The 52,296-nt window shown below is 67.2% G+C and carries 70 protein-coding genes (1 of these 70 running past the window's edge); 49 read left to right on the top strand and 21 right to left on the bottom strand.

Annotation, left to right across the window (positions count from 1 at the left end):
- Positions 1–80: the beginning of a polyphosphate--glucose phosphotransferase gene (gene ppgK / locus AERO9AM_RS10680; protein ID WP_159576124.1), read on the bottom strand. Its footprint begins 667 nt before the window's first position; only the first 80 of its 747 coding nucleotides appear in the window; the start codon lies at positions 78–80; the stop codon falls past the left edge of the window.
- 66 nt (positions 81–146) lie between these two features.
- On the opposite strand from ppgK, the gene AERO9AM_RS10675 reads away from it, so the two are divergent.
- The 6 genes from AERO9AM_RS10675 to AERO9AM_RS10650 all read left to right on the top strand — a co-directional run bounded on the left by AERO9AM_RS10675 (position 147) and on the right by AERO9AM_RS10650 (position 6,965).
- Positions 147–392: an SPOR domain-containing protein gene (locus AERO9AM_RS10675; protein ID WP_159576123.1), complete on the top strand. Its 246-nt coding sequence runs from the start codon at positions 147–149 to the stop codon at positions 390–392.
- Positions 393–397: 5 nt separating this feature from the next.
- The gene (locus tag AERO9AM_RS10670) at positions 398–1,735 is read left to right on the top strand and encodes a glutamine synthetase family protein (RefSeq protein WP_159576122.1); all 1,338 of its coding nucleotides are present in this window, start codon (positions 398–400) and stop codon (positions 1,733–1,735) included.
- Positions 1,736–1,747: 12 nt separating this feature from the next.
- On the top strand, positions 1,748–4,729 hold the full coding sequence (locus AERO9AM_RS10665; RefSeq protein WP_159576121.1) for a bifunctional [glutamine synthetase] adenylyltransferase/[glutamine synthetase]-adenylyl-L-tyrosine phosphorylase: 2,982 nt from the start codon (positions 1,748–1,750) through the stop codon (positions 4,727–4,729).
- An 82-nt stretch (positions 4,730–4,811) separates the two neighbouring features.
- Positions 4,812–5,735: a diacylglycerol/lipid kinase family protein gene (locus tag AERO9AM_RS10660; protein ID WP_159576120.1), complete on the top strand. Its 924-nt coding sequence runs from the start codon at positions 4,812–4,814 to the stop codon at positions 5,733–5,735.
- A gap of 90 nt (positions 5,736–5,825) precedes the next feature.
- Positions 5,826–6,008 carry a hypothetical protein gene (locus tag AERO9AM_RS10655; RefSeq protein ID WP_159576119.1) on the top strand — a complete coding sequence of 61 codons (183 nt, stop codon included), beginning with the start codon at positions 5,826–5,828 and terminating at the stop codon, positions 6,006–6,008.
- Between the two features lie 114 nt (positions 6,009–6,122).
- The gene (locus tag AERO9AM_RS10650) at positions 6,123–6,965 is read left to right on the top strand and encodes a transposase (RefSeq protein ID WP_159576118.1); all 843 of its coding nucleotides are present in this window, start codon (positions 6,123–6,125) and stop codon (positions 6,963–6,965) included.
- A gap of 201 nt (positions 6,966–7,166) precedes the next feature.
- Here AERO9AM_RS10650 and AERO9AM_RS10645 read toward each other — a convergent pair whose 3' ends face one another.
- Positions 7,167–7,577 carry a hypothetical protein gene (locus AERO9AM_RS10645; protein WP_159576117.1) on the bottom strand — a complete coding sequence of 137 codons (411 nt, stop codon included), beginning with the start codon at positions 7,575–7,577 and terminating at the stop codon, positions 7,167–7,169.
- Positions 7,567–8,781: a tyrosine-type recombinase/integrase gene (locus AERO9AM_RS10640; protein ID WP_159576116.1), complete on the bottom strand. Its 1,215-nt coding sequence runs from the start codon at positions 8,779–8,781 to the stop codon at positions 7,567–7,569. Before AERO9AM_RS10640 ends, AERO9AM_RS10645 begins: the two co-directional genes overlap by 11 nt.
- 171 nt (positions 8,782–8,952) lie before the next feature.
- Here AERO9AM_RS10640 and AERO9AM_RS10635 point away from each other — a divergent pair, with 171 nt between their 5' ends.
- Genes AERO9AM_RS10635 through AERO9AM_RS10625 form a run of 3 tightly spaced genes read left to right on the top strand, consistent with a single transcriptional unit; the run spans position 8,953 to position 10,256 of the window.
- Positions 8,953–9,591 carry a hypothetical protein gene (locus AERO9AM_RS10635; protein WP_159576115.1) on the top strand — a complete coding sequence of 213 codons (639 nt, stop codon included), beginning with the start codon at positions 8,953–8,955 and terminating at the stop codon, positions 9,589–9,591.
- Positions 9,592–9,603: 12 nt separating this feature from the next.
- A complete protein-coding gene (locus tag AERO9AM_RS10630; RefSeq protein ID WP_159576114.1) occupies positions 9,604–9,786 on the top strand; it encodes a hypothetical protein in 183 nt (60 codons plus the stop codon).
- Positions 9,787–9,806: 20 nt separating this feature from the next.
- Positions 9,807–10,256 (top strand): hypothetical protein, encoded by a 450-nt coding sequence (locus AERO9AM_RS10625; protein WP_159576113.1) that lies wholly within the window; start codon positions 9,807–9,809, stop codon positions 10,254–10,256.
- Positions 10,257–10,322: 66 nt separating this feature from the next.
- On the opposite strand, the gene AERO9AM_RS10620 is transcribed toward AERO9AM_RS10625, so the two are convergent.
- On the bottom strand, positions 10,323–11,006 hold the full coding sequence (locus AERO9AM_RS10620; RefSeq protein WP_159576112.1) for a hypothetical protein: 684 nt from the start codon (positions 11,004–11,006) through the stop codon (positions 10,323–10,325).
- A complete protein-coding gene (locus AERO9AM_RS10615) occupies positions 11,003–11,404 on the bottom strand; it encodes a hypothetical protein (protein ID WP_159576111.1) in 402 nt (133 codons plus the stop codon). The genes AERO9AM_RS10620 and AERO9AM_RS10615 overlap by 4 nt, the downstream gene beginning before the upstream one ends.
- Positions 11,405–11,696: 292 nt before the next feature.
- Here AERO9AM_RS10615 and AERO9AM_RS10610 point away from each other — a divergent pair, with 292 nt between their 5' ends.
- The 32 genes from AERO9AM_RS10610 (at position 11,697) to AERO9AM_RS10455 (ending at position 34,544) form a co-directional block, all read left to right on the top strand.
- Positions 11,697–12,458, top strand: coding sequence for a hypothetical protein (locus tag AERO9AM_RS10610; RefSeq protein ID WP_159576110.1), 762 nt, complete (start codon positions 11,697–11,699; stop codon positions 12,456–12,458).
- 145 nt (positions 12,459–12,603) lie between these two features.
- Positions 12,604–12,771, top strand: a complete 168-nt coding sequence (locus tag AERO9AM_RS10605; RefSeq protein ID WP_159576109.1) for a hypothetical protein — start codon at positions 12,604–12,606, stop codon at positions 12,769–12,771.
- Positions 12,772–12,886: 115 nt separating this feature from the next.
- On the top strand, positions 12,887–13,192 hold the full coding sequence (locus tag AERO9AM_RS10600) for an HNH endonuclease signature motif containing protein (RefSeq protein WP_159576108.1): 306 nt from the start codon (positions 12,887–12,889) through the stop codon (positions 13,190–13,192).
- A gap of 2 nt (positions 13,193–13,194) precedes the next feature.
- Positions 13,195–13,365, top strand: coding sequence for a hypothetical protein (locus tag AERO9AM_RS10595; RefSeq protein ID WP_159576107.1), 171 nt, complete (start codon positions 13,195–13,197; stop codon positions 13,363–13,365).
- A complete protein-coding gene (locus AERO9AM_RS10590; RefSeq protein WP_159576106.1) occupies positions 13,365–13,589 on the top strand; it encodes a hypothetical protein in 225 nt (74 codons plus the stop codon). The genes AERO9AM_RS10595 and AERO9AM_RS10590 overlap by 1 nt, the downstream gene beginning before the upstream one ends.
- Before the next feature lie 113 nt (positions 13,590–13,702).
- Positions 13,703–14,254 carry a terminase small subunit gene (locus AERO9AM_RS10585; RefSeq protein WP_159576105.1) on the top strand — a complete coding sequence of 184 codons (552 nt, stop codon included), beginning with the start codon at positions 13,703–13,705 and terminating at the stop codon, positions 14,252–14,254.
- Positions 14,255–14,330: 76 nt separating this feature from the next.
- A complete protein-coding gene (locus AERO9AM_RS10580) occupies positions 14,331–15,914 on the top strand; it encodes a terminase (protein WP_159576104.1) in 1,584 nt (527 codons plus the stop codon).
- A 15-nt stretch (positions 15,915–15,929) separates the two neighbouring features.
- The gene (locus AERO9AM_RS10575) at positions 15,930–16,139 is read left to right on the top strand and encodes a hypothetical protein (RefSeq protein WP_159576103.1); all 210 of its coding nucleotides are present in this window, start codon (positions 15,930–15,932) and stop codon (positions 16,137–16,139) included.
- A 13-nt stretch (positions 16,140–16,152) separates the two neighbouring features.
- Positions 16,153–18,102, top strand: a complete 1,950-nt coding sequence (locus AERO9AM_RS10570) for a phage portal protein (RefSeq protein ID WP_159576102.1) — start codon at positions 16,153–16,155, stop codon at positions 18,100–18,102.
- A gap of 10 nt (positions 18,103–18,112) precedes the next feature.
- A complete protein-coding gene (locus AERO9AM_RS10565; protein ID WP_201298621.1) occupies positions 18,113–18,892 on the top strand; it encodes an HK97 family phage prohead protease in 780 nt (259 codons plus the stop codon).
- 16 nt (positions 18,893–18,908) lie between these two features.
- Positions 18,909–20,213, top strand: a complete 1,305-nt coding sequence (locus tag AERO9AM_RS10560) for a phage major capsid protein (protein ID WP_159576100.1) — start codon at positions 18,909–18,911, stop codon at positions 20,211–20,213.
- A gap of 118 nt (positions 20,214–20,331) precedes the next feature.
- Positions 20,332–20,598, top strand: a complete 267-nt coding sequence (locus AERO9AM_RS10555) for a hypothetical protein (protein WP_159576099.1) — start codon at positions 20,332–20,334, stop codon at positions 20,596–20,598.
- 16 nt (positions 20,599–20,614) lie between these two features.
- Entirely contained in the window at positions 20,615–21,145 is a 531-nt protein-coding gene (locus tag AERO9AM_RS10550) for a hypothetical protein (protein WP_159576098.1), read from the top strand.
- Positions 21,133–21,483 (top strand): hypothetical protein, encoded by a 351-nt coding sequence (locus AERO9AM_RS10545; protein WP_159576097.1) that lies wholly within the window; start codon positions 21,133–21,135, stop codon positions 21,481–21,483. Before AERO9AM_RS10550 ends, AERO9AM_RS10545 begins: the two co-directional genes overlap by 13 nt.
- Positions 21,484–21,496: 13 nt before the next feature.
- Positions 21,497–21,733, top strand: a complete 237-nt coding sequence (locus tag AERO9AM_RS10540) for a hypothetical protein (protein ID WP_236602574.1) — start codon at positions 21,497–21,499, stop codon at positions 21,731–21,733.
- A gap of 4 nt (positions 21,734–21,737) precedes the next feature.
- Complete coding sequence (locus AERO9AM_RS10535; RefSeq protein ID WP_159576095.1) at positions 21,738–22,169, top strand: hypothetical protein; 432 nt, start codon at positions 21,738–21,740, stop codon at positions 22,167–22,169.
- Between the two features lie 64 nt (positions 22,170–22,233).
- A complete protein-coding gene (locus AERO9AM_RS10530) occupies positions 22,234–22,815 on the top strand; it encodes a phage tail tube protein (RefSeq protein ID WP_159576094.1) in 582 nt (193 codons plus the stop codon).
- An 81-nt stretch (positions 22,816–22,896) separates the two neighbouring features.
- Positions 22,897–23,160 carry a hypothetical protein gene (locus AERO9AM_RS10525; protein ID WP_159576093.1) on the top strand — a complete coding sequence of 88 codons (264 nt, stop codon included), beginning with the start codon at positions 22,897–22,899 and terminating at the stop codon, positions 23,158–23,160.
- 95 nt (positions 23,161–23,255) lie between these two features.
- Positions 23,256–23,519, top strand: coding sequence for a hypothetical protein (locus AERO9AM_RS10520; RefSeq protein ID WP_159576092.1), 264 nt, complete (start codon positions 23,256–23,258; stop codon positions 23,517–23,519).
- A 10-nt stretch (positions 23,520–23,529) separates the two neighbouring features.
- Positions 23,530–25,497, top strand: coding sequence for a phage tail tape measure protein (locus AERO9AM_RS10515; RefSeq protein WP_159576091.1), 1,968 nt, complete (start codon positions 23,530–23,532; stop codon positions 25,495–25,497).
- 10 nt (positions 25,498–25,507) lie between these two features.
- Positions 25,508–26,257, top strand: a complete 750-nt coding sequence (locus AERO9AM_RS10510; protein WP_159576090.1) for a hypothetical protein — start codon at positions 25,508–25,510, stop codon at positions 26,255–26,257.
- 9 nt (positions 26,258–26,266) lie between these two features.
- Entirely contained in the window at positions 26,267–27,337 is a 1,071-nt protein-coding gene (locus AERO9AM_RS10505) for a hypothetical protein (protein ID WP_159576089.1), read from the top strand.
- A complete protein-coding gene (locus AERO9AM_RS10500; protein ID WP_159576088.1) occupies positions 27,334–28,044 on the top strand; it encodes a hypothetical protein in 711 nt (236 codons plus the stop codon). Before AERO9AM_RS10505 ends, AERO9AM_RS10500 begins: the two co-directional genes overlap by 4 nt.
- A 37-nt stretch (positions 28,045–28,081) precedes the next feature.
- A complete protein-coding gene (locus AERO9AM_RS10495) occupies positions 28,082–28,540 on the top strand; it encodes a hypothetical protein (RefSeq protein WP_159576087.1) in 459 nt (152 codons plus the stop codon).
- Position 28,541: 1 nt separating this feature from the next.
- Positions 28,542–30,002, top strand: a complete 1,461-nt coding sequence (locus AERO9AM_RS10490) for a hypothetical protein (RefSeq protein ID WP_159576086.1) — start codon at positions 28,542–28,544, stop codon at positions 30,000–30,002.
- A gap of 10 nt (positions 30,003–30,012) precedes the next feature.
- Entirely contained in the window at positions 30,013–30,696 is a 684-nt protein-coding gene (locus AERO9AM_RS10485) for a hypothetical protein (RefSeq protein WP_159576085.1), read from the top strand.
- 94 nt (positions 30,697–30,790) lie between these two features.
- Positions 30,791–31,483: a hypothetical protein gene (locus AERO9AM_RS10480; RefSeq protein WP_159576084.1), complete on the top strand. Its 693-nt coding sequence runs from the start codon at positions 30,791–30,793 to the stop codon at positions 31,481–31,483.
- Positions 31,484–31,616: 133 nt separating this feature from the next.
- On the top strand, positions 31,617–32,372 hold the full coding sequence (locus AERO9AM_RS10475) for a M15 family metallopeptidase (protein ID WP_159576083.1): 756 nt from the start codon (positions 31,617–31,619) through the stop codon (positions 32,370–32,372).
- Positions 32,369–32,533 (top strand): hypothetical protein, encoded by a 165-nt coding sequence (locus tag AERO9AM_RS10470; protein WP_159576082.1) that lies wholly within the window; start codon positions 32,369–32,371, stop codon positions 32,531–32,533. Before AERO9AM_RS10475 ends, AERO9AM_RS10470 begins: the two co-directional genes overlap by 4 nt.
- Positions 32,530–32,910 (top strand): hypothetical protein, encoded by a 381-nt coding sequence (locus AERO9AM_RS10465; protein WP_159576081.1) that lies wholly within the window; start codon positions 32,530–32,532, stop codon positions 32,908–32,910. The genes AERO9AM_RS10470 and AERO9AM_RS10465 overlap by 4 nt, the downstream gene beginning before the upstream one ends.
- Before the next feature lie 7 nt (positions 32,911–32,917).
- Positions 32,918–33,295, top strand: a complete 378-nt coding sequence (locus tag AERO9AM_RS10460) for a hypothetical protein (RefSeq protein ID WP_159576080.1) — start codon at positions 32,918–32,920, stop codon at positions 33,293–33,295.
- A 445-nt stretch (positions 33,296–33,740) separates the two neighbouring features.
- Positions 33,741–34,544, top strand: coding sequence for an SDH family Clp fold serine proteinase (locus tag AERO9AM_RS10455; RefSeq protein ID WP_201298620.1), 804 nt, complete (start codon positions 33,741–33,743; stop codon positions 34,542–34,544).
- 59 nt (positions 34,545–34,603) lie between these two features.
- Here the strand turns inward: AERO9AM_RS10455 and AERO9AM_RS10450 are convergent, their stop codons facing one another.
- The 3 genes from AERO9AM_RS10450 to AERO9AM_RS10440 all read right to left on the bottom strand — a co-directional run bounded on the left by AERO9AM_RS10450 (position 34,604) and on the right by AERO9AM_RS10440 (position 36,683).
- Positions 34,604–34,879 (bottom strand): hypothetical protein, encoded by a 276-nt coding sequence (locus AERO9AM_RS10450; RefSeq protein WP_159576079.1) that lies wholly within the window; start codon positions 34,877–34,879, stop codon positions 34,604–34,606.
- 9 nt (positions 34,880–34,888) lie between these two features.
- Positions 34,889–35,581 (bottom strand): SOS response-associated peptidase, encoded by a 693-nt coding sequence (locus AERO9AM_RS10445; protein ID WP_159576078.1) that lies wholly within the window; start codon positions 35,579–35,581, stop codon positions 34,889–34,891.
- 199 nt (positions 35,582–35,780) lie between these two features.
- Positions 35,781–36,683, bottom strand: coding sequence for a helix-turn-helix transcriptional regulator (locus AERO9AM_RS10440; RefSeq protein ID WP_159576077.1), 903 nt, complete (start codon positions 36,681–36,683; stop codon positions 35,781–35,783).
- A 454-nt stretch (positions 36,684–37,137) separates the two neighbouring features.
- Between AERO9AM_RS10440 and AERO9AM_RS10435 the strand changes: the two genes are divergently transcribed.
- Complete coding sequence (locus AERO9AM_RS10435; protein ID WP_159576076.1) at positions 37,138–37,728, top strand: hypothetical protein; 591 nt, start codon at positions 37,138–37,140, stop codon at positions 37,726–37,728.
- A 219-nt stretch (positions 37,729–37,947) separates the two neighbouring features.
- Here AERO9AM_RS10435 and AERO9AM_RS10430 read toward each other — a convergent pair whose 3' ends face one another.
- Together AERO9AM_RS10430 and AERO9AM_RS10425 are read right to left on the bottom strand one after the other, a co-directional pair.
- Positions 37,948–38,241: a hypothetical protein gene (locus AERO9AM_RS10430; protein WP_159576075.1), complete on the bottom strand. Its 294-nt coding sequence runs from the start codon at positions 38,239–38,241 to the stop codon at positions 37,948–37,950.
- 5 nt (positions 38,242–38,246) lie between these two features.
- Positions 38,247–38,525, bottom strand: coding sequence for a hypothetical protein (locus tag AERO9AM_RS10425; RefSeq protein WP_159576074.1), 279 nt, complete (start codon positions 38,523–38,525; stop codon positions 38,247–38,249).
- A gap of 371 nt (positions 38,526–38,896) precedes the next feature.
- On the opposite strand from AERO9AM_RS10425, the gene AERO9AM_RS10420 reads away from it, so the two are divergent.
- The gene (locus AERO9AM_RS10420) at positions 38,897–39,322 is read left to right on the top strand and encodes a hypothetical protein (RefSeq protein ID WP_159576073.1); all 426 of its coding nucleotides are present in this window, start codon (positions 38,897–38,899) and stop codon (positions 39,320–39,322) included.
- 10 nt (positions 39,323–39,332) lie between these two features.
- On the opposite strand, the gene AERO9AM_RS17635 is transcribed toward AERO9AM_RS10420, so the two are convergent.
- The 7 genes from AERO9AM_RS17635 to AERO9AM_RS10385 all read right to left on the bottom strand — a co-directional run bounded on the left by AERO9AM_RS17635 (position 39,333) and on the right by AERO9AM_RS10385 (position 42,868).
- Entirely contained in the window at positions 39,333–39,557 is a 225-nt protein-coding gene (locus tag AERO9AM_RS17635; protein WP_159576072.1) for a hypothetical protein, read from the bottom strand.
- Positions 39,538–40,197, bottom strand: coding sequence for a hypothetical protein (locus tag AERO9AM_RS10410; RefSeq protein WP_159576071.1), 660 nt, complete (start codon positions 40,195–40,197; stop codon positions 39,538–39,540). Before AERO9AM_RS10410 ends, AERO9AM_RS17635 begins: the two co-directional genes overlap by 20 nt.
- A 589-nt stretch (positions 40,198–40,786) precedes the next feature.
- The gene (locus AERO9AM_RS10405) at positions 40,787–41,143 is read right to left on the bottom strand and encodes a hypothetical protein (RefSeq protein ID WP_159576070.1); all 357 of its coding nucleotides are present in this window, start codon (positions 41,141–41,143) and stop codon (positions 40,787–40,789) included.
- Positions 41,144–41,396: 253 nt separating this feature from the next.
- Positions 41,397–41,729 (bottom strand): hypothetical protein, encoded by a 333-nt coding sequence (locus tag AERO9AM_RS10400; protein ID WP_159576069.1) that lies wholly within the window; start codon positions 41,727–41,729, stop codon positions 41,397–41,399.
- Positions 41,726–42,280: a hypothetical protein gene (locus AERO9AM_RS10395; RefSeq protein ID WP_159576068.1), complete on the bottom strand. Its 555-nt coding sequence runs from the start codon at positions 42,278–42,280 to the stop codon at positions 41,726–41,728. The genes AERO9AM_RS10400 and AERO9AM_RS10395 overlap by 4 nt, the downstream gene beginning before the upstream one ends.
- Positions 42,281–42,342: 62 nt before the next feature.
- Positions 42,343–42,684, bottom strand: a complete 342-nt coding sequence (locus tag AERO9AM_RS10390; RefSeq protein ID WP_159576067.1) for a hypothetical protein — start codon at positions 42,682–42,684, stop codon at positions 42,343–42,345.
- Positions 42,659–42,868: a helix-turn-helix transcriptional regulator gene (locus tag AERO9AM_RS10385; RefSeq protein WP_159576066.1), complete on the bottom strand. Its 210-nt coding sequence runs from the start codon at positions 42,866–42,868 to the stop codon at positions 42,659–42,661. The genes AERO9AM_RS10390 and AERO9AM_RS10385 overlap by 26 nt, the downstream gene beginning before the upstream one ends.
- Positions 42,869–43,135: 267 nt before the next feature.
- Here AERO9AM_RS10385 and AERO9AM_RS10380 point away from each other — a divergent pair, with 267 nt between their 5' ends.
- From AERO9AM_RS10380 to AERO9AM_RS10370, 3 genes are read left to right on the top strand one after another with little or no spacing between them, the layout of a single operon-like run.
- Positions 43,136–43,765 (top strand): hypothetical protein, encoded by a 630-nt coding sequence (locus tag AERO9AM_RS10380; RefSeq protein WP_159576065.1) that lies wholly within the window; start codon positions 43,136–43,138, stop codon positions 43,763–43,765.
- Positions 43,740–44,825, top strand: a complete 1,086-nt coding sequence (locus AERO9AM_RS10375) for a tyrosine-type recombinase/integrase (protein ID WP_159576064.1) — start codon at positions 43,740–43,742, stop codon at positions 44,823–44,825. Before AERO9AM_RS10380 ends, AERO9AM_RS10375 begins: the two co-directional genes overlap by 26 nt.
- Positions 44,826–44,838: 13 nt before the next feature.
- The gene (locus tag AERO9AM_RS10370) at positions 44,839–45,108 is read left to right on the top strand and encodes a hypothetical protein (protein WP_159576063.1); all 270 of its coding nucleotides are present in this window, start codon (positions 44,839–44,841) and stop codon (positions 45,106–45,108) included.
- Positions 45,109–45,158: 50 nt separating this feature from the next.
- On the opposite strand, the gene glnA is transcribed toward AERO9AM_RS10370, so the two are convergent.
- A complete protein-coding gene (gene glnA / locus AERO9AM_RS10365; protein ID WP_159576062.1) occupies positions 45,159–46,583 on the bottom strand; it encodes a type I glutamate--ammonia ligase in 1,425 nt (474 codons plus the stop codon).
- Positions 46,584–46,741: 158 nt separating this feature from the next.
- Here glnA and AERO9AM_RS10360 point away from each other — a divergent pair, with 158 nt between their 5' ends.
- On the top strand, positions 46,742–47,170 hold the full coding sequence (locus AERO9AM_RS10360; RefSeq protein WP_159576061.1) for an RDD family protein: 429 nt from the start codon (positions 46,742–46,744) through the stop codon (positions 47,168–47,170).
- 7 nt (positions 47,171–47,177) lie between these two features.
- Here AERO9AM_RS10360 and AERO9AM_RS10355 read toward each other — a convergent pair whose 3' ends face one another.
- Positions 47,178–47,669, bottom strand: coding sequence for an ATP-dependent zinc protease family protein (locus AERO9AM_RS10355; protein ID WP_159576060.1), 492 nt, complete (start codon positions 47,667–47,669; stop codon positions 47,178–47,180).
- Between the two features lie 17 nt (positions 47,670–47,686).
- Between AERO9AM_RS10355 and AERO9AM_RS10350 the strand changes: the two genes are divergently transcribed.
- Positions 47,687–48,880 carry a RimK family alpha-L-glutamate ligase gene (locus AERO9AM_RS10350; RefSeq protein WP_159576059.1) on the top strand — a complete coding sequence of 398 codons (1,194 nt, stop codon included), beginning with the start codon at positions 47,687–47,689 and terminating at the stop codon, positions 48,878–48,880.
- A 70-nt stretch (positions 48,881–48,950) separates the two neighbouring features.
- Here the strand turns inward: AERO9AM_RS10350 and AERO9AM_RS10345 are convergent, their stop codons facing one another.
- Complete coding sequence (locus AERO9AM_RS10345) at positions 48,951–49,661, bottom strand: DUF4191 domain-containing protein (protein ID WP_159576058.1); 711 nt, start codon at positions 49,659–49,661, stop codon at positions 48,951–48,953.
- A 155-nt stretch (positions 49,662–49,816) separates the two neighbouring features.
- Here AERO9AM_RS10345 and AERO9AM_RS10340 point away from each other — a divergent pair, with 155 nt between their 5' ends.
- Positions 49,817–51,325, top strand: a complete 1,509-nt coding sequence (locus AERO9AM_RS10340; protein ID WP_159576057.1) for a hypothetical protein — start codon at positions 49,817–49,819, stop codon at positions 51,323–51,325.
- A gap of 11 nt (positions 51,326–51,336) precedes the next feature.
- Here the strand turns inward: AERO9AM_RS10340 and AERO9AM_RS10335 are convergent.
- The coding region (locus tag AERO9AM_RS10335; RefSeq protein ID WP_201298619.1) for a 2-oxo acid dehydrogenase subunit E2 at positions 51,337–52,296 on the bottom strand (960 nt) is incomplete at its 5' end.

Below are 52,296 nucleotides of genomic sequence, written 5' to 3'. Positions count from 1 at the left end.
GCCATGGTCCCGTGCTCGAGGTCGACGATTCCTGCCTTGATACCCGTGCCGCCGATGTCGACGCCGATCGCTTTTGCCATGCGCAACAGCCTAGCCAGAGGCGGGCTCCCCAGTAGGATCGTGACAAGCACACAGGAGGAGCAGCGATGAGCGACGCGCAGCGCGACGACAGGTACGACGGCGAGGACTTCGGCGACGAGAAGTACTGGTTCAACAGCAAGACCGGTCAGGTCGAGCACGGCATGCTGTCCTCGTCGATCGACCGCATCGGCCCGTTCGACACCGCAGCCGAGGCGGCCCGTGCGCCGCAGGTGCTCAAGGAGCGCTCCCGGCTCTGGGCTGAGGAGGACGCGGCCGAGGACGACTGGGGCCGCTCGGACGGCGCTCGATGAGCGGAATGGACAAGCAGCGCGACTTCGTCCTGCGCACCATCGAGGAGCGGGGCGTCAAGTTCGTCCGTCTCTGGTTCACGGACGTCATCGGCACCCTGAAGTCCGTGGCGATCGCCCCGGCCGAGGTCGAGGGCGCCTTCGCGGAGGGCATCGGCTTCGACGGCTCCGCGATCGAGGGTCTTACCCGCACGTTCGAATCCGACCTGCTTGCGCAGCCGGATCCGACGACGTTCCAGATCCTGCCGTGGCGCGGTGAGATCGACCCGACGGCGCGCATGTTCTGCGACCTCACCACTCCGGACGGCCGTCCGGCGGTCGCCGATCCGCGGCACGTGCTCAAGCGCACGCTGGCCAAGGCGGCGGACGCGGGCTTCACGTTCTACACGCACCCCGAGATCGAGTTCTACCTGCTGAAGTCGTCGCAGTTCGGTCCCGAGGGTCCGGTGCCGGTCGACTCGGCAGGCTACTTCGACAACGTGCCGGGCGGCACCGCGCACGACTTCCGCCGGCGTTCCGTGCGGATGCTCGAAGACCTCGGCATCTCGGTGGAGTACAGCCACCACGAGGGTGGACCCGGCCAGAACGAGATCGACCTGCGTTACGCAGACGCGCTCACCACGGCCGACAACATCATGACGTTCCGGACCGTGGTCAAGGAGGTGGCGATCGAGCAGGGCGTCTACGCGACGTTCATGCCGAAGCCGCTGAGCAACCACCCCGGCAGCGGCATGCACACGCACATGTCGCTGTTCGAGGGCGACCTGAACGCGTTCTACGAAGAGGGCGCCAAGTACCAGCTGTCGCGCACCGGGCGCCAGTTCATCGCCGGTCTGCTGCGGCACGCCAACGAGATCGCGGCCGTGACGAACCAGTTCGTCAACTCCTACAAGCGGCTGTGGGGCGGGGACGAGGCGCCGAGTTTCGTCACCTGGGGTCACGCGAACCGCTCCGCGCTGATCCGGGTGCCGATGTACAAGCCGAACAAGGGCCAGTCCACGCGCATCGAGTACCGTGCGCTCGACTCGGCGACCAACCCGTACCTCGCGTACGCGCTGATGCTCGCCGCCGGGCTCAAGGGCATCGAAGAGGGCTACGAGCTGCCGCCGGAGGCGGAGGACAACGTGTGGTCGCTCAGCGATGCCGAGCGGCGCGCGCTGGGCTACGAGCCGCTGCCGGCGAGCCTGGATCACGCGCTGGAGTACATGGAGGAATCGGAGCTCGTGGCGGAGACGCTCGGCGAGCAGGTCTTCAACTACGTGCTGCTGAACAAGCGCAAGGAGTGGGAAGCGTACCGGGGACAGGTCACGCCGTTCGAGCTCAAGAGCAACCTCGAGCTGCTCTGATCGGGGCGTGCGGTGCCCCGGTTCGATGACTCGCTGTCGCTGTCCGCGCTCGCACGGCTCGGCTTCGTCGGTCTCTCCACGGCATCGGCGGGGTTGCGCGAACTCGCCGAGATCGCCGGAGTCGCGCCGGTCGCGCTGATCGAGGGACTGCGCAGCGCAGACCCCGACGAGGCGCTCGCCGGGCTCATCCGGGTGGGTCGTCGAGATCCGGCCGCCGTCGCCGCGGTGCTCGGCGACGAGCAGGCGCGGGCGAAGGCGTGGGCGGTGTTCGGCGCGTCGCCGGGCCTCGGCCGGTTCTTCGAGCGCCGCCCGGAGCAGCTGGCGGTGCTGCGCGAGCACGGCGCGGGGCTGGCGACGAGCGACGCCCTGCGCGCCGAGCTCCTGGCCGCCGTGGGGGCGCAGGACGGCTTCGCCGAGTCCGGTGATGCGGCGGCGCGGATCCGCCTCCGGGTGGCGTACCGGCGCGCCGTGGTCGGGATCGCGGTGTGGGACCTCGCCGCAGCCGATCCGGTCGAGGCGGTCGCCGCCGTCTCGTCGGCACTCGCGGACGCCGCCGCGGCCGCCCTGGAAGCGGCTCTCGCCGTCGCGCGGACCGCTGTCGCGGGTGCCTCCGCGCAGGCGCGCCGCGACGTGGCGCTCACCCGGCTCGCGATCATCGGCATGGGCAAGACCGGAGCCCGCGAGCTCAACTACGTCAGCGACGTCGACGTGATCTACGTCGCCGGCACCGCGGACGAGGAGCGACTGTCCGAGGCGCGTGCGATCGACATCGCCACCCGGCTGGCCCGTGAGACCATGCAGGTGCTCAGCGGGATCGAGGCGGAGCCGCCGCTCTGGGAGGTCGATGCCGCCCTGCGGCCGGAGGGCAAGCAGGGCGCGCTGGTGCGCTCGCTCGCCTCCCACGTCGCGTACTACGACCGCTGGGCGAAGAGCTGGGAGTTCCAGGCTCTGCTCAAGGCGAGAGCCATCGCGGGGGACGCCGATCTGGGCCGCGACTACATCGACGCCGTGCAGCCCAAGGTGTGGTCCAGCGCCGCGCGCGAGGACTTCGTCGGCAGCGTGCAGCGCATGCGCGAGCGCGTCACCGAGCACATCGCCCCCGAGGACGTGCCGTATCAGCTCAAGCTGGGCCCCGGCGGGCTGCGCGACATCGAGTTCACGGTTCAGCTGCTGCAGCTGGTCCACGGCCTGACGGATCCCGACATCCGCACCCGGGGCACGCTCGAGTCCCTCGACGCCCTGGTCGCCGGTGGCTACATCGGGCGTGCCGAGGCCGCGCTGTTCGGACGCGACTACCGCGTGCTGCGCCTGATCGAGCACCGCCTGCAGCTGCGCGAGATGCAGCGCACCCACCTCGTGCCCAGGGAGGAGGAGGCGCTGCGGGTGCTCGGCCGCGCCACCGCCCTCGCCGACACGGCGGACGGCATCACCCGGGTGTGGGAGGACGTGCGCCGCGAGGTCCGCGACCTGCACACGCGCCTGTTCTACCGCCCGCTGCTGAGTGCCGTGGCATCGCTGCCGGAGGAGGAGCGCACGCTCTCGACCGACCAGGCGCGCGACCGTCTCGCGGCCATCGGGTTCCGGGACCCCGCCGGCGCGCTGCGGCACATCGGCGCGCTGACCTCGGGGCTCAGCCGCAAGGCCACGATCCAGCGGCATCTCATGCCCGTCATGGTGCGCTGGTTCGCGGACGGGACGGATCCGGACTACGGCCTGATCGCGTTCCGGCGGATCAGCGAGCGCCTCGGCGACACGCCCTGGTTCCTGCGCATGCTGCGCGATTCCTCGGGGGCGGCGGAGCGGCTCACGCGGGTGCTGTCCACCTCTCGCTACATCGGCGAGCTCATGGAGTGGATCCCGGAATCGGTCGCCTGGCTGGAGAGCACCGAACAGCTGCGGTCGCGGCCCTGGCAGGCGCTGGATGAGGAGGCACGGGCGATCCAGACCCGGCACGACACGGTGGTGCACGCGATGCGGTCGGTGCGGGCGCTGCGCCGGCGCGAGCTGCTGCGCACGGCCATGGGCGCCGTGCTGGACGTGCTCACCATCGACGACGTCGCGGTCGCCCTCACCGCCATCACGGAGGCGACGATCCAGGCGGCCCTGCGCGCCGTGCGCCGGGACGTGGTGCCGCCCGAGGACGATGCGCTGGACTTCTCGGTCATCGCGATGGGGCGCTTCGGCGGCGCGGAACTGGGCTTCGGATCCGACGCCGACGTGCTGTTCGTCTACGACGCGAACGGCGTGGATCCGCAGCGGGCGCACCAGCTGGCTGCGCGCATGGTCACCGGGCTCAGAGAGCATCTGACCGACCACCGCGTACCCCTGGAGCTCGACGCGGATCTGCGGCCCGAGGGGCGCAACGGGCCTCTCGTGCGCAGTCTCGACGCATACGCGGAGTACTACCGACGCTGGTCGCTGTCCTGGGAGGCGCAGGCGTTGCTGCGAGCCAGGGGAGTGGCGGGCAGCCACAAGCTCATCGAGCGCTTCATCGCCCTGGCCGACGGGGTGCGCTATCCGGCGTCGCTCGACCTCGCCTCGCTGCGGGAGATCAAGCGCATCAAGGCGCGCGTGGAGGGGGAGCGGCTGCCGCAGGGTGTGGATCCGCGCCGGCACCTCAAGCTCGGTCCGGGGACGCTCAGCGACGTGGAATGGCTGATCCAGATCGTGCAGCTGCAGCATGCGCATGCGGTGCCGGCGCTGCGCACCACCTCGACGCTCGCGGCGCTCGACGTTGCCGCCGAGGCGGGCTTCGTGCCGGCCGAAGCGGCGGACCGGCTGCGGGAGGCCTGGCGCCTGTCGAGCCGGCTCCGTTCGGCGATGACCCTGCTCACAGGGCAGACGAAGGACGTGCTGCCCTCCGATCCGCGGGAGCTGGACGGCGTCGGCCGGATCCTGGGGTACCCGGACCGCTCCGCGATCGCCGTGGAGGAGGAGTACCTCCGCGTCACGCGCCGGGCTAGGAAGGCCTTCGAGACACTGTTCTACGGCTGACCCTGTTCTGCGGCCGAGCCCGTTCTGCGGCTGACCGGCGGCGATCCCACCGGTCGCGGGGGAGAGCAGGCAGGCTGGGGACATGACGAAGATCGGAGTGGTCCGCAACCCTGTGAAGCTCGAGTCCGAGGAGGAGGTGCGCGCGGCGGTGGGGGAGCACCTCCCGGACGCCGAGGTCCGCTTCTTCGACACCACGGAGGACGACCCCGGGCGGGGGATGGCGCAGCAGGCTCTCGACGCCGGCTGCGAGCTCGTGTTCGCCGCCGGCGGCGACGGCACCGTCCGCGCCGTGGCAGAGGTGCTCGCCGGGACGAGCGCGGCGCTGGGCATCCTCCCGCACGGCACCGGCAACCTGCTCGCCCGCAATCTCGGCGTGCCGCTCGACGGCACCGCGTCTGCGGTTGCACACGCCCTGTCCGCGGAGCCGCGCCGGATCGATGTCGGCACCATCGAGGTGACCGACGGCGACGATCCGGGAGAGCACGTGTTCGTCGTGATGGCGGGACTGGGTCTGGACGCACGCATGCTCGAGGAGACGGACGACGAGCTCAAGGCGAAGGCCGGCTGGCTCGCCTACGTGAAGGCCCTCGGCGCCGCCGCTGCGGGTACCGAGCTCGTGCCGGTCGAGCTCTCCCTCGACGGAGAGCCGGCCGATCATGCGCGGATCCACACGCTCATGATCGGCAACTGCGGCACCATCCAGGGCGGCATCACCCTGCTTCCGGACGCCGCGCCCGACGACGGGCAGCTGGATCTGCTGCTCATCAGCGCGGACGGCGTGGCCGATTGGTTCGAGACGGTGCGCACGGTCGTCTGGGACAACGGCCTGCGCCGGCTGTTCGGCGGCGAGACCACCAGCACGGACGTGGTGCGGCACGCGTCGGCCCGCACGGTCGCCGTCGAGTTGGGCGCGGCGCAGCCGTTCCAGATCGACGGCGAGGAGCGCGGCCGGGTGCGCTCGTTCACGGCGGGGGTCCGGGAGGGCGCGCTGCTGGTTCGCGCGTGACCCGATCGCGACGCCTGCGGGTCGTCTGCACATCGGTTCGCCGAGCGCAAGCCCCTTTGCGGGGCGGTTAACGGTCACTACCGTCGCGTCATGAGCATCACGGATCCGGCGCCCGGCGCGCCCCACGCTGACGTATCGGACTGGGACCGCGAGGTCGCCCGGCACTGGCATCCCTACGTGCCCAGCCCGGAGACGAAGGCCCGCATGGATGCTCTCGAGCATCGCGCGGAGAAGCCGATCCCGATCCCCAGCTTCCCGCCTCTGCCCTGCTGACCGGACTGCAGGTGCTCGCGGAGCATGCGCGGGCACCTGCCGGATCCGGAAGCGGAGGGGTGTGTCGGACGCGGGGGCTTGACAGGAGCGCCCCTGTCCGGGCTGACTCCTGGGATGAGCGACTTCGACACGATCGTGGACGAGCTGTACTCCGGCGCGCCCGCGGACTTCGTCTCCACGCGCGACGCTCGTGCCAAGGGTGCTGCTGACGCGCAGACCGCGGCGAGCATTCGCGCGCTCCGGAAGCCGACGACCGCCGCCTGGGTCGTGAACGTGTTCGCACGGGAACGGGCTGCCCAGCTGCAGGAGGCGCTGCGGCTCGCGGCCGAACTCCGCGACGCACAGGCCGACCTCGATGCGGCCGCGCTGGCGCAGCTCGGGCGAGAGCGCCGTGCCCTCACCGCGCGGCTCGCCGCGGACGCCGCCGAGCTCGCGCGGGCGCGCGGAGGACGCGTCACCGACGCGACGCGGGAGGCGGTGCAGCAGACGCTGTCGGCGGCGTTCTTCGATCCTGGTGCGGCCGCGGCCGTCGCGTCGGGCCGGCTCGTGACCGAGCTCGATGTCGGCGACGGCGAATCCCTCGATCCGTCGACGGTGGTCGCAGGCGCGCCTCCGGAGGCGCCGGAGCTCGCGCCGGCACCCGCCGACGAGGTGGCGGCGATGCGGGAGCGCCGCCGTGCGCAGCATGCGCTGCAGGAGGCCGAGCGGGCGCTTGCGACGGCGCAGCGGGATCACACCGCGGCGGAGCGGGACGCCCGTGAGGCGGCCCGGCGCACCGAGCAGATCGCCGCGCGCATCGCCGAGCTCGAGTCCCAGCTCACCGCCGCCCGGACGGCCGCCGACGAGGCGCGCGCGGTGCAGGCGGCCGCGGAGGAGAGGCGTCAGGCCACGGAGAAGGCCCTCGCGGATCGCCGAGAGGCCGTGGCTGCAGCGCGGCAGCCGGGCGCGACCGGATAGGCGAAGGGCCCGACCGGTTCATCACCGGCCGGGCCCTCACAGGTGTACTCGTGCGTCAGACGCCGTAATAGAGCTCGTACTGTCGAGACGGTGTGGGTAGTTATGGTCGAGTCGTGTCAGGCCCGGAATTATGCGGATTCTTGGAGGCCGGATGATGGCTGATGTTGCATGTCTGTGGACGTTCTGCGGACTTCTTGCGGACTATGGGTGCACGTTCGGTCGGCGCCTTCGAGACCCGGGAGGCTGGGCCCAGATATCTGTCTCGAGTGGTTCGGGGGAGTACAACTGGGCCTTCCTGAGTACCTCCAGGCGCTCTCCGAGCGCAGCCGATTCGAGCAGGTTGCGAACGCCGATGCCGAGGAACGCAGCGATCTTCTCGAGTTCGCCGGGCTTGAATTCGTAGTGCCCCTTAAGGCGCCCCCGAACCGTCGGGTCGGTCCAACCGAGCACTGGAACGAGTTCTGTGTGCTTCTTACGGGCTCGCGCCATCTCGGCTCTTACCGCGGCAGCGAGTGACTCGTTTGAGAAGCGACGTTCGGCGACATCGTCGACCACGCGTCCAAGCTCCTCACGAACTACGCGCCGCAACATCGCTTCGAAGTCATCGTCCATCTTCGAATGTTCTCGGCTGCTCAGCCGAATCGTCAAGGAGGCCTTCGACTCTGCTCATGGCCGTGCTCAGCCGGTCCAACTTCGCCGGACTCTTGTATGAGCGCGTCATGGCTCGTGTCGTGTGCCCGACTAGCTCGATGATCACGTCTTCTGGGACATCGGCCGCGTAGAGCAAGTCGACGGTCGCGTGGCGAAGGTCATGGAGCCGAACGTGTCTGCCTGGGCCGAAGTGCGCGCGCGAGATCTCGCGCCACGCCTTCGTCTGCGAGTCAGGATCGATGGGCCGCGCTTTGCGCGTGAAGACCAATCCCCACTTGTTTGGTTCCATCTCCGCGAGGTGCGCTCGCATCATGCTTGAGAGCGGCTGAATGAGCGGGACTACGCGCCAACCGGCCTTCGTCTTCGGGCGGGTGAAGTAGTAGCCCCCGTAGAGATGTCGGTACTGGAAGTCCGGGGGAGCGATCGGCCGACCGCTCGGACCACGCTTTAGGCGCTGAAGCTGCCAGCTGATGTCGATGTGCGACTCGGAGACCCTGTCGGTTTCTAGTCCGAGGACCTCGCCGCGCCGGGCCCCAGTCAGGATGAACGTGGTCCATCGCAGACCGTCCGGATGAGACTGCAGCATCCTCAGGAGTTCCCGTACCTCAGTCGTGCTCGGCACATCGAGCGGCGTGTAGTTCCGCCGCGGCGGATCGACGAGCCGTACTGGATTGCGTTCGATCTCGTCCTCGCGGACGGCGACCTCGAATGCTCTCGCCGCCACGGCGTGGGCGTTGAGGGCAGTAGTCGATGAGCAGGACTCACGGATCAGATGGTGCATCCGGCGGATGTCTGACGCCCGCACGGAGCTGATCGGCGTCGAAGCTCCGAGTGCCGGAACTATCCGGTTCTTGACGATCGACCTGTATCCCTCTGCGGTCTTCGGTCGCAGTTGCGGGTAGACGCACTCCGTGAGCCAATACTCAAACCATGTTTCAACGGTCGTTCCTGACCCGTTCGGATAGACATTGGTCTGGGGGAGGTCGGTGCCACGCCTCGCGTCCTCGAACGCTCGGAGCTGAACCATCACCTTCTCGCGGCTTCGTGAGCGATACACCTTCCGTCGGCGCTTCCCGTCAATGCTCGGTAGCGGGATCACTACCGTCCAGTAGCCCCGCTGGTCCAGGTATACGCTGCCGGATCCTCTGGCTCGCCGCTCGCCCATGATTGGGAAGATACGGCGCGATGCCGCGAGTCGCCAAAGGTCGCGTGTTACGCAGGTCAGACATGACCCGCGACAGGCCATTTCTGACCATTGGATCTCTCACATCGGTGTTGAGCTCACGGCTGCCGCCGTGCTCCTTGATTGTCGAAGGCAACGTCTATCGTTCCCAGCATGGAGTTCTTCGTATCTCTCATCAGCACGGTCTTTGGCAGCGCTGGGCTGATCTCGCTGATCACGGCACTGATCAACCGGAGCCGCCAGTCGAAGGCTCGCCGCTTTCTCGATGATGCGAAGGTGGCGCGAGAAGTCGCGGAGCCGGGGTCGCATGCAATGGCCGTCTTGGACCAAGCCATTGCGACAACGACTGTGCGGCTCGCAGCGCCGGTCTTCTGGACGAGGAGCGCGGGGCAACGTGTGCGTTTGGTCCTCGTGCTCACCGTTAGCGGCTTGATCTTCGCCGCGATGTTTGCGGCGATCTTCTTGAGCATCTTCCAGTCGGAGATGAGCGCCGACAAGCTATTCAACGCTGTCGCTGCACTGGCCGCGATTGTTGCATACGTCGGATTGGGCGCGACCGCCGTGGTTTACCTCGAACAGCACTTCCGAGAGGAACTGGTGTACAAGCAACTGCTCCAGATCCCAGTGGTCGTCGAGACCGCCGAAATCAGGAGGGCGCGAGTTTGGCGCGCACGTCAGAGAAGGCGTGACAGGGCTACGGCACGCTGGGTCGACAAGAAGTGGGCGCGCGCCAGGCGGGCCGTCATGGCGCGACGTTCGCCGGCGGCCGAAACGCTGGCGCCGGGCGCGTAGAGTGGAGCGCCAATGAAGACGTACGACGCAGTGATCCGGCCTGTGGGCAAGTGGTGGATGGTGTCCATCCCAGAGCTCGACGGGCTCACCCAAGCCCGTTCGGCGAAGGATGCGCACGACATGGCGAAGGATTACATCGCCGTCACCCTCGACGTTCCGGCCGATTCGTTCGACGTACGCATTGTGGGCGCCTAGCCGGATCAGCACGAGGGGCGGTGACTTTCGTCAGCCGCCATGCGGAGTCGATCTGTGATGAGTGGGCCTGGCAGGTCGAGAACCGGACATGGCTCATCAAGGGCTATTCGTCCTGGGATGAGATGCGGCGCGAGGGGTACGGCGGGCTGACGAACGTCACTCCCCCTCGTGCCGAACGGCCTGAGCTTGTCTCCCGGTTTCGGGCCGCCGGCCTTACACAGACAGAGACCGCCGACACGCTCGGGGTTAGCCGCGAGACCGTCAAGCGGAACGACCAGCCGACGTATCAACCGCGGAAAGGCACAAAAGTGCCTTTCCGAGATGACGTGATCGAAGCGGAGATCATCGACGACGATCCGCCCGCACCGAAACCCAAGCGCACTGACACGGATTCGGCGACGATGTCGCTGATCAATGACCTGCGTGGCCCGTGGTCGCGAGGAATCACGAACGAAGCAAGAGCCGCATGATCACCAGTCTTTGATCACACAACAGGCGACTGGCGCCCGACGTCGCTAACACCCCAGCCGCTCGGTCTAGCGATCCATGCCTAAAGCCGGCGAGTCCTCAGCCGCTCGTGTGGCCTGGATGTACAGCCCCGGCCACACAGCGATGTGGATGTCGGTGATCTCCATCAGCCAGAGGACAACCCACAGCGGTCCTTCATCGGACTTGAAGCGGGGAGATGAGGCCCAGGACACACGGTCTTCGACATTGTCGGACGGGGTCCACGCGGCGTGGAACGCCGACGCAACAGGGTGCGTGTACTCGCTAAGGCCCTCGTAGAGGGCCTTGAATGCGGGGTACTGCTTGGTTGCCTCTGCGACGATCCTCCCAACGACTAGTTTCTCGTCTCGCCTTGCGGAGAGCGACAAGCGCGCTAGGTCGCCAGGCTTGCGGTGCATCCACACGAGGGCAGCGGCGTTCTCCGCGTACGAGCGCACCAGGGCATACGCGCCGAACGGATTGCCTGCGCGAAGCATGTCAAGGGTGCCGTGATGGAACGCTTGGGCGCGCGTGACCATAGAGAGTAGACCCATCGAAATGCTGCTCGCATCCCCCTGCACGTGCGGCTGTACGGCCTGAAGGAACGACCAAAAGTGGTCCGACGCAGCCTTGATACCGCTCGCGAGGTCGAGTATTCCACGGCGCGCGAGGATCTCGTGAGGCCGCGCGGCCGTACTTACGTCGTCATCCGATATCTCGGATGCGCCGGTCATGGTGCGTCACCCTTGGCAATGGCGGCCTCGATGTCGTCCACGATGTCGTTGAGATCGTCGACCTTGGACCCGGCGTTCGAGGGGTTATCAAGGACTTCGAGGTTGAGTTTGATGAGCGCTTGACCGATCTTATTGTTGGTGGCGAACCAGATATCGAGCTTCGGGACGAGGTCACCGATCGCGTTGATCCCGCGACTCAGCTCCGTTGCAGATACCGACTTGTCTAGCCCGCGAGCCCAGGCGATCCCATCGTCGATTGTCTTGATGTCCGAGGCAGCGATCTTGTGTACACCGGTGACAGATGGCGTCGGAGTGGCCGCAGGCGAAGTTGTGGCGCATCCTGCGAGTATGAGTGCCGCAACTAGTGCCAGCGTCGCGACAGGGCGTGTGCGGTTCATGGCGTGAGCATAGCGTCAGACCTAGCCGTGTAGCGTTCTCTCGATCCCGTCGATTTCGTTCCCGCCCTGGCGTTGATAGATGGTGCCCGACCGCTGTCGGCGCGTCGCGCTTGTAGCTCCGCCGGTGTCACCCCTTAGCCTCAGAATGAGCGATCTTTGTAGCCCACTAGCAGCGGTTTAAGCAATGGTGGATTGCCCATCGTCGCAGCGCGGGGGACGTTGGTTCGAGCGCGTGCCTCCCAACGCCAGCGTCACGATGCGCAGATGTTCAGCCAGAAGATAGTGTTCGGCCATGGAACTTCGACGGCTATTCGGGCAAACACGCAATGCGCTGGATGACCTGTCCGTCTACATGCACAGGCGCCTGCTAACTGATCTAGAGGTCCTCTTGGATATGCTCGACGCGCTTGTCGAGCGCTGGGATCCTGAAGGTGCCCAGCGCGCCGACGGGGGTACAGTGGTGGACCAATTCACCTCGGTTCGGGGAGAGATACCCCGCGCCCAACTCGTCGACTTGGGTGTGTACGACCGGAACAACTTGCGTCTCTCCCGAACATTCGAGACCCGTGACGGCCAAGTCCGTCGAGTCGACATCGACTGTCGCGGCGGATACGTGTCGGTGCAAGCGGTAAGCGCCTTGGAGGACCATCAGTTCGCCGCGGACTACCTAATCCGGAACAGTTCGATACTGCCGAGGTGGAGGCGCTGCTTGCGCCTAATGGTGCCCATCATTGGCCTGCTTGGGATCGCAGTGGGGTACGTAGGGGTCGTGTCCACCGTGGCGCTCAGCGTGTATGCGCACTTGTTGCTAGCGGCCCTCGTCGTCACGTCCGCAGTTCCCGCCGTCACGTGGTTGATGAAGATTTTGCGAGACCAGCAACTAGCTCGCGGACCCATCTTGGTACGGGGCCAATCGCGACGCGAGACGAACGCCGCTCGAGCGAATCGTCACGCTAACACTCGCGTCTCCCTGCTCACGGCGGTCCTGGTCGCTCCGGTCTCGATATTAGGAACACTGGTCACGACCTGGTTGACCGGGATCCTGAAACTCTGACGCCACACTCAGCCGGGCGGCGCATAAGCAATCACTGCATGTGGTTCGTTAATAACCTCATTCTCAATCTAGAAGGCCTCGCCTACGGGCGATCTAGAAGGCCTCGCCTACGGGCGGGGCCTTCGTCGTTCCCCGGGGAGGCGTCATGCTCGGGGTGACATGGGAGCGAACGTTGAACGGGGCGCTGGACGAGATCAGTCGTTTGCAGGCTGAGCGGGATAACGCGCTCGACGCGATCCATGCGTTCACCGCCTCGCACCCTGATCATGAGTGGGACGAGAACCTCACCACCGCGCGCCTGGCCTTGCAGTGAAGCTACTCGCCGGCGTAGCGATCGGCATCACGGCCGTGGTCGTCTGGCTGCGCACCTGGCGTGCGTTCCTGGGTTGGGCGCTGAGCCGTGGGGATACACCGGCACGGAGGTAGTCGTGGCCGATCTGATCCATTCTCGGGAGTACCGGCAGCTGCGCGAGACGTTGAAGGCCCAGTGGCGTGGCAGGAACGCACCGTGCGCCCTGTGTGGTCAGGCGGATATCCAGTACGACGGGGTGAAGAACGAGCCGGACTCGTTCGAGCTGGACCACAAGATCAGCCGGAAGCGGTGCCTCGCCATGGGGAAGCCGCAGCTGATCCTCGACCCGGGCAATTGCCAGCCCAGCCATGTCCGCTGCAACCGCTCGAAGCAGCACGGCGACGGGCCAGTGAAGATCGGCGAGACCACGGAGGAGTGGTGACCATGGAGAACATGCGCAGGGTGAAGCTCACGTCCGGCCCGCTGAAGGGCAAGACGGTGCTCGTGGACGAGACCCAGAAGACGTTCACCACGCACGTCGCGCCCGGTCACTACGAACTGACCGAGAAGGGCGCGACGTGGCACGCTGCACCGAAGACGAAGGACGTCGAGTGATGATCGACGTACGAGACCAGGTCGGCGTGCCGGTCATCACCGACTGCCCCCGCATCGTCGAACACCAGGGAGAGACCTACGCATGGGCCGACATCGGCTTCATGAAGGAACCCATCACGCTGTTCGAGCCCGACGAGTTCGCCGATCACCTCAAGCGCATGTGGTGGGCCTACCTGCCGCCCATCACCACACCGCGAGTCACCGTGACCTTCTCTCCCGCATAGGGGAGGGGCGTCCGAATCTCTACGACCCCCGACCACCGGCCATTTCTCCGGCAGTGATCTCTCTCCCCCCGAGGTGATGGGAGGGGGTCGCGCGCGCGAGAGGAGCATCCCTGATGCGAGTCATCGTGATCGCCGCGACGAAGCGCGACGGGATGGCCGAGGCGAAGAACCTTGACATCACCCCTGTCGCTGTCGTCACCCCGCGCACGCCGAACGCTGCTCAGGGAGTGGTCGCTGACCGGATCATGGAGGCATCGTCGCTGACTCCGGAAATGCGCGACGCACTGGTGCCGGGGGTGCTGCCGTCGATCGTGACGACCCGCGGCCCTGTGAACATGGTCGCCGCGACGGAGAAGGCGATCGAAGCGGGATCCGCGCACCTGACCGACGCGGACGCCGGGGCGATCGAGGCGCTGCGCGCGCTCGCCCGGAAGATCGACGCGTGGGACGTGATCGTCGAGTGGGCGCTCGATGACGCCGCACAGACGAAGGGCGCGCGGCCGGCGGTGCCGCAGAACGACAACGTGTCGATCTCGGCGTACCTGAAGTACTGCGATCAGCTCGGCCTTTCCCCGGTCGGCCGGAAGGCGCTCGGGGTGAAGGATGGGGGCGCAGGTGGGAAGAAGGCCAAGCTCCACGCGCTCCGCGGCGGGAAGTCGGCGTAGCGCCACCAGGGGGCCGGGCGCCGCATACCAGCGGGCCGTCGGCGGGCCGTCACGCGCCGAGTCGTTCCGCCGCCGCGTGGGCTGCACGGAGCCTCGGATCTGCACGCCGCCGCTGCGCGAGCTCACGCCGGCGACGTCGAAGGGCTTCGCGTGCATCGAGTTCGCCGAGGAGATCCTCGAGATCGAGCTGCTGCCGTGGCAGCGGGCGCTCCTGATCCGGGCGCTCGAGCTGAACCCCGACGGCACGTACCGGTTCAAGACGGTGCTGCTGCTGGTCGCTCGCCAGAACGGCAAGTCCACGCTGATGCAGGTGCTGTCCCTGTGGCGCATGTACGCCGAGGGCGCGCCGCTGGTCATCGGCACGGCGCAGTCGCTCGACATCGCTGAGGAGCAGTGGTCGGGCGCCGTCGAGATCGCCGAGGGGATCCCGGAGCTCGCCGAGCTGATCGATCACGTCGACCGCACGAACGGCAAGAAGGCGCTGCGCCTGGACACCGGCGAGCGGTACAAGGTCGCCGCCGCATCCCGCCGCGGCGGCCGCGGGCTCTCCGGCGACCTCGTGCTGCTGGACGAGCTGCGCGAGCACCAGAACTGGCAGGCGTGGGGCGCGGTCACGAAGACCACCATGGCCCGCAAGCTCGCGCAGATCTGGGCGGCGTCGAACGCCGGCGACATGGCGTCGGTGGTGCTGCGCCGCCTCCGCTCTCTCGCGCACCGTGCGCTCGGGTGGCCGGACGGCAAAGACGGCATGGACGACCTCGACTCGACCGGGGACGCCACTGACGACAGCACCGAGGCTGACGACTCGCTCGGCATCTTCGAATGGTCCGCGGCGCCAGGCCGTGGCGTGTGGGATCGCGAGGGATGGGCGGAGGCGAACCCCTCGCTCGGCTACACGATCGACTTGCGCTCCATCGCGGCGGCCGCGAGCACCGACCCCGAGTGGGTGTTCCGCACTGAGGTGATGTGCCAGTTCGTGAACATGCTCGGATCCGGCCCGTTCCCGACCGGAGCGTGGGCGGCGATCCTCGACACGAAGGACGAACGCGCCGCGCGCGGAGTCACGCGCGACGTCGACCGGGTCGCCTGCTACGGCGTCGACATGTCCGAGAACGGCATGACCTACGTCGCCCTCGCGTTCTGGGACACCGAGGGCCGGATCCGCGGCGAGATCGTCGCGCACCGCGCCGGCCCGGACTGGGTGATCCCATGGCTGAAGTCACCGCTGCGGAAGGTGCCCGCGAAGCACATCGCGTTCCAGCGGCGCGGCGCGCCGATCTCCGCGCTGTGGAAGGACTTCGAGGACGCTGACCTCGAAGTCACACCCTGGGGCGATTCGGAGCTCGCGGGCTGTCACCCGAAGGTCTACCACCTGATCAAGGTCGCGGCGGCGGACGACGCCCCCGATGGGGAGACGCCGGAGCAGTTCCGTGAGCGGGTGCGGATCTCCCACGGCGTGCAGCCGGCGCTCGACGTCGCCGCAGCCTCGGCGCAGATCAAGGCCGTCGGCGACGGCGGCTGGGTTATCGACCGGAAGTCGTCGCCCGCGGACGCTTCACCGCTGGTCGCGTTCATCGCGGCTGTCGGGCTTCTGCTGACGAATCCGGCATCTGGCGAGACGGTCTCCGCGTACGAGACGAACGACCTGATGGTCGTGTGAGAGAGGGGGCCCGACGTGGGCGCATTCCGGAAGGTGCTGCTGCTGCGCCGGGTGGTCGTGAATCTCGACGACGGCTCTTCGATCGAAGGGGTGCTGTACCGCGACCCCGGGAACCTCCTCGTGCTGAAGAACGCGATCTATCACGAGCCTGGCGCAGAGCCGGCGCCGCTCGACGGCGACACCGTCATCGACCGAGCACGGGTCCTGTTCGTGCAGGCGCCGTAGGAAGGAGCAGACGATGGTCTTCGCTGTCTCCGAGGGAACGCTCCGCGCCGTCCAGAAGCCGTCCTACCAGGCGCCGTCGACGCTGCGGCTGAGCGATGACCTGTCGATGGACTACGCCGAGCTGTACCGCAGGCAGCAGAGCGTGCGCACCGTCGTCGACTTCCTCGCCCGCAACATCGCCCAGCTGTCGCTGCACACGTTCGAGCGCATCGACGACAGTGACCGCCGCCGCATCACCGATCATCCGTTCGCGCAGCTCATGCGCTCCCCGAACCCGTACACGACCGGGTACCGCCTCATCCGCGACCTGATCGCCGACCGCGGCATCTACGACCGCGCGCTCTGGGTGAAGACTCGGGAGAAGTCGGGGATGGCGCTCACGCGGATCCCGCCGCGTCTGTGGAAGATCGACGACGACGACAACTGGCTCTCGCCCAGCGGGTTCGTGATCAAAGGCAACCGCGGATCCACGAAGATCCCCGCTGAGAGCTGCGTCTACTTCCGCGGCTACAACCCGGAGGACGAGCGGTACGGGCTCTCACCGATCGAGTCGCTGCGTCGGATCCTGTCGGAGGAGTTCGCCGCCGGCCAGATGCGCGAGCAGTCGCTGCGCAACGGCGCCCGCATCGGCGGTTACATCCAGCGCCCCGGGGACGCGCCGGCATGGTCTGATCCCGCACGCGAGCGCTTCGCGACCGGGTGGCGCGCCCAGTACACCGGGCAGACCGCGACCGAGGGCGGCGGGACACCGGTCCTCGAGGACGGCATGACGTTCGTCGCCGCCGGCCATTCCGCTGCGGACATGCAGTACATCGAGTCGCGCAAGCTCTCCCGCGAGGAGGCAGCGTCGGCGTACTTCATCCCGCCGCCGATGGTCGGCATCCTCGACAACGCCACGTTCGGGAACATCGAAGAGCAGCACAAGATGCTCTACCAGGACACGCTCGGGCCGATCCTGCAGGAGGTGCAGCAGGAGATCTACCTGCAGCTCATCCGCGCCGAGTTCCCCGACGACGCCGACAGCCTGTACGTCGAGTTCAACATGCTCGAGAAGCTGCGCGGCTCGTTCGAGGAGCAGGCGTCGCAGCTGCAGACCTCGGTCGGCGCCCCGTTCCTCACCCGGAACGAGGCACGCGCACGGCTGAACCTGCCCCGCATCGACGGCGCCGACGAGCTCGTCGTACCGCTGAACGTGCTGGTGGGCGGACTCGCGTCGCCGACGGATCAGGTCCCGGCCGGATCCGGGGGCGGTTCCGTCCCGACGGAGGACGAAGCCAAGGCGCTGATCGCTCGTCTGAAGACGAAGGCGCGGCCGTCGGCGGCGCAGAGCGCGAAGGCCGCGCAGGTGCTCGCCGAGTTCTTCGCCCGGCAGGAGCGTTCCGTGCGTTCGGCGCTCGGCGCGAAAGCCGCGGGGTGGTGGGACGGTGCTCGCTGGGACAAGGAGCTCGGCGGCGCGCTGCTCGCGCTCTCGTCGTCCATCACGCTGGATGTCGCGCGGAAGCAGCTCGAGCAGCTCGGCGTAGACCCGGACGAGTACGACGTCGACCGGACGATGGCGTGGATGCGCACCGTCGCTGACGCGAACGCGACGAGCATCAACGCGGCGACCGAGGCGGCGCTGGAAACCGCCCTCGAATCCGACGACGACCCGGACGCTGTCGGGCATGTGTTCGACGTCGCGAAGACGGCGCGGGCGCAGCAGGGCGGGCAGACGCTCGCCACGACGCTCGCCGGTTTCGCGTCGGTCGAGGCAGTTCAGCAGGTCCGCGGACAGCGCGGCGCGACGAAGACGTGGGTCGTCACCTCCGGCAACCCGCGCGCCTCGCACGCCCAGATGGCGGGCGAGACGGTTCCCATCGATTCCGTGTTCAGCAACGGCGCGAAGTGGCCGGGGGACTCCTCGGCGCTGGACGTCGACGAGGTCGCCGGGTGCTCCTGCACCGTCCAGATCAACTTCGAATAGGGAGCTTGTCGTGAAGATCAAGAGCCTGCCGGTCAGCTTCAAGGCCGGCCCCGACGACGGCCTCGCCGAGGGCGAGTTCATCGTCTACCCGTCCACGTTCACCCGCACGCCCGACAGCTACGGCGACGTCGTCGCGAAGGGCGCGTTCGCGCGCGGCATCGCGGCACGGAAGGAGGCAGGGATCAGCCTGCCGGGCCTGTACGGGCACCGCCTGGACGATCCAGACTACTTCGTCGCCGGCGCGACCGAGGAGTCCGAGGACGACCACGGGTGGCGCGTGCGCGGCATGTTCGACATGGACTCACCGAAGGGACCGCAGACGTACCGGCTCGTGAAGTCGGGCAGGCTGCGCGAGCTGTCGTTCGCGTTCGACACCCTCGACGAGGGGCAGGTGCAGCTCGACGACGGCACGAAGGCGAACGAGTTGCGCGACCTCGAGGTGTTCGAGTTCAGCTTCGTCCCGATCGGCGCGAACCGCGACACCTCGGTCGTCGCCGTGAAGTCCGCCGTCGACGCACTGCTCGACGGCGTGAAGGCCGGACGCGTGCTGTCCGCCAAGAACGAGGAAACGCTGCGCGCCGTGGTCGACACCCTCGGCGTCACGGTCGCCGACCTCAAGAGCGTCCTGTCTCAGCTCGAGGCAGGCAACCAGGAACCGAAGGCCGTCGGTCAAGCGGGGATCAACGACGAGGGCCCGGACGGGGTCAAGTCGGACGATCTGCGCGTCAGCCCGTCCGCCCTCACCTGTCTCCGAATCGAGCTCGCACGGTGCGAGCTCGGGAACCTCTGAAACGAAAGGATCCGCGATGGACCCCAAGGAGAAGATGCGGGCCGAGCTGAAGGCCGCCCGCGACATCGCTGCGAAGGCCGAGGCGGAGGGTCGCGACCTGACCCCCGACGAGGTCGCTCAGGCCAGCACCCACATCAAGGCGTACGAGGACGCAAAGGCCGAGTTCGAGAAGGGCCAGGCGTCCGCGGACGTCAAGGCCGCGCTCGATGCGATCGGGTTCGACCTCGGCCTCGAGCGCACCCCGGACGGCGAGAAGGCCAAGGCCGACTCGTACCGTCAGCCGACGAAGCTGAAGAGCATCGGCCAGATGTTCATCGAGTCCGCCGAGTACAAGGGCCTGATGGGCCAGTTCCACGGCGGCCAGATCAACGAGAAGGCCCGTGTTCAGTCGCAGCCGATGGGCGTTAAGGCGCTCATCACCGGAGCGTCGGACACCTCCCGTGGCGCGTTCGTGCCGACGGACGTCACCGGCATCCTCGAGCTGCTCGGCCGCCGCCCGCTCACCCTCCGTGACCTGATCTCGGTCCGCCAGACCGAGTCGGACACGGTCGAGTTCGTGCAGCAGACGACGCAGCTGTCCAGCGCCGCGCCGGTCCCGGAGGCCACCACGGCCGCCGCCCCGACCGCACCGGGCACCGCGGGCGCCCTCGTCCCGGCCGCCGGCGGCGGGTACAAGCCGGAGGGGACGCTCGCGTTCCAGAAGGTCACCGCGACCGTGAAGACGATCGCCGAGTGGGTGCCGGCCACCAAGCGCGGTCTCGCCGACGCGAAGCAGCTGCGCGGCCTGATCGACGACGAGCTGCGCGCCGACCTGGCGGAGGAGGAAGAGGACCAGATCCTCAACGGTGACGGCACCGGTGAGAACCTGACCGGCATCCTGCAGACCTCCGGCATCCAGACGCAGGCGCTCGTCACCGACATGCTCACCACGATCCGCAAGGCGAAGACGAAGGTCCGCACCGTCGGCCGCGTCATCCCGAACGGCATCCTGATGAACCCGGAGGACGTCGAGGCACTCGACCTGTCCAAGCCCACCTCGGGCGACGGCCAGTTCTACGGCCCCGGACCGTTCGCGAACGCGAACATCCCCACCGTGTGGGGTCTGCCGATCGTGGAGTCCGAGGCGATCGCCGTGAAGACCGCGCTCATCGGCGACTTCTCCAAGGCCGTCCTGTGGGATCGCGAGCAGGCGTCGATCACCGCGACCGACTCGCACGCGGACTTCTTCATCCGCAACCTCGTCGCCGTGCTCGGCGAGGAGCGGGTCGCGTTCGGCGTGACCCGCCCGAAGGCGTTCGTCAAGGCGACGATCGCGTCCTGACCGATCGGGGGTCACCGTGGCGAAGTGTCCCGTGTGCGGCGCACCGCACCGAGCATGTGGTCCCAGGACCACGGTGATCCCCGTCGACCAGACGATCACGACATCCTCAGGAGGAGCGATGGGACTGAAGGAGTACGAGGTGATGACCGAAGGTCGCCACCCGCACAAGACGACCATGCTGCTGAACGACGCGGACGCGAAGCGCCTCGGCGTGTTCGGCAGCGCGGAGAAGGCCGCGAAGACGCCGACGAACAAGTCGCGCCAGCCCGCCGCCAACAAGAAGGCGCCCGCCAAGGCGGCCGCGAAGACGCCGGCGGAGGCAGAGCAGACGCCGCCCGCGCCGGCGGGCATCGAGGACGCGTCCGACCCGGACGCGAGCGAGTAACGAGGGGGTGGCGGGGATGGCGCTGAGCACGACGTCGTTCGCGACGAAGGACCAGATGGAGCAGCGCTCCCAGGGTGCGATCCCCGCCACCACCCCGTTCCTCGATCAGGAGCTCGCCGCCGCGACCCGCACGATCCGGAATCACTGCCGCTGGCACATCGCCGCCGTAGAGCAGTTGACGTTCCGCCGGTCGGGCCCGTTCGCGGAACCGGTGTGGCTCCCCGCCATGCAGATCGCGACCCTGGACGAGATCACGATCGACGGCGTCGCGATCGACCCGGCCGGTGTGGAGTTCGACTTCGACACCGGGTGGACGTCGCTGTGCGGCCGGATCCGGCAGGTGAAGTTCACCGCCGGGTTCGAGGAGATCCCGGAGGATCTGGTCACGCTGACGCTCGAGCTCGCCGCCGGCGCGCTCGGATCCCCGCTCGGCATCAGCCGTGAACAGGCCGGCGGCGTGTCCGTGTCGTATACGCGCACGTCCGGGGCGCTGCAGCCCGCCGACGAGGACCGCCTCGCCGCCTACCGGCTGGGGTGGCTGCCGTGATCGGCGGACTGGTCGACCGGCACACCCTCGTCCGGGAACGCCCCGTCATGGTCGACGACGGCCGCGGCGGGCTCGAACCCGACTCCACCACGGCGACGCCCGTGGATCTGCCCGGGTGGGCGCTGGACGCCGGAGCGACCGTCGCCGACCTGCAGAACCGCGACGGGGCGCTCATCCAGTGGACCGCCCGCGGCCCGTTCGACGCGGACGTCCAACGGCATGACCGGATCACCGTCTTCGGTGAGAAGTTCCAGATCGACGGCGCCGTCGTGCGCCAACCGGGACCGTCACCGCGGACGTCGCACACGATCCTGCTGCTGAAGAACTGGGAGGGCTGAGATGGCGTCGAGCATGCGCATCAAGCTGAACCAGAAGGGCATCATCGCACTGCTCACATCCCGCGAGGTGTCCGCGGATCTCGGATCCCGGGCGAAGGCGATCGCCGCGGCCGCCGGCGACGGCAACGAGGTGCAGGTGACCCGCAACCGGGACCGCGCGATCGCGTTCGTGCGCACCGCGACCCCGCAGGCACAGCGCGCCGAGGCGACAGACCGGGCACTGACCCGCGCGATCGACGCTGGGCGGTGACGTCGTGGAGCTGCTGATCCCCACCGACGCCGAGGTCGCAGCCCTCGATGAGCTGTCCGAGGCTCTGCCCGTGCACGGCTTCCCCGGCATCACCAAGGCCGCTCAGACGCTCGGAACGAAGATCCCCACATCGACCACCAAGCCGGACGAGTTCGGCCGTGTCGTCGGCGTGGGAGGCGCGGGGCGCGACCTCGTGACGGACTCGCCGCTGCTCACGTTGGAGGCGTTCGCGAAGAAGGAGCAGCGCGCCCGCGACCTGTGCGCGCTGATGGTAGCGATCATCGAGCGCGCCGCGCGCGCCGGGACGCTCGGCGGCGCCGTCATCTACGCCGCCCGCATCGTCGGCCTCCCCGCGAACCTCCCTCACCCACAGGTGCCGGACCGATTCCGGTTCACCGCGACCGTCTCCGTGGACCTCCGCAGGACCACGGCCTGAGTTCCCACCCTCGCGGCGTCCCGACCGGGGCGCTGCTGAACCACGCCTGAAAGGGGCAGCGCTCATGAGCGTGAACAGCAACAACGTCTTCGTCGGCGCGCCCGACCAGGCGGTGACCGGTGCAATCCTCACCGGTCCGGAGACCGACGTCATCCCGGCAACGATCGACGACTTCGTCCTCACCGGTCTCGACGACTCCGGGTACGTGAACGAGGACGGCGTGACGATCACCCCGTCCGAGTCGACCGAGTCGATCAAGGACTGGTCGCTGCGGGTGATCCGCAAGATCCTCACCGAGTTCGACTCGACGCTCGCATGGGCGCACCTCGAGCTGAACGAGGCGTCGCTGAAAAACTACATGGGCGACGACAACGTCGATGTGACGCCCGCGACATCGACGAAGGGCACGCTCACCCGCGCCGCGATCGCCGGCGAGATGCGCCCGGTGAAGGCCTGGTACTTCAAGATCAAGGACGGCCACCGCCGCGCCCTGATCTTCGTCCCGCACGGGCAGATCACCGAGCGCGGCGACATCGCCCTGCTCGCGTCCGCCGCCGTCACCCTCCCGGTCACCCTCACGTCCTACCCGGACGCCGCCGGCAAGTCCGTCTACATCTACCTCGACGACGGCGTCGCGTCGGCCTGAGCTGCATGACCGTCGCGGCGGGAAGCCGGGAACCCTTCCCGCCGCGACGCCAAATCCCTGGTTCCCGAGAGCGAGGTTCCCATGATGGAGAAGTTCCACCACACCCTGCCCGACGGCCACGAGATCGAGCTGCCCCGGTTCGAGAACGTCCCGGTCGGCATCATCCGCAAGACCCGGCAGCTGCCGCAGGTCGACCAGGTGTTCACGATTCTCGAAGAGCTGATCAGCCCGGAGGACCTGGAACACGTCGACCTCCTCGACCGGGCGCAGTTCAACGACCTCGTGAAGGCGTGGCGTGAAGGGTCCTCGATCGGCGTGGGGGAATCTTCGGCCTCCTCGAGCTGATCGACGAGCATCAGGAGGCGTTCGAGTTCGAGCTGATCCTCGCCGGGCATCGCATCCACGAGCTCGGCGGGGATCTCTCCTGGCGGGACCTGTACGTGCTGACCCGGCGGTGGCAGAAGCTCCCCGGCAACGCGGTCGCCGCGGCGATCCACGGGCATGAGGTCCCGTCGTGGATCGAGCAGGTCCTCGCCGTCGCCGTCGACCAGTTGCAGGCCATGAACTTCAACCTGCGGCGAGGCAAGGGGCAACGGCCCAAGCGGCTTCAGCGCTGGTGGGAGTCCGTGAAGAAGCGGTTCGGGCGCGACCCGATCCCGCTGTCGCAGTTCGACGACTGGTGGGAGTCCGCCGGCCGCAAGTGAGGGGGCGCTCATGGCTGACGGCGTCGAGCTCGCAACCGCGTGGATCCGTCTGGTCCCGACCGTCGAAGGCATCCAGGACACCCTCGCCAGCGAGCTCGGCGGCGCCGAGTCCGCCGCAGCGGAATCCGGGAAACGCTCGGGGGCCGGCTTCACCGCCGGCCTCAAGGGCGCCCTGGGCGTCGCCGCCATCGGCACCGCCGTCGTCGGAGCGTTCAAGGGACTGTACGAGGTCGGGTCGATCTTCGACGACGTCACGGACACGATCCGTGTCGGAACGGGCGCGCAGGGAGCCGAGCTCGAAGGGCTCGTGCAGGTCGCGAAGAACGTCGGCCAGAACGTCCCCGTCGAGTTCGACAAGATCGGCCCGGCCGTCGCGGATCTGAACACCCGGCTCGGGCTCACCGGGGAGACGCTGACGACGGTCGCGTCGCAGTACCTCGAGGCCGGGCACATCCTCGGCCAGGACGTCGACATCAACGCCACATCGGCCGCGTTCAACGCCTTCAAGATCGAGGGCGACGCCGTCTCGGGCGCGATGGACAACCTGTTCCAGGTGTCGCAGGCGACCGGCGTCGGCATGAACGAGCTCGCCTCGGGGGTCCAGGCCGCGGCGCCGGCGCTGCAGAACCTCGGCTTCTCCTTCCAGGACTCGGTCGCGTTGCTCGGCTCGCTGGACAAGGCGGGCCTGAACAGCCAGCAGGTGATGGCGTCCCTGTCGAAGGGGCTCGTCACCCTCGCGAAGGACGGCGAGGAACCGCAGGCCGCGTTCCAGCGCGTCACCGGCGAGATGCAGGCGTTCGTCGATCAGGGCAACACGACCGCCGCGCTCGACCTCGCATCGCAGATCTTCGGCACCCGCGGCGCCGCACAGTTCGTCGGGGCGCTGCAGTCCGGGGTCGTGAACCTGCAGGACATGCAGGCCGCCGTCGGCGCCACCGGGGACACGATCCTCGGCACCGCGGCGGAGACCGCCGACTTCGCTGAGCAGTGGCAGGTGTTCAAGAACCGGGCGCTGACGGCGATCGAGCCGATCGGGTCGGCGATCTTCAACCTGCTCGGTCAGGGCATGGAGTGGATCAACTCGCTCACCGCCGACATGGACTTCTCCCAGTTCGGGGAGCTGCTCGGCTATCTCAGCCCGCTGGGCCTGATCTTCAAGGCCATCCAGCCTCTGCTCCCGGACATCATGGCGGCCCTCGGGCCGGCACTGCAGACCGTGATCTCGGCGCTGCTGCCGGTGCTGCAGACCCTCGTCGGCGTGTTCTCCGAGTTCCTCGCCACGGTGCTGCCACCGCTGCTACCGCTGATCACGATGCTCGCCGGGCTGATCGGGCAGATCCTCACCGCAGTGACGCCGCTCCTGGATCCGCTGATGCAGCTGATCTCCGCGATCTTCCCGATCCTGGCGGCGGTGATCCAGGCGGTCATCCCGATCATCGAGGGCGTCGTGAACGCCATCTCGTCTCTGCTGCTCCCGATCGTGAACATGCTCGTCGACGTGCTCGGCGGAGTGATCACCTTCCTCACCGGTGTGTTCACCGGCAACTGGGAGCAGGCGTGGAACGGGATCGTGCAGATCTTCTCCGGTCTGTGGAACGGGATCCTCGACATCGGTAAGGGCGTCATCAACTCGATGATCGACCTGATCAACGGGTTCCTCGGGTCGCTGAACGAGGTCGGCAACTTCGTCTCGGACGTGACCGGCGGGGCGATCGACTTCAATGTCGGCAAGATCCCGCACCTGGCGCAGGGCGCGACCGTGCTCCCCAAGCCGGGCGGCACGCTCGCCGTGCTCGCCGAGGCCGGCCGCCCCGAGTCCGTCGTCGACACCGGGCTGCTGAACCGTGCACTCGAGGAGGGCATCGGCGGTAGCGGCCAGGGTGGCGTGCAGCTCATCGTGCAGCCGTCCGAGGGCATGTCCGAGGAGACGATCGGGCAGGTCGCGGCGAACAAGCTGAACGCGCTACTGCGCAGCTAGGAGGCACCCTGTGGGACGTCGAGAAGCGCGCATCGGTGGGATCACCTTCGAGGCCGTCCCTCTGGACCGGTATCAGGCGGTCGTCGCGACAACGTGGGACGGCATCGAGGGGGGTCTCGCGATCCGCCGCGACGAGGTGCCGCGCCCAGGCGCGCACGGGTCGTTCGGCACCCCAGGGTATCTGTCCGCGCGGGTGCTGCCTTTCGCTGGGCACCTCATCCAGCGAACCGCGGACGCCACGCTGAACATGCGACACCGGCTCATCGGGCTCGGTGACGGCCAGACCCGGCGGCTGGACGTGGACCTGGACGGCCTATTCGTGTGGATGAACGTCGCGGTCGCCTCGCAGCCCACAGTCGCCATCAGCGGATCCGACCCTCGGGTTGCCACGTTCGACGTCCAGTTCTGGGCGCCGAACCCACGCATGTACGGCACCGAGCGGACGTTCGCGGCCGGCGAGCAGGTGTTCCAGCGCGGCAACTTCCCGGCGGATCCGGTGATCGAGGTCACCGGCCCGCGCGCCGCGTACACGATCAGCACCGACACCGGCAAGAGCATCACGATCGGTCAGGCCCTCGCGACGGGGCAGAAGCACCGGATCGAGATGCGCACCGGCCGCCTCTACCGGGACGGCGTGCTGCAGACCGGCGCGATCACCGCCGGCGGCACCTGGACGATCCCGCCGACCTCACCGGGGATCGTGCATTCGATCAGCGCCGCCGGGCCGATGTCGATCATCGTCACCGACACGTACATCTAGGGGGTGCCCGTGTGGTCGCACTGGATCTGTGACACCTTCACCGGTTCGCGGATGCAGCAGGTGTTCCCGTCCGGGGAGAACTGGCGCACGTCGTTCACCGGCGTGGGATCCGGGTCGCACCAGTTCCAGTTGCGGGATGAGGAGACCCGGCTGCCGCGGGCGACGTGGCAGGATCTCGCGACGCCATGGGCGCGCACGGTCGTGTCGTGCTGGGCGGATGTCCCGCAGTACGCGGGTCTGATCCGCACCCAGAAGTACGGCCGGTTCACAGGGGTGCTCGAGCTGTCGACGGTGGAGATCCGTCAGGTACTCGCGATCCGGATGCCGTTCACCGTCCCCGAGTACGACCCGAACGGTGTCCGTGCCGTGATCGGGAAGTCGCTGCGCGGCATCATGCGACAGGTGCTCGACTGGGGAACTAAGCGGCCCGGTTCGAACGACTGGAGCCTGCCCGTAGTCCTTCCCGCCGACGAGAGCGGATCGCAGTCGCGGTCCTGGCAGATGTACAACTTCGAGACTGTGGAGCAGCTGCTGCAGCAGATCGAGGGCACCAACGGCGGTCCGGACCTGCATCTGCGGCCCAGGTGGGGCGCGACAGGCGCTTTGGAGTGGGAGTCGCGGATCGGTACTCTCACGGGGCCGGCGTTCGAGTGGGACTCGACGGCGTCCGAGCATGGGCTCGCCGACTTCACTGTCACGAAGGACGCGGCGAAGCAGCTGACAGGCGTGTTCTCAATCGGCGCCGGGTCGGAGGCCGACATGAAGGTCGGCCAGTCCCCGTTCACCGGGATCCCCGGCACCCGGATTCCGAATCTCGACGCGACCAGGTCGTTCAAGACCCTCGCCGACGACGCCCAACTGGACGCCGCGGCGCTGGCCGAGCTGCAGGCGTTTCGTGAACCGTCACGGGTCGTGACATTGGGTGCACTCGCGTCGGACGTTCTGCCCAGCATGGTCCTCGGATCCACGCTGCGCGCGTGGGTTGAGGGTGACGAGTTCCTCGACGACGGCTGGTACGGCGGCACCCTGGTCGGCATGTCCGGGAATCTCTCCGAGACCATCGGGATGGAGATCGCATGACGCGCCGCGACAACCCGAACGACTCAGAGATCCCCGAGATCCTCCGCCGCATCCGCGCGCTCGAGACGCAGTCCCCGATCGGGTTCAGCTCGATCACACGCGGCGCGCTGCGGGTCGCGTCGCCCGAGGGCCTGCTCGTCGAAGGCTCCGCGTACGTCTCCGGGATACTCCACGGCGACGGCGACTTCAACTGGTCCGGCGACATGAACCTCACCGGCAGCCAGCACGTCACCGGCCCCACCGTGTTCGACGGCACGCTCACCATCAACGGCAACACCACGATCAACGGGACCACGACCGTCAACGGCCCGCTCAACGTCGTCGGAACCTGGAAGCTCATCGGCAACGGCGAGATCCAGGGCAACACCGTCATCACCGGATCCGTGATCGTGAACAGCCCCGGCTTGATCCGCATCACGGGCGGCGCCTCGCCGGCGACGCTCGAAGACGGACGCATGTCCTTCGGCACCGGCGGCGTCGTCGAGGCCGACGTCACCAACGGCGGCGTGCGGATGAACGTTGGAACCAACCGCGTCTACGTCGGAACGGGCGCTGTCGCGATCCAGCGCGGCGGGGTGTCGATCGTGCTGTCTGGAAGTGGGATCTCGTTCTTCGGGATGGACACCATCCCGAGTGCCTCAGCGAACCACGCGCCCGTAGGAACCATCTGGACCGACGGCACCGGGAAGGTGTTCGAGGTCGTCTAACGCGGGCGCGAGCGAACGCGCCAGAGAAGGAGCCGCCATGTCTACGGTGACCGTGACGGGCAACGCTTGGACGCACGCCGGCCAGCCGATCCCTGCCGCGATGCACCCGGAGCTGTGGTTCCGGCCGCAGGCGAGCGCGCTCGGATCCGACGGGCTGCTGGCGGCCGTCGAGGTGCAGGCGACGCTCGCCGCGGACGGGTCGTTCACGGTGGAGCTCGAGTCCGACGCCGGGATCTTCTACCGGCCGTTCATGCGGTGGGTGACGAACCCTTCGGAGCAGGATCCGCAGAACTGGGCGTATCGGTACGCCGAGTGGGAGTTCCTGGTCGTGCCCGGTCTGGGCGGGAACATCTCCGACCTGATCAACAACTTCCCACCCGGGACGATCATCGTCGCGCTCGGCCCGCCCCTGTCCGGCGTCACGAATGTCGCGTGGGTGGACATGACCGACCAGACCGAGGACGGCGCGCTCGTGTACGCGCCGGAGAGGAACTGACATGGTTTCGCAGATGGTCCCGGTGGGACGGCTGCAGGTCGCGACGCCGCGTTCGATGGCGCTCGCGATCCGCAACCAGACCGAGGCGCAGCTCGCGGTCGACGAGCGGGTGGAGATCCCCGCCCGTGACGCCGCCACGGCCGCGATCGCCGACAACCCCGCGGTCACGGCAGCTGCCGCATCGGCTGTCGCGGACGCTGCCGCGTCGGGTGCGCTGATGCAGACCACCGATCCTCGCACGCTGACCCAGGTCGACGGAGTCGACGGTGAGGCGACGTTCGGGACGTTCGGTGCCCGGGGTGAGCCGACGGCGGCGACGTTGCGCCTGTCGGACGGTGGCTGGTCGGAAGCGGCGGAGCAGATCGTCCGCGACCGACTCCGCATGGTCCCCATCGATGGCGGGGGAGTCGGGTTCTCCGGTTCGTCGGGGGAGCCGACAGCGCTCACGGCCGACCCTGCGACGGGTCTTCTGACCACAGATGGCGCAGACCTGCTGCGGGAGTCGATCCGGTCGCCGCGGTCGCGGATCAACACCTTCGCACGCACGTCCGTGCGGGTGCCGACGCCGTCCGGGTCTCGGCCGCTGGTGTCCTCGCGGACCCGGCTGCTCATCACGGGGGATTCGCACGCGCAGGCCGCGGATGTGCCGGCGACGTCGCGGTGGCATTACCTGCTCAGCCAGGCCCGCCCGGACCTGACGCTCACGCATGCGTCCATGGGCGGTTCCACCGCGCACATGGTCGCGCTGATGGCCGGCGGGATCGAACCGTCCTTCACGCTCGACGGCGACACGTTCCCGGCATCGGGAAGCGTGTCCGCGACGCTCACCGACCCGCTGCGCTACCGGCCTGAGGTGCCTCTGCCGGCGACGGCAGGAATGGCGATCACATCGGCGGGGGAGATCCCGGCGACGCTGAGCCGCGCCGCGAACAGCGCGACGTTCCTGCTGACCCGCACGACCCCGGGTTCCGCGGTGACGGGGCCGGTCCGGTTCCGGGCGGCGACGTGGGACAACAACGCCGCCGACACGATGCTCGTCATCATGGGCCAGAACGACCAGATCACGACCCCCGGGAACGTGGGCCCGGTCGTGGAGGGGTACTCGGCTCTGATCGAGTCTCGTCTCGCGCTCAACCCGCACGCCCTGTTCATGGGCCTGGTCCTCGGCGGCAACAGCGTCCCCTACACGCAGGTGTGGAACTACAACGTCGAGATCGACCGGGAACTGTCCCGGCTGTGGCCTGAGCACTACTGGTCCCTGATGCGGTGGCTGATCGAGGACGCCCTCGATGTCGTCACCGGGATCACCCCGACCGCTGGGGATGAGACAGCCCGCCGTTCGTACCGCACCCCGCCGTCCCTGCTGTTGGCGGACCAGATCCACATGAACGCCGCCACCCAGGCGGCGTTCGCTCCGCGCGTGCTCGCCGAGCTCGTCGCCCGCAACCTGATCGACGCCTAAGGAGGCCGCGATGAGCTCGCTTCAGCTTCGCCCCACCACCCCGATCACGACCCCGCGGCGCCTCGCTATCCGCGGGGTGAAGTCGCTCCCGGTCGCCGGATACACGCACCGGTGGAACCCGTCCGCGTTGTCGCTGCTCGACGGGGCCGGCGTGTACCAGCTGCCGGACCTGATCGGTACGACGCACATGACCGTCGCGAACACCGCGCCGACGCTCGGCACGGAAGCGGACGGCCGGCGCTACCTCGTCAACGCTGCAGCGGATCGGCTCACGACGGCAACCGACGTCATGGATCTCGCCGTGTGCACGATCGCGGTCGTCGCGAAGGTCGACACCGTCCCCACAGGTGTCGGCCTGTTCGTCGGATCGGTCGCCCCGAACGTGACGGTCGGCGTCAACGCGGGCAAGTTCTACGGCGGAGCCGGCACGTCAATCCCGACCCTGGCGACAAACACGGTCCCGCACGTGTTCATCTTCACCGCCAACGGCGCATCCTCGGCCATGAGCGTCGACGGCACGGAGTGGACCGGCAACGCGGGCACGAACCACCTCACCGAGGTGCTGCTGTTCGGCGGCGACAACACCAACGTCATCCGCGGCCGCATCTACGACGTGATCGTGTACCCGACCGCACTCACCGCCGCACAACGCGCCCTCCTCGCCGCCCACCTCCGCAGCGAGAACGGCATCTGATTGTGACTAGCGCGGGTCGAGCAGATTCGAGCGGTCCATCTGCCGAGGCGCACGCGACTGAAGCACGACGCGATCGGTGACTAGGGTTGGGGGCATGTCAGACACCGGGGGATCTAGCGTTGGGCGTCGTGCTCTGTTGATTGGTGCGGCAGCAACTCCAGTGGCGGCGGCGCTTGCCTGGAGCACGCCGGTCGTGCAAAAGGCAGTTGCCGTGCCGTTGGCGGCCTCGAGCGTTCCGCCTACGCCTGCGTTCAACTTCACAGTCGTGTTCGAGGACTTCAGCGTCGTCGTCCCGACAATGTGGAGTGGGTACGGGGTCACGAGCGACGGCAACCTTCCGAGTTGGGCAGTGGTGACGTACACCGGACCGGATCCGTTCGTGCCAGGAGCGCAGAAGACCACGCCGTACGTCGTCGCAGCGGGAGGCGGATCCGGTGCGGCGCGCACCGGCATGACACAATTCGCGTGGCCGAAATTCCTCGTCGACGTCGCCAACGTCCGGGTGAACGGAACCGTTCGGGGCTCTCTCATGAAGGGGCTGTTCCCCGAAGATCGGGACTCCTACTACTACACATGGCAGGAGACGATCATGCCTGGCGACGTGATCGAACTCCCGCTGACCTACGGATTCGACGCACCCTGGGCGCCGGACCTTTGGTATCCGGGAAGCTCCAGTCCCTACGGGAAGCTGTCCTTCAGGATGCTGTCGCTGGTGACCGACTCGACCGGTACCGACAACAGAGCAGACGTCACCGTGAACACGGAGATTGTCAGCTGGCCCACTTGATCTGAGCCAATCAAGCCGGGAACTCCGGCGCTTCAACCTCACCGAGGGCCCTCACTGAAAGGTGGGGGCCTTCGTCGTTCCTAGCCCTCGCCACTCGGCGGGGGCTTCGTCGTTCCTCCCGAAAGGACACCTGATGACCGACTTCGTGTGGCGGGACGGTTCCCGGCTCACGCCCTACATGGCGTACCAGATCCGACGGTTGAGCGCAGACATGGTCCGACTGTTCGGCGTGGAGGTGCTCGTGACTTCCGGGATCCGCACCAACCAGGAGCAGATTGACATCTTCCTGGACACGTACACCCCGCAGGCGTATGGCGACGGCCCATTCGGGGACGTGCGCTGGTGGCAGGGCGTCCGTTACGTCCGATACGACCCGTCCGGCACCGCCGCGCAGCCCGGGACCTCGAACCATGAAGTCCAGGGCACCGCCGGTGCTGTCGATCTGCGCGACATCGGAGAGGACGCGGGCATCGCCACGATGGGCTCCGCCCGATCTGAGTGGCTGCGCGCCCATGCCGGTGACTACGGCATGGAACCCGAGGGCTTCAGTTTCGGCGAGGCCTGGCACTACAAGTTCCCGAACATCTTCCTGCCGGTCCCCGCCGGCGTCTCACTGTCCGAGGAGGACGACATGCTCGATGCAAACCGTGATTACGACGCGTTCAAGACAATGCTTCAACGCGCGCTGAAGTTCGACGTGCGCCCGAACGGTGCCGGCGCGGACTGGAAGCTCGGCCCGACTGTCTGGGAGCGCCTGAACCAGATCCAGGCCGCAGCGTCCGGCGTCACCATCGACCCGCAGCAGGTCGCGGCCGCGATCGCTGACGCCATCCCCGACGACATGGCGAAGCAGGTGGCCGACGAGCTCGCGAAGCGCCTGCAGTCGTGATGGACGAGCAGGACGGGGCGCGCTCGCGGCCGTCGAACATCCAGCACGGGCAGAAGCGCCAACGGCCGGTGTCCCACAGCGCGATCCTGATCGCGTTCTCGGCGCTCGTGCTCGCTCTCGCCGTGGTCGTCGACGGCGTGTGGCAGATGGTGGCCGGATGAACCCGGACGACCTCGTAGCCGTCCTGGGGGCGACCGCTGGCGTGCTCGTTCCCGTCGCCGCGATCATCGGCGCGCTCGGTGGCTATTGGGCGGCCGAGCGGAAGTCTCGCCGCGAAGCGGCCGTGGCTGAGGCAAACGCTGTCGCGGCCGCCTCGACCGCGGAGAGCACCGCGCAGGACCGGCTCATCGACCAGCTGCAGGAAGAGCTCGGCCGCTACCGGGACGAGAACGACCAACGCGTGAACCGGCTCGAGGCGAAGGTCGACAGCCTCACCGAGGAGAACCGCGGCTACCGCGCGTTCATCGGCGTGCAGCGAGATCACATGGCCGCGCACGGCATCCCACTTCCTGACTGGCCCGAGGGCCTTCCCCGATAGGAGCATCATGAACCGGATCTGGTTCCCGAATCAGCGGTGGATCCGCACGGCCGTGCAGGTCGTGCTCGCCGGCATAGCGCTGCTCGGCATCTTCGTAACGGTGGCCCCGCAGGTGCTCGCCGCGGTCGCCGACGTCCTCCCCGGGCCCGCGGTCGCGTGGCTGACCGCGCTGATCGCGACGCTCGCCGCGATCAGCGCCGCGATCTCCCGCGTGATGGCGATCCCCATCGTCGACCAGTGGCTTAGGAAGTTCGGCGCTGGGTCTGCCCCGGCCGGCGCGATCATCCACACCGACTTTGACGGCACCCCTGTCCCGATGACCCGACGCCAGTACCGCGCCATGCTCGACGGAGCGAAGATCGGCGAGAAGGGCGCCGCATGCTGAGCATCATCTGTCCAGAGCCGTCCCCCGTTTCGCAAACACGAGAAGCTGGCGCCAGTTGGAATGTCAGGCCCGCCTGACATTCTGTGTATGATGACCGCAATGGGTGGCGTGGGTGGGCTCGTCTGAGTCGTACCCATCCGGGACTGGAATGGAACGGTGATTGTGGTGTCTGCGACTCTTCACGATCGATCAACACGACTGACAGACGCGGAGATCCAGGAGACGTTCGATCTGCTCAATCAGGCGACCTTGCCCGCGACGGGCTATCAGTACTTCAGTAACTCTGGCGCTCCCGCGCGCGTCTTTGAGGTGAGCCGTACCAACCACACTGGCCCGCGTGAATAGTTGGCCTGACGTCCAGACCGCGATCCAGCAAAACGGTGGCCCCCACGATGTTGTGCGGCGGTCCTACCTGAAGGAGCTCGCGGACTACACCGGGCGGAACGTGATCATCTACTACTCGGGATGGCTCGAAAAGCAATCGCTCGTCGAGCAGGGGCTGCGTGGCGTTGACATCAACGACAGCGACAAGACCGGCTTCATGAGCACGATTCACAATCTGAAGCGTGACGACGGGCTCGACCTCATCCTGCACACACCGGGTGGCGACATCGCGGCGTGTGAGTCACTAGTTGAGTACTTGCGGACGATGTTCACTGACATCCGAGTGATCGTCCCGCAACTGGCCATGTCTTGCGGCACGATGATGGCGCTCGCCGCGAACGAAATCGTGATGGGTAAGCAGTCGAGTCTCGGACCGATCGATCCCCAACTCGGCGGAGTCCCGGCGCACGGGATTATTGAGGAGTTCGAGCGTGCTCGAGACGAGATCCGCAAGGATCCTGCATGCATTCCGCTTTGGCAGCCGATCATTGGTAAGTACAACCCAACGTTGATCGGCGTCGCTCAGAAGGCGATTGACTGGTCCAAGGACATGGTTCTTGTGTGGCTCCAGACGCGTATGTTCGCGGACCTCGGCGACGCGGAGCGTGAGCAACGTGCGAAGAAGATCGTAGAAGAGCTTGGAAGCCACGCGCTGACCCTGGCCCACAACCGGCACATCTCTCTAGCTAAGGCGAAGAGCCTCGGGATCAAGGTAACTGCTCTCGAGGACGATCAGAAGTTGCAGGACAGGGTCTTGGCGATCCATCACGCAGCTTCACAGACGCTGACGGAGACGGCAGCATTCAAGATCATCGAGAACCACCGCGGAGTTGCAGTAATCAACGTAGTAAACAACGTTCGCTGACCAGCAAACGAAACCGCCCCGCTTCTCTTCGGAGAGGCGGGGCGGTTTCGTCGTTGGCATCAGAGGCGGCGGACGGAGAGCAATTGGTAGCCCTCCGGCACCTTCGCCTGCAGCGCAGCCATGTCGTCGGCCTCGATCTCGGTCACGCCGTCACGCCGCGCGATCGTGCCCGCGGCCGTCATCGTGGTGTCCTTCTTCGCCATCGTCACCGGGGCGGAGATCGTCTCCCACCCGGCCGGCGTCTGAGCGCGGATCAGGTCCTGGATCTCGTCGAGTTCCTCGGCCTGGACGGTGATGGTGCGCGTCTCGCGCGGGCGGATCATTCCAATGAGCACCAGGACAGCCTAGGCCGCCGGCGCGATGACGGATGGGTCGTCGCGGTCGACGGTGCGGGAGTTGTTCACCTTCCGGTCGACGACGTACTGCTCGATCGTCGAGGCGACCGCCTGCGAGGATCCGTCGAGCAGGGCGAGCATGTCCTCGCGGCCGCCGCGGTCGAGCTTAACCGGTTCCAGCCATGCGTCCATGGCGTCGGGGGTGAGGAAGGCGGGCATTCGGTCGTGGACCTCGCCGCCGGCGTCACGTGCTTCTCTGGTGACGACGACGAAGCAGCGCGTCGGTTCGCCGTGCAGGTCCATCGACCAGGTGAGTCCGGCGGCGGCGAGGAGTCCGTCGCCGTGGAGGTAGTGCGGGATCTTCGCGCCCTTTTCGCCTGTCCACTCGAAGTAGCCGCGCATCGGGACGACGCAGCGCGCCGCGGTGAACGCGGGAGCCCAGAACCCGGTCGCGAGCTTCTCGACCCGGGCGTTGATGAGGGGCGCACCGGGGCGCATGTTCTTGGGCTTCTCCCAGTCCCATCGCACGAGTTCAAGGAATCGGCCGTCGCCGCGGTCGCGGACGATCGGCGCTGAGTCGGTGGGGGCGATCGAGTAGGAGCCGTGCCATTCCTTCCACCACTCCTGAGGGTCGCCGCCATGCGCGACGAACTCCTGGATCAGTTCGTCCGTCTTGGCGTTCATCGCGAATCGTCCGCACATGCCCGACACCCTACGCCGAGCCGCCCGGTCGGGCACCCCGGTATCTCGCGGTGATGTCCGCGACCCACCGTGATCGGTCCTCACGTGCGACGGGTTCGTTCGCTCCGCCGCCGGGGAACATTGACCGGATCTCCGGGTGGCGTGCGCTCTCGACAGCGGCGCGGAGCGTGGTCGAGAGCCGAGGAGGACGCCGACGTGCCTAGTTGGGCTGTGTGTCGGCTTGGCTTGCGACGGCCCGCGCATACTGGCGGACCGAGGTGAAGCCGGAGCGCTCGACGGCCTGTTTGAGGGTAAGGATCTGTGGGGCGAGCCGGTCGAACTCGGCGAGACGTCGTTCCTGGATCTGTCGCCGGGGCGTGGTCCCGAACGTTCTAAAGGCACGGTGCACGTGTCGCACGGTGCTGGAGAGTTCGCGGGCGAGCTGGTTGACGTCGAAGGCGGGGTCTCTGAAGTGCGTCTCGATGACGGTCTGCGCGGCGGTGAAGAGGTCGTCGCGGTGCAGGGCATCGGCCGAGTTGCGGAGCGTCCCGGCTTCTTGCAGGGCTCCGGCGATCAGGTGCTCCAGAGCGTGTCCGATGTGCGCACTCGCGGGTCCTGTGTCGGATTGGGTGAGCGTCGCGTTGGTGAGGGCCATGATGCCCTGCATGGTCCCGTTGTTGATCGCGACGGGCTCGTGGAATCGGAACCGGTGCTGTCGCGGGTTCAGGAACGTCGGCGTCAGGTGCCAGACGAAGCGGGCGGTCGCCGCGCGCGTGCGCGCAGAGGTGGGCGCGTCTCCGTCGAGGAGGACCAATTGCCCGGCCTCAGTCGTGACGGTCTTGCTGTCGACGGTGAAGTCGAAACCGCCTTCCACCGTGTGCACGAGGTAGATCCGTCTCGGCGCGTGGGAGAGGTCGTAAGTCGCTTTCGCTGACCACGCCCGCCCTACCCCGTAACCGGGCTGCTGAGCCACCTTCGCGACGAGTGTCGGATCGATCTCACCCGTCGGCGTCCACCCGAAGTCATCACACTGCTCTGCTGCTTCGTCCCCCATCTTGAGTGCATGGCGACGTCGTTGCTCGTCACGCTCATGCTGCGCCTTACGGCTCAACTCAGTGGCCACCCACGAACCTTTCGAGGATCTAGCGGTAGAAGAAGAATGCGTACACGGCCAGTATGACGCCGGCAACAACAAACACGCCCGCAGCGATGCGTAAAATCCGTGTTAACAGCGGGCTCGGCCCCTCATAGTAGCGGCGGCTGCGCCGAGCACGGCGACGCCGCCGGCCCTCACGCAGCCGTTGACTCACGGATACACGCCGAGCAGTCATGCAAGTCCTCTTGTCGTCGGGAGCGATCACATGCTCCCGCCCGACGACCGCGCAGTGCTGATGTCAGCGGGCACGACGAGCACGCCCGCAGAACGCTACGGGGACTCCGAAGGCCGGCCTCGACCCGCGCAGAAATTGACCGAGAACGTGCCAGTTTCTGCGCGACTCGCGACCCGTGCCCGGTCACATGCCAAGGTTTTGCGCGAGACACGACGGGCAGTGCCCGCTAGCAAGGGGAGAGCAGACATGAGTAACCAACTAAGAAGCACGGCCGGATCAACGGGCACGACACCTCGCGTCGGGGGAACCAAGCACATCGACCGCCGAACCCTCGTCAAGGGCGCGGCATGGAGCGTCCCGGTGATCGCCGCTGCGGCGGCGACACCTCTCGCGTCCGCATCGGTCACCCTCAACTTTGACCTGGTGTACGTGTCAGGACCGACGGCGAACACCACTCAGGTGGCGCGGGGTCAGACGCCATGGGCGGATCTGATCTTCCAGAGCGCCGGGCCCGATCCGGCACCCAGCGTGCAGATCACGGTCAGCGTTCCCTCGGTCAACAACGACCCGACGGCCACGCTCGCGCTTCCCAACAACGGCGCATCCGCTGGCTGGACACTGGTGAACACGTTCCAGCAGGGGGGCCGCGACTACTACACGTTCCTCATGGCCCCGGTCCCCGTCGGTCAGTATGACTTCCGGTGGGCGCACGTCGTCGCCGGCCCGGTCAACACGTCGTACGCCTTCGAGATGAACCTCGAAGTGACCGGCGGCGAGAGCAATACGAGCAACAACGGCGGCGTGCATCAGTCGGGCCAGATCTTCGTCGTGGCCTGACACACAAGCCCCCCAATACATAGAGGCGTAGAGCCTGAAAGGTGCCTCTCTCCCGCGGGCTCTACCCTCCCCTTGCGCGCGGGAGAGAGGTTGAAGACTGAGGTGAGAGGGTGGGATTCCCAGACTCCACTCCTCTCGGCGGGGACCTCGCAACGGGGAGAACCCCGGGGAGGCGACCCCTCAGAGAGGGGTCGTCTCCCGTGGTGGTCTCCGCTCGTCCTACGGGATGCTGACGGCGTTGCGCCACACCAGCGGCGGAACGTCTTGTCGCGGATCCGGAAGGAGATCGCGGCGGCGTCCGCGGTGGTGCCGGTGGATCCAGTAGTCCACGCCCACAGGGATCGCGGCAAACCGCACCCACGTCTTCGCACGGATCGGTTTCGGGTAGGTCGTGAGCGGGGCGACGTCGAGCCGCAATTCCTTGTCAGAGAGGGTCTGCAGCGGGTTCTCGCGGGCGACCTTGAGCAGGAAGTGGTCCGCGGCCGCGTTTGCTTCGCGCTGGCTCGTCCCCATCGTGATCAGAACCCGATGCGCGCGACCGATGCGGATATCGATGCCTTCTCCGCGTCGGCATTGACGATCTCGTCTCGACACCAGTTCTCTGCGGCAAGGAGCCCATCGCACACGGTGAGGACATGCCGCTTCTTCGGATCCGGCGCCCACCATTCGACCCGATGCTTGACGTGCGTCTCGCCCGTCTCGCGCAGCACCAGCGGTCCCTCGACGATGAGAAATCGGGCCCGGTAGTGGTTGTCCACCACGAGCCACTGGGAGCGGGCGAGCTGGATCACGTGCACGCTCGCACTATAGCTCGATTCGAATATGTGTTCTAGGGTGTTAACCCATGAGCCTGCGAACAGTCGAACAGCCGGTGACGCTGTGGATGGTCAACGATGTACCCGCCCGAATGATCTTCGCCGGGAAGCGATGGCGCGTGACAGATACCCCCACTCGGATCCGGGATTCCCTGTGGTCCGTCCCGCTCGATGCTCTCCGGCCCCTGCACGGATGGCGCTTCCAGGGCACGAATGAAGACGGAGAATCGTACGTCTTCGACCTCTACAAGAGCGAGGACGGATGGCATGTGCACCACACGTACGCCTAGTGGCTAGCGGTCAGCGGCGCCAACCACACTGTGCGTGTCCGAGGCGACGCCTACGGTGTGGTTATGGGTTACACGATGAACGTGAGTAGCTCGCTTGAAGAAGCTATCCGCGCAATCGTGCGCGAGGAGTTGGATGGGCGCAGGTTTCCCATGGCGGCTAGATATGCGCTGCCGCCCAAGGCAATTGCGGCGGCTGTCCGAGCCGAGCTGGCACGACGCGACCTTCGGGCATCGGGGCTGGCGACTGTCCTTGGGATGAGCAAGCCGACCGTCTCTGGGCGGTTGAACGGCGCCTACGAGTTCACACATCATGAGCTCGAGCTGGTCGCGGAGTACATCGGGATCAGATTGCCGGACTTGCTCGAATCGGCACTCATGGGCGAGCGCTTTTCCCAGGCCGACCCAGCCGCCGACGTGATCTTCGAGGAAGACCCGGTCGACGACTGGGCTCAGCCACCGCGGGCCGGGAAGCGCAAGACGGCTTGGTGACGGTTCGCGATTAGACGCCGCTGCCCATACGCCTGATCCGCTGCTGGTGAACGGGATCGGCGGACATTCGATCACGCCACCAGGCGAGCAGGACGGACTCCTCTACGACAAGATGCCCGTCCTGCCATTCCATCGGCATGCCGTTGCGCCTCCAACGCTTGAGCGTCCGCACTGAGCGTCGCACCCGTCGAGCCGCTTGGCGGTATGTCAGCGCCTTATCCACGTGATGCACCATCCTCATCCTCGTCAGGGGCATAGGTGGCGCCGCAGACCCGACAAGACGCCTCTCCCGTCTCATCACTGACCCACGACACCACCACCGCTCGCTCGCCACAGACACTGCATGTCCGGGCATGCGCCGGACGCTCGATTGGGTCGAGCACGTAACGCGACTGCAGCTTCCGGATCAGCGAGAACAGGAACTCCTCGGCGTCGTTCATCCGCAGCTCGGCGATGTCCACCACGCGATCAATAAGCCACGAGACGATCGCGAATCCGGCTGTGTATGCGAGTTCGCTGTTCATCCAGGATGGAAGACCGCGCACGCTCTCATCGATCGCCCACGTGGCTCCGACAGCGGCCGGAGCGGGATCCTGAAGACGCTCTGCGACCTCCCCGGTGTACTCCACCAGTGCGGCCCACAGATCGTCGGCATCGTCCACCGGCGTTTCCCTCAGGGGTGATGGGGCTACACCTCCGCCACCGGAAACACGTTCCGAGCCTGTCCGAGCGGCGTGCACGCCGCCGCGTGCGCCGCGAAGAACCTCGAGGAGCATCGGCACCTGGTCGAGATGCTGTTCGAACCGCTGAGTCCAACGAGAGGCAGAAGGAATGGTGTATGCGAGCGCGGGTGGTTCGGTTGCGGTGAGCTTCATCCGGCCACCACCTTCAGATCAGGACGACCAGGCACCGCGGTTTCCCATTCGATCGTCTCCGTAGAACCCCCTGCTGTATCAGCCCGTCCCGTCCCGTCCCGTCCCGTCCCGGCGTTCGCCGTGACATTCGTTGCGACTGTCGTTGTGACATTCGCTGAGACACATGTCTCTCCGCAGAGCGAGTGGTCGCCGGCCTTGTGGGCTCGTTCGCGCCGCTTCCTGTCGCGGTCACGCTCTCGCTTCTTGGCGACCCACTCGGGCGGAACGTGCTCCGCGATCCCGAGAATGCGATACGCGCCTCCTTCGACGCGGATGAGGTTCGCCGTCGCCAACTCGGCCAGGCACCGGGCTGGATCGGGAACGTCAGAGCAGCGTCGGGCGTCGATGTTGCGAACCAGCCCGTCATGGCGCTCGTTCCGACTGCAGAACTGAATCATGGCCAGGTAGTGCCACCGGGTTGCGAAATCGAGCTCCTCTAGTTGAGGTTTGTCAGTCCACGTGTCATCGAGTCGTGTCCATGTCATGTTTCACCTCCAAGATGAAGGCCCGCACCCCTGGACTTGGAGTGCGGGCCTCGAGGGCTTCGAGGTCAGCTGTCGGCTTCGACTACCGGCTCTGCAGGCGACGCCTGTCCGGAGGGCGAATCAGGCTGATCTTCTGCTCTGAGTAGCCCGCGGCTGAGGTACCACTGCCTGAGCTCGGTTTCGAAGTCATGCGTTTTGTCGGCCCAGGCGTTGAACAGATACGCCACGATGGCATCCGCCAGGTCGCCAGCAGGCGCCTCAAAGGGCTGGTCGCGGTTGATTGTGTACTCATAACAGAGGATCAGGATCTGCCGCAGGTCTTCGATGATCGACTCAGGATCGGGCATGTTCTGACCTTCAGAAGGGAGTAGGGCGGCCATCATTTCGTACTTCTTGTCGGGGTTGTAGGTGGGAAGAGTCATCGCTTCCTTCGTTTCGTCAGGTCGACTCCGAGGAAGTCGAGGATTCGGTCTTCGTCGGTAACCGGGGGAGTGGCGTGCCTTGGCGCCGCGCGCCTCGGCGTTCGTTCGGCTTGCTCCTCGATGCGTGCATCGATGTACGGAATGAGTAGCTCGAACACCCAGGCTGGGGCCTCGGAGCGCAGCAGCTTCAGACTGTTGTAGGCACGCGCCTTGGCCAGGGCAGGCGGTGCATGGAATGGCGATGGCGAGCGCATCAACTGTCGCTCCCGATTCGCTGATCCCGCATCCGCACTATCGCGACCTCGACGGCGAACTTAGGGTCGGCCATGAGTGCGTTGCGGAAGTTCTCGTAGTCACGCTTGAGACCGCGGAGCATGTCGGTAACTCCGTCGAATTCGGTCACGTCCTCGGGGTGGTTGATCCACCACTCGGACCAGTCCGGCATCCAGTTGGCGATCGGCCGCCCTTCCATGTCGACCGAGAGGAGCATGCCGTGGCCGAGATCACGGGTGTGATGGCTCGGGTCTACTCTGTGCTCGAGGGCGTCGGTCTGACACCAGTCGAAACGGCACCTGCCAGCGCTCATTGCCCAATCACCTCCGGGTCGATGACGGTGTCCGCCGTGATGCCCGCCAGCCACAACGCGGCACTGGTCGCATCCCCTTCGAAGACGATGTCGTTCATGGGACTCACGAGCTTCACCAGATCTCCGCGGACCGACACTCGCATGTGCTCACGCCGGGCTGCATTGCGAATCCTCGCGAGGCATCTGCCGAGCTGCGCCTTGGTCGGCGTGCTCCTCTTCGCCTTCACGACCACAGCACGCTTTCCATCGCTGAGCGCTACTACAAACTCGCCGCGGCGGATCCATACGAACGGGCCCTCGGCATACACGCCAAGCGCGTAGTCATCGTCGTCACCCACGTACCGCTGCTCGACTACCCAACTACTGCGCCAACCTGTGCCTCTGCCGTAACAGCACAAGAACTCGCTCACCAGCACGCAATGGCGCGGGTTCATGCCCTTCTTGCTTGGCACGATGTGCGCTTCGTATCCACGGCTACGCCAATGGTTGCGCTCGTCGACAAAGACACGTTCACGCTTCGCAGTCAGAGCCGCGAGCTCCTGATCGATCACCGCCAGTCTGTCTTGACACGTCTGCGGTTCACCACTTGCCTCTGCTAAAGTCGTTGGCATAGTCAGTTCTCTTTCCTGTCGATTGGGTTCTGGTTCTCGCCCCGGGCCGCTGCAACGGCTAACGGGGCGTTCCTCTTGTGGGCGCGGATGCGGTTCCCCCTCCGCGTCGGGGCGAACGTCACGTGCTTCTGGATCAGGTCGAGCAGCAACGCCGAGTTGATGACGAAGATGGGCGCGCTATCGGCATAGATCGTCACGTCGCGGCCCGTGAGTAACTGCACCACGCGGTCGCCAGTTGGGTCCGCATACGGGAGAAGTCCCGAATCCTCCGCCGGCACCGCCCGGCCTACGGCATCGGGCGCGCGAGTTGACGACGCTTCATCCCGCTTCTGCGAACGCGGCATCGATGTACTCCTCAATGTCGGACTCGCGGAACACAATGCGTCCGGCGATCTTTGCGTGCTTAGGCGCCGTGCCGGACTGGATCATCCAATACAGTTGCGCCGGCGAGCGCCGGAGGCGGGCCGCCGCCTCCGCAACGAAGAGCAGGGATGATGGTGTGGACGTCGGACCATCGGTCGCGGTCATGAAGACTCCTTCGTGTGATCGTTCGGAAGAGTTTCCCCCGAAAGTGTTCGAAATCACCATAACTCTCGGTGTGACAGATTGCAACTCCTTTCGGAACAGATCGCCGCCTGTAGTATGGGGAATGTGAATACTCCGGCCAAGTACTCCCTGGAACCGCTCGATGGAGATGGGTGGGAGGTTCGGCGAACTAAGCAGATCGTTCGGGAAGTCCTGCGGCGCAAGGAGTCTCGGAAACTCACGACTGAGCAGCTGGCTGAACGATGCTCCGTGTTCATGGGTGAGGTGGGGTCTGTCAAGAAGGCGACGCTCAATGGCCTGTTCGCAGGCAAGCGGAAGACGCTATCCATTACTGAACTCGCGATGCTCGCTGATGCTCTGCATGTTTCGATGTGGGACCTGATCTACCCAGTCGGGGAAGAGATTGAGGTACGTCCCGGCCACTTCGCTAGCGCGGCCGATGCGCTAGCGAATGACGCGTTGGTGACGCTTCCCGGCGGTCGCGAGACGACGTGGTCGAGGGTTCCCGGACGGATCGTCGAGACTGCCGAGGTTGTCATGGCCGGGGAATCGCTCAACAACCACGTGACGCGCGCAATCGCTCATGCCCGAGCCGGTGTCGGTCAGGATAACCATTTGGCCTCGGCTGCCTACGAAGCCTTTGAGCTACGAACCAGGCTCGGAACCTACGAGAAGTTCTATGGGGACGCTCCCACACTGCCGGAGAGCGTCCGCCGAGTTCTCGCGATGTCATTCAACCGCAACGAAGTAGCTCAGGGGGGCGAAGCGGCCCGAGCGTTCGAACTTCAGCTACTCACCCTCGAGGACCTTTTCGTGGGCGTTTCGATCGGTTCCTACCAACTGGGTCGCGGCAATGGCAAGCATCAAGCAGAGGCCTGATGGCGTCTGGCGGGCGCGCTACCGCGACGACGCAGGCAAAGAGCACGCAAGGCACTTCAAGACCAAGCGAGAAGGCTCTGCATGGCTTGTGGAGCAGGCCTCCTCCGTCGCACAGGGTACACATGTTGCGCCTCAACGCGCCCGCACAACACTTGGCGAGTGGGCTGACGCCTGGATTAGTGGCTATGAACGCAATCGGCTCTCGACTGTTCGGCAGGCGAGGACGCATCTCGCCGTAATCAAGGCGGACTTAGGTCACCGTCCGCTCCGAGCGGTTAGGCCGTCCGAGGTGCAGGCGTGGGTCGTGAGTCTGGCTAGCCGTGGTTACGCCACGTCGTACGTCTACGCCCTGCACTCGCGGCTTTCGCAGCTGTTCACTGACGCGATGCACGATGGGCTTGTAGCAAAGAATCCATGCTCTCGTCGGACGTCTCCGCGAGGCGCGAAGCAGCGTCCGTATGTTGCCACGACTGACCAGGTCTGGGCGCTACACGACTCCCTCCCGGACCACTTCAAGCCGGTAGTCCTTCTTGGAGCGTTCGCCGGCCTCAGGGTGGCTGAAATCGCGGCACTACGCGTAGACGATGTCGACTTCATGCGTGGCATCATCACTCCAGCGATCCAATACCCGGCCGAGCCGCTGAAAACAGACGAATCGAAGAACCCGATACCGATTCCCAAGGAACTCGCGGTGATGCTGAATGCAAACCGGGTCGCATGGGGGAGTAGCACCATCGTCGTCGGTGCCTTCGGCCGGCCAGTCGCGCCGTACACGATCGAAGCCGCATGGCGAGTGGCTCGCGCCAGGGTAGAGGGGCTTCCCGACGACTTCAGAATCCACGACCTCCGCCACTACTTCGCGAGCTTGCTAATTTCGAGCGGTTTGGACATCAAAACCGTGCAGGCACGCCTACGCCACGCCTCGGCAAAGACCACCCTCGACACGTACGGGCACTTGTGGCCGGACAGGGATGAGTCGTCACGGTCTGCGGTCCAAGCCGTCCTGGCCGAGAGACACGAACGGCGATCCCGGAGGGACGGTTCTTATGGCGAGCATTGATCAGAGACTCGAATTGGCACTGCTCACGTTCGAACGTGCCGCGGATCGAACAGGTATCGCGCTCGCCACCATGAAAGCCATGCGGTCCTCCAGTATTAGCGACGCGCGGAAGATCATGATGCTCTCCGGCGAGACGGAGGAGCTCCGAGAGTTGGTGATTGACCTCGACGAGGCGGTCGCTTCGCTCACCGACGTCCGCAGCCGCTTTATGGAACTCGAGCGCGCGTTGATGCAAGCACGAAAGAACCCGCCCCAGCCGGGTGAGGCTGAGGCGGGTTCTTGAGATTTTGCGGACTGCCTGCGGACTAACCCCAAGACTCCCGCGGAGTCTCCTTACACGCCGTAGTAGAGCTCGTACTCGTACGGGTGGGGACGCTGCGCGATCGGCAGGATCTCCTTCTCGTACTTGTAGTCGATCCAGGTCTGGATGAGCTCTTCGGTGAACACGCCGCCCTCGAGGAGGAAGTCGTGGTCGGCGCGGAGCGCCTCGAGGGAGTCCAGCAGGGAGTTCGGCACCTGCGGGATGCCCTTGGCCTCCTCCGGCGGGAGCTCGTAGAGGTCCTTGTCGACCGGCTCGTGCGGCTCGATGCGGTTCTTGATGCCGTCCAGGCCGGCCATCAGCTGCGCGGCGAAGGCGAGGTAGGGGTTGCCGGAGGCGTCGGGCGCGCGGAACTCGATGCGCTTGGCCTTCGGGTTGGAACCCGTGATCGGGATGCGGATCGCCGCGGAGCGGTTGCCGGCCGAGTACACCAGGTTGACCGGCGCCTCGAAGCCCTTGACCAGACGGTGGTAGCTGTTCAGCGTGGGGTTGGTGAAGGCGAGCACAGCCGGAGCGTGCTTGAGGATGCCGCCGATGTACCAGCGCGCGATGTCGCTGAGGCCGCCGTAACCCTGCTCGTCGTAGAACAGCGGCTTGCCGTCGTTCCACAGCGACTGGTGGGTGTGCATGCCGGATCCGTTGTCGCCGAACAGCGGCTTCGGCATGAACGTGGCGGTCTTGCCCCACAGCTCAGCGGTGTTCTTGACGATGTACTTGAACTTCAGGATGTCATCGGCCGCGTGCACCATCGTGTCGAAGCGGTAGTTGATCTCCTGCTGACCGGCGGTGCCGACCTCGTGGTGCGAGCGCTCGAGGATGAGGCCCGACTCGATGAGCTTGAGGGTGATGTCGTCGCGCAGGTCGGCGGTCTTGTCCACGGGGGAGACGGGGAAGTAGCCGCCCTTGTACGGGGTCTTGTTGGCGAGGTTGCCGCCCTCCTCCTCGCGACCGGTGTTCCACGCGGCCTCCTCGGAGTCGACCTTGTAGAAGCTCTCGCCGGCGGTGACCGAGTAGCGGACGTCGTCGAAGATGTAGAACTCGGCCTCGGGGGCGAAGTAGGCCGTATCGGCGATGCCGGTCGACGCGAGGTACTTCTCTGCGTTCTTGGCGACCTGACGCGGGTCCTTCGTGTAGATCTCGCCGGTGCGGGGGTTGTAGATGTCGAACACCATGACCAGCGTGCTCGCCTCGCGGAACGGGTCCACGTACGCCGTGGTCACGTCCGGGATGAGCTGCATGTCGGACTCGTGGATCGACGCGAACCCGCGGATCGACGAGCCGTCGAAGAGCTGACCGTTGACGAAGAAGTCCTCGTCCACCGTCGATGCCGGGATGTTGAAGTGCTGCTGCACGCCCGGCAGGTCGGTGAAGCGGATGTCGAGGAACTTGACGTCGTTTTCGCGGATGTACGCGAGCACGTCGGCGGGGGTGGTGAACATGCATCAACTCCTGGAGGAACGGGTGCGGTCGAGCGACCTGCAAGCAGGTTACGGGCGGGGGATGACGCGATCATGTCTGGAATGTTTCCGGCGTGTTACGCGTCGGAGCGGCTGCCGGGTGTCCGATCGGCCCTGTGCGGCTCGCCTAGGCTGGAGGGATGCCCGACACCGCGCAGAGCTATCCCGGCGAACGACTCGGCCTGCCCAGGACCGGATCCGGCAGCATCGGACGCCTGGGCCGGCGGGTCGCCGCTCTGGTGATCGACTATGCCGCGGCGACGATCATCGCGACGGCGTTCTTCGGCTTCCGGCAGTTCGACCTGCCGAAGGAGGCGGGGCTGACCCAGTTCGCCCCGATGATCGTGTTCGCCGTGCTGCAGATCCTGTTCATCCCGACCATCGGCGGCAGCCCGGGACACCGCATCGTCGGGCTGCGACTGGTCATGATGAACGGCGGCTGGGTCGGGCTGTGGCGGCCCATCGTGCGCACGGTGCTGCTGATCCTCGTGATCCCGGCGGTCATCTTCGACGTGGATCACCGGGGGCTGCACGACAAGGCCGTCGGGACCGTGCTCATCCGCGCCTGAGCGCGGGTCAGATCGCGACGTGGCCGCGGTTGAGCCGGCGGAACGCCTTCGGCGCCTTGCCGCCCAGGAACGACCGTGCCGGATCGATCGTGAACCCCTGCCGCAGCGCCTCCCGGCCGATGAGCATGCGGAAGCCCATCTCGCTGCGGTTGCTCAGCGTCACCTCCGCGGTGACGCGACGGCCGACGAGCACGAGGTCGAGCAGCACCACGAGACGGCTCTGCGCGTGCCCGGAGGACGAGCGCACGTCGCGGCGGTCGAACACCGGCAGCTCCACGGGGATGAGCTCGTGCGCGCCCTGCCACGGCCGCACGTCGAAGCGCACCCAGGGTGCGCCGTCCCGGTCGAACTCCCGGATGTGCTGCGCGTGCAGCGAGGAGCTGCGGGCCCCGGTGTCGATCTTTGCCTTGATCCAGGGGATCCCGACGTCGGGGAGGGACACCCACTCCCGCCACCCGATAAGGGTGCTTGAATGAGTAGGTTCGTCCACAACACACATCCTGGCAGGAAATCACCGTGAAGCTCGCCGTGCTCTCGCGCGCCCCGCAGTCGTACTCGACCCAGCGCCTCCGTGCCGCCGCGACGCAGCGCGGCCACCAGGTCAAGGTGCTGAACACGCTGCGGTTCGCGATCGACCTCACCTCGGAGGAGCCGGACCTGCACTACCGCGGCCGCCGGCTGAGCGACTACGACGCAATCCTGCCGCGCATCGGCAACTCGATCACGTACTTCGGCACCGCCGTGGTGCGCCAGTTCGAGCAGATGGACGTCTACACGCCGAACACCGCGAACGGGATCTCGAGCGCGCGCGACAAGCTGCGGGCGAACCAGATCCTCTCCCGGCACAACATCGCCATGCCGCCGACCGCCTTCGTGCGCAACCGTGCCGACGTGCGCCCGGCGATCGAGCGCGTCGGCGGAGCGCCCGTGGTCATCAAGCTGCTGGAGGGCACCCAGGGGATCGGCGTGATCCTCGCCCCGCAGGTGAAGGTCGCCGAGGCGATCATCGAGACCCTGCACTCCACCAAGCAGAACGTGCTCATCCAGAAGTTCATCTCCGAGAGCCGAGGCCGCGACATCCGCGCCCTCGTGGTGGGCGACCGGGTCGTGGCGGCGATGCGTCGCGTCGCGAACGGCGACGAGTTCCGCTCCAACGTGCACCGCGGCGGGACGGTCGAGGCTGTGCACCTCGACCCCGTCTACGAGCAGACGGCCGTTCGCGCGGCGCAGATCATGGGCCTGCGCGTGGCGGGCGTCGACATGCTCGAGGGCGAGGACGGTCCTCTCGTCATGGAGGTGAACTCCTCGCCGGGCCTGCAGGGAATCGAGGCCGCCACCGGTCTCGACGTCGCCGGCGCGATCATCGACTTCATCGCGAATCAGGTGAACTTCCCCGAGATCGACGTGCGCCAGCGGCTCAGCGTGTCGACCGGCTACGGAGTGGCCGAGCTCGTCATCCACGCGGGCGCCGAGCAGGTCGGCAAGCAGCTCGGCGAGCTGGGACTGTGGGACCGGGACATCACCGTGCTCACGTTGCACCGCGGCGTGACCGTGATCCCCAATCCGCGAAAGCACGTGGTGCTCGAGGACGAGGACCGGCTGCTCTGCTTCGGCAAGCTCGACGAGATGCGCTCGATGATCCCGGAGCGCCGCCGCCGCAGGGCGAAGGTGCGCAAGCTCCCGAAGGAGCACATGCCCGACGTCAACTGACCGGGATCCCCGGAGACGACGAAGCGCCCGGCACCGCGGAGGCGGCGGCCGGGCGCTTCGTCGTCGAGGCTCAGCGCGGGCGCGGAGCGCGCGCCTTGAGCGGGTCGATGCCCTTCGGGATCGGGAGGGAGGCGACCGACTGCGACACCGACTCCATGCGCTTGATCACGGCGGCCATCGTGGCGTTGTCGATGGCCTTCGGGAGCTTCTTGATCGTCTTGGCGAGCTTGTCGATGGAGACGTCCTCCTCGCCGTGCCCGACGTAGAGGACGGTCACGGGCACGCCCTGCGCCACGCGCAGCGCCTTGGTCTTCTCATCCTTGACGAGGCGGGTGAGGCGGCCCCGAGCGCCCTCGGCGACGACCACGATGCCGCCGCGGCCGATCGCTCGGTAGACCGCGTCCTGCGTCTTGGGGTTCACGCCGACGGGGATCTCGGATCCCTGCCAGTTGCGTCCCAGCGCCGTGCTGAGCACGTGCCCGGCGGCGCCCGGCATGCCGTCGATCTTGCGGTACATCGCGGTCGTCGAGAGGCGCGTCATGAGGAACATGGCGCCGAGGACGCCGGCGAGCAGACCCGTGATGCCCCAGAGCACGACGCTCCAGATCTGGAACGGCGGAATGAGGTAGCCGACGATCACGCCGAGGAGGGCGCCGCCGACGAGGATCGCGATCTGCGCCCAGGGCAGCCACGGGTAGATCTCCCGGGTGAAGCGGAAGAGCGAGCGCAGCTGGGAGAAGAATCCGGGCTGCTTCTCCGTCGCGGAAGGACTTTTTGCCATGCCTTCCAGCCTACCGATTCCGCGGGGACGTGATGGTGTCGGAGTCGACGCGCTGGGCGAACAGATCCCCCTGCACAGCACGGCGGATTCCGTGATTGTGCACCGGTCGCGGATGCCGACGTCCGCAGCGCGTCGCGCAGGACTGGGATGGGGTCATGACCGAACGCGCCAGGAGGATCGCGGTGGCGGGTGCGCACCGCACGATCCGCGTGTTGTCGGACGGCGAAGGCCCGTTCCCGGGCGAGCTCGTCTCGCGTGGGGATGCGGTGGCCGTCCGGGTTCCGACGGCCGCGCTGCGCGGCTGGGCCGGCTGGATGTTCGCCGGCTGCGAGCACGTCGCCGCCCCGCTCGACCTCGCACTGGGCATGGACGGCCATGACGTGCTGCTGCCCTGGTGCGTGCGCACCGTCGGCGCCCATCTCGCCGGTGGCGGGGACGCGGGCATGACGCGCGGAGAGGTCGTCACCCTCGCGGTCAGCATGCTGCGCGGCGTGCGAGAGCTCGACCCGGAGGGCGTCGCTCCAGAGGCGCCCCGAGCGGACGACCAGGCGGAGCGTGAGGAGCTGCGGGGTCGATGGTGGCTGACCGATGAGGGGCGCCCCGTATTCGCGGTCCCTGCGTCGTCGACCGGCGACGACACGGCGTGCGCGAGTGCGCAGCAGCTGCTGCGCGAGCTGGAGAGTCGAGCGGAGGATCGTGCACTGCGACGCCTCCTGCTGCGTCTCGCGGATGCGCTGGACGACCCGCGTCGGCTCCGGGCGGAGGCGGCGCGCTGGGAGGACGAGCTGCTGGAGGTCGCTGCTCCGCGGCCGTTGCGTCTGCGCGAGGACGAGGACGGGGATCCCGCGGTCGCCATCGACCGACCGGTGCCGTCACGACGGGAGCAGGCGCTGCGACGCCGGGATCTGAGGGCCGTCGCTGCGGCGGGCGGGCGCCGCGGGCGGCAGATGAAGGGCGGTGCGGCGAGGACCGGCAGCACGTCGCCGTGGCGTCCGACCGTGCTGCGTCAGGCGGCCACCGCTGCGCGGGAGGCCGTGCTCGCGCGGCTCGGGCGGCTGGCGGGGCGATCGTCCTCTCTCCGATCGGGGCAGACCCCGGCGCATGGCGGTCGACGGCGATGGGCCGGTCCGGCGGCCGTGGCGCTGGCGGCGGCGACGGTGATCGCGGTCGGCGGTGCGCTCTGGCCCACGGGTGCGGGGAGCGTGGATGCCGTCGGTCGTGCCGCCAAGGCACGGCCCTCGGCGACACCGAGCACGGCGGGCGCGACGACCGCGTCTGCCGGCACAGCAGCGCCCCTGCATGCCCCAACGCCGGTGAGCCCGGGACCCACCGCCACGGCGGCGGCTCGGGACCCCGGTCCCTCCGCCCAGCAGGATCCGGCTCGCGCCGGAGAGGAACTGATCGCCGCCGCGCTCCGTTGCCGAGCCGCAGCCGTTCCGGCCTGCGGTGAGCTGTGGGACGGCGGTCGTGCCGCGGCCAAGGAGCTGCGTGACGGTGACGCGACCGCAGTCCTGATCGAGGACTACGGCGACGTCGCCGCGCTGCGCAGCGGCTCCGGGTCTCAGGCTCAGATGGTCGTGATCATCCGCCGAGACGCCGAATGGCGGATCCGCGATGTGTATGACATCGCGGATCCGCCATCCGAGGGGGCCGGAGCCCCGTGAATCCGTGCGGATCAGACCCCGAGCTGAGCGGCGAAGTCCGCAGCCTCGAGGCGCGCCTTCACCGACGACAGGAAGCGGGCCGCGTCGGCGCCGTCGATGGTGCGGTGATCGTACGACAGCGCGAGGTAGACGTACGAGCGGACGGAGATGGCCTGCTGGCCGTCGATCGTGACCACGCCGGGGCGCTTCACGACCACGCCGGTGCCGAGGATCGCGGACTGCGGCAGGAACACCACGGGGGTGTCGAACAGGGCGCCGCGCGAACCGGTGTTGGTCAGCGTGAACGTCCCGCCCGCGAGCTCGTCCGGCTTCAGCTTGTTGTCACGGGTGCGTGCCGCGAGGTCGGCGATCTCGTGGGCGATCTGGGCGATGTTCTTCGAGCCCGCGTCGCGCAGCACCGGGGTGAGCAGGCCGCGCTCGGTGTCCACCGCGATGGAGATGTTCTCCGAGGCGGGGTAGACGATGTCCGTGCCGTCGACCGTGGCGTTGACGATCGGGAACTCCTGCAGCGCCTCGGCCGCAGCCAGGGCGAAGAACGGCAGGAACGAGAGCTTGTCGCCGGTCTTCTGCTGGAACGAGCCCTTGACCTCGTCGCGGTACGCGGCGAGCTTGGTGACGTCGACCTCGACCACGGTGGTGAGCTGCGCGGTCTGCTGCATCGACGCGACGGCCCGCTCGGCGAGCACCTTGCGCAGACGCGACATCGGCTGCGTGGTGCCGCGCAGCGGCGAGATCACGCGCTCCTTCGGAGCAGCCGCGGCGGGAGCGGCAGCGGCGGCGGGGGCAGCCGGAGCGGCCGCAGCGTTCAGCACGTCCTCCTTGCGGATCCGTCCGCCGACGCCCGTGCCGGTGACGGACGCCAGGTCGACGCCCTTCTCAGCGGCGAGACGACGCACGAGCGGCGTGACGTACAGCGAGTCGGATCCGGTGTCGGCGGAGGCCGGAGCCGGCGCGGCGGCGGGGGCGGGAAC

Origin of the sequence: Microbacterium sp. 8M (assembly GCF_902506375.1) — a bacterium.
In the GTDB taxonomy this organism is placed as follows: Bacteria; Actinomycetota; Actinomycetes; order Actinomycetales; family Microbacteriaceae; genus Microbacterium.
Note: the sequence above shows the minus strand (reverse complement) of the source record. Positions and strands in the feature narration are given on the sequence as shown.

Excerpts from the sequence above, each read along its gene's own strand:
- AERO9AM_RS10675 (WP_159576123.1), top strand. The coding sequence starts at position 147 with ATGAGCGACGCGCAGCGCGACGACAGGTACGACGGCGAGGACTTCGGC.
- AERO9AM_RS10670 (WP_159576122.1), top strand. The coding sequence starts at position 398 with ATGGACAAGCAGCGCGACTTCGTCCTGCGCACCATCGAGGAGCGGGGC.
- AERO9AM_RS10660 (WP_159576120.1), top strand. The coding sequence starts at position 4,812 with ATGACGAAGATCGGAGTGGTCCGCAACCCTGTGAAGCTCGAGTCCGAG.
- AERO9AM_RS10655 (WP_159576119.1), top strand. The coding sequence starts at position 5,826 with ATGAGCATCACGGATCCGGCGCCCGGCGCGCCCCACGCTGACGTATCG.
- AERO9AM_RS10650 (WP_159576118.1), top strand. The coding sequence starts at position 6,123 with ATGAGCGACTTCGACACGATCGTGGACGAGCTGTACTCCGGCGCGCCC.
- AERO9AM_RS10645 (WP_159576117.1), bottom strand. The coding sequence starts at position 7,577 with ATGGACGATGACTTCGAAGCGATGTTGCGGCGCGTAGTTCGTGAGGAG.
- AERO9AM_RS10640 (WP_159576116.1), bottom strand. The coding sequence starts at position 8,781 with ATGGGCGAGCGGCGAGCCAGAGGATCCGGCAGCGTATACCTGGACCAG.
- AERO9AM_RS10635 (WP_159576115.1), top strand. The coding sequence starts at position 8,953 with ATGGAGTTCTTCGTATCTCTCATCAGCACGGTCTTTGGCAGCGCTGGG.
- AERO9AM_RS10630 (WP_159576114.1), top strand. The coding sequence starts at position 9,604 with ATGAAGACGTACGACGCAGTGATCCGGCCTGTGGGCAAGTGGTGGATG.
- AERO9AM_RS10620 (WP_159576112.1), bottom strand. The coding sequence starts at position 11,006 with ATGACCGGCGCATCCGAGATATCGGATGACGACGTAAGTACGGCCGCG.
- AERO9AM_RS10615 (WP_159576111.1), bottom strand. The coding sequence starts at position 11,404 with ATGAACCGCACACGCCCTGTCGCGACGCTGGCACTAGTTGCGGCACTC.
- AERO9AM_RS10610 (WP_159576110.1), top strand. The coding sequence starts at position 11,697 with ATGGAACTTCGACGGCTATTCGGGCAAACACGCAATGCGCTGGATGAC.
- AERO9AM_RS10605 (WP_159576109.1), top strand. The coding sequence starts at position 12,604 with ATGCTCGGGGTGACATGGGAGCGAACGTTGAACGGGGCGCTGGACGAG.
- AERO9AM_RS10595 (WP_159576107.1), top strand. The coding sequence starts at position 13,195 with ATGGAGAACATGCGCAGGGTGAAGCTCACGTCCGGCCCGCTGAAGGGC.
- AERO9AM_RS10590 (WP_159576106.1), top strand. The coding sequence starts at position 13,365 with ATGATCGACGTACGAGACCAGGTCGGCGTGCCGGTCATCACCGACTGC.
- AERO9AM_RS10585 (WP_159576105.1), top strand. The coding sequence starts at position 13,703 with ATGCGAGTCATCGTGATCGCCGCGACGAAGCGCGACGGGATGGCCGAG.
- AERO9AM_RS10570 (WP_159576102.1), top strand. The coding sequence starts at position 16,153 with ATGGTCTTCGCTGTCTCCGAGGGAACGCTCCGCGCCGTCCAGAAGCCG.
- AERO9AM_RS10560 (WP_159576100.1), top strand. The coding sequence starts at position 18,909 with ATGGACCCCAAGGAGAAGATGCGGGCCGAGCTGAAGGCCGCCCGCGAC.
- AERO9AM_RS10555 (WP_159576099.1), top strand. The coding sequence starts at position 20,332 with ATGGGACTGAAGGAGTACGAGGTGATGACCGAAGGTCGCCACCCGCAC.
- AERO9AM_RS10550 (WP_159576098.1), top strand. The coding sequence starts at position 20,615 with ATGGCGCTGAGCACGACGTCGTTCGCGACGAAGGACCAGATGGAGCAG.
- AERO9AM_RS10540 (WP_236602574.1), top strand. The coding sequence starts at position 21,497 with ATGCGCATCAAGCTGAACCAGAAGGGCATCATCGCACTGCTCACATCC.
- AERO9AM_RS10530 (WP_159576094.1), top strand. The coding sequence starts at position 22,234 with ATGAGCGTGAACAGCAACAACGTCTTCGTCGGCGCGCCCGACCAGGCG.
- AERO9AM_RS10525 (WP_159576093.1), top strand. The coding sequence starts at position 22,897 with ATGATGGAGAAGTTCCACCACACCCTGCCCGACGGCCACGAGATCGAG.
- AERO9AM_RS10515 (WP_159576091.1), top strand. The coding sequence starts at position 23,530 with ATGGCTGACGGCGTCGAGCTCGCAACCGCGTGGATCCGTCTGGTCCCG.
- AERO9AM_RS10500 (WP_159576088.1), top strand. The coding sequence starts at position 27,334 with ATGACGCGCCGCGACAACCCGAACGACTCAGAGATCCCCGAGATCCTC.
- AERO9AM_RS10495 (WP_159576087.1), top strand. The coding sequence starts at position 28,082 with ATGTCTACGGTGACCGTGACGGGCAACGCTTGGACGCACGCCGGCCAG.
- AERO9AM_RS10490 (WP_159576086.1), top strand. The coding sequence starts at position 28,542 with ATGGTTTCGCAGATGGTCCCGGTGGGACGGCTGCAGGTCGCGACGCCG.
- AERO9AM_RS10485 (WP_159576085.1), top strand. The coding sequence starts at position 30,013 with ATGAGCTCGCTTCAGCTTCGCCCCACCACCCCGATCACGACCCCGCGG.
- AERO9AM_RS10480 (WP_159576084.1), top strand. The coding sequence starts at position 30,791 with ATGTCAGACACCGGGGGATCTAGCGTTGGGCGTCGTGCTCTGTTGATT.
- AERO9AM_RS10475 (WP_159576083.1), top strand. The coding sequence starts at position 31,617 with ATGACCGACTTCGTGTGGCGGGACGGTTCCCGGCTCACGCCCTACATG.
- AERO9AM_RS10465 (WP_159576081.1), top strand. The coding sequence starts at position 32,530 with ATGAACCCGGACGACCTCGTAGCCGTCCTGGGGGCGACCGCTGGCGTG.
- AERO9AM_RS10460 (WP_159576080.1), top strand. The coding sequence starts at position 32,918 with ATGAACCGGATCTGGTTCCCGAATCAGCGGTGGATCCGCACGGCCGTG.
- AERO9AM_RS10445 (WP_159576078.1), bottom strand. The coding sequence starts at position 35,581 with ATGTGCGGACGATTCGCGATGAACGCCAAGACGGACGAACTGATCCAG.
- AERO9AM_RS10435 (WP_159576076.1), top strand. The coding sequence starts at position 37,138 with ATGAGTAACCAACTAAGAAGCACGGCCGGATCAACGGGCACGACACCT.
- AERO9AM_RS10430 (WP_159576075.1), bottom strand. The coding sequence starts at position 38,241 with ATGGGGACGAGCCAGCGCGAAGCAAACGCGGCCGCGGACCACTTCCTG.
- AERO9AM_RS10420 (WP_159576073.1), top strand. The coding sequence starts at position 38,897 with ATGGGTTACACGATGAACGTGAGTAGCTCGCTTGAAGAAGCTATCCGC.
- AERO9AM_RS17635 (WP_159576072.1), bottom strand. The coding sequence starts at position 39,557 with ATGGTGCATCACGTGGATAAGGCGCTGACATACCGCCAAGCGGCTCGA.
- AERO9AM_RS10410 (WP_159576071.1), bottom strand. The coding sequence starts at position 40,197 with ATGAAGCTCACCGCAACCGAACCACCCGCGCTCGCATACACCATTCCT.
- AERO9AM_RS10405 (WP_159576070.1), bottom strand. The coding sequence starts at position 41,143 with ATGACTCTTCCCACCTACAACCCCGACAAGAAGTACGAAATGATGGCC.
- AERO9AM_RS10400 (WP_159576069.1), bottom strand. The coding sequence starts at position 41,729 with ATGAGCGCTGGCAGGTGCCGTTTCGACTGGTGTCAGACCGACGCCCTC.
- AERO9AM_RS10390 (WP_159576067.1), bottom strand. The coding sequence starts at position 42,684 with ATGCCGCGTTCGCAGAAGCGGGATGAAGCGTCGTCAACTCGCGCGCCC.
- AERO9AM_RS10385 (WP_159576066.1), bottom strand. The coding sequence starts at position 42,868 with ATGACCGCGACCGATGGTCCGACGTCCACACCATCATCCCTGCTCTTC.
- AERO9AM_RS10375 (WP_159576064.1), top strand. The coding sequence starts at position 43,740 with ATGGCAAGCATCAAGCAGAGGCCTGATGGCGTCTGGCGGGCGCGCTAC.
- glnA (WP_159576062.1), bottom strand. The coding sequence starts at position 46,583 with ATGTTCACCACCCCCGCCGACGTGCTCGCGTACATCCGCGAAAACGAC.
- AERO9AM_RS10360 (WP_159576061.1), top strand. The coding sequence starts at position 46,742 with ATGCCCGACACCGCGCAGAGCTATCCCGGCGAACGACTCGGCCTGCCC.
- AERO9AM_RS10355 (WP_159576060.1), bottom strand. The coding sequence starts at position 47,669 with ATGTGTGTTGTGGACGAACCTACTCATTCAAGCACCCTTATCGGGTGG.
- AERO9AM_RS10345 (WP_159576058.1), bottom strand. The coding sequence starts at position 49,661 with ATGGCAAAAAGTCCTTCCGCGACGGAGAAGCAGCCCGGATTCTTCTCC.
- AERO9AM_RS10340 (WP_159576057.1), top strand. The coding sequence starts at position 49,817 with ATGACCGAACGCGCCAGGAGGATCGCGGTGGCGGGTGCGCACCGCACG.